The sequence below is a fragment of the Saccharopolyspora sp. NPDC050389 genome (assembly GCF_040655595.1).
GTDB lineage: Bacteria > Actinomycetota > Actinomycetes > Mycobacteriales > Pseudonocardiaceae > Saccharopolyspora.
Genome location: NZ_JBFAKG010000087.1, coordinates 1 through 41827 on the forward strand (window position 1 = coordinate 1; position 41827 = coordinate 41827).

At 66.9% G+C, this 41827-nt stretch carries 38 protein-coding genes and 5 pseudogenes; 22 read left to right on the top strand and 21 right to left on the bottom strand.

Features of this window, described 5'->3' with window-relative positions:
- From AB0I53_RS38540 to AB0I53_RS38550, 3 genes and pseudogenes are all read right to left on the bottom strand, one after another.
- Positions 1 to 516: pseudogene (locus tag AB0I53_RS38540) on the bottom strand (glycosyl transferase); the annotation flags it as partial.
- A 628-nt stretch (positions 517 to 1144) separates the two neighbouring features.
- Entirely contained in the window at positions 1145 to 1378 is a 234-nt protein-coding gene (locus tag AB0I53_RS38545) for a hypothetical protein (protein WP_358613988.1), read from the bottom strand.
- Positions 1379 to 1780: 402 nt separating this feature from the next.
- Complete coding sequence (locus AB0I53_RS38550) at positions 1781 to 2044, bottom strand: hypothetical protein (protein WP_358613989.1); 264 nt, start codon at positions 2042 to 2044, stop codon at positions 1781 to 1783.
- A 243-nt stretch (positions 2045 to 2287) separates the two neighbouring features.
- Here AB0I53_RS38550 and AB0I53_RS38555 point away from each other — a divergent pair, with 243 nt between their 5' ends.
- The gene (locus tag AB0I53_RS38555) at positions 2288 to 2644 is read left to right on the top strand and encodes a hypothetical protein (RefSeq protein ID WP_358613990.1); all 357 of its coding nucleotides are present in this window, start codon (positions 2288 to 2290) and stop codon (positions 2642 to 2644) included.
- Between the two features lie 353 nt (positions 2645 to 2997).
- Here the strand turns inward: AB0I53_RS38555 and AB0I53_RS38560 are convergent, their stop codons facing one another.
- Positions 2998 to 3435: a MerR family transcriptional regulator gene (locus AB0I53_RS38560; protein WP_358613991.1), complete on the bottom strand. Its 438-nt coding sequence runs from the start codon at positions 3433 to 3435 to the stop codon at positions 2998 to 3000.
- An 87-nt stretch (positions 3436 to 3522) separates the two neighbouring features.
- Between AB0I53_RS38560 and AB0I53_RS38565 the strand changes: the two genes are divergently transcribed.
- A complete protein-coding gene (locus AB0I53_RS38565; RefSeq protein WP_358614024.1) occupies positions 3523 to 4947 on the top strand; it encodes an MFS transporter in 1425 nt (474 codons plus the stop codon).
- A gap of 331 nt (positions 4948 to 5278) precedes the next feature.
- Here AB0I53_RS38565 and AB0I53_RS38570 read toward each other — a convergent pair whose 3' ends face one another.
- Positions 5279 to 5425, bottom strand: a complete 147-nt coding sequence (locus AB0I53_RS38570; protein ID WP_358613992.1) for a hypothetical protein — start codon at positions 5423 to 5425, stop codon at positions 5279 to 5281.
- Between the two features lie 798 nt (positions 5426 to 6223).
- Here AB0I53_RS38570 and AB0I53_RS38575 point away from each other — a divergent pair.
- Positions 6224 to 6802: an isochorismatase family protein gene (locus AB0I53_RS38575; protein ID WP_358613993.1), complete on the top strand. Its 579-nt coding sequence runs from the start codon at positions 6224 to 6226 to the stop codon at positions 6800 to 6802.
- Positions 6803 to 7214: 412 nt separating this feature from the next.
- Here the strand turns inward: AB0I53_RS38575 and AB0I53_RS38580 are convergent, their stop codons facing one another.
- Together AB0I53_RS38580 and AB0I53_RS38585 are read right to left on the bottom strand one after the other, a co-directional pair.
- Positions 7215 to 7670 carry a VOC family protein gene (locus AB0I53_RS38580; protein ID WP_358613994.1) on the bottom strand — a complete coding sequence of 152 codons (456 nt, stop codon included), beginning with the start codon at positions 7668 to 7670 and terminating at the stop codon, positions 7215 to 7217.
- Positions 7657 to 7905: a hypothetical protein gene (locus tag AB0I53_RS38585; protein ID WP_358613995.1), complete on the bottom strand. Its 249-nt coding sequence runs from the start codon at positions 7903 to 7905 to the stop codon at positions 7657 to 7659. Before AB0I53_RS38585 ends, AB0I53_RS38580 begins: the two co-directional genes overlap by 14 nt.
- Before the next feature lie 77 nt (positions 7906 to 7982).
- Between AB0I53_RS38585 and AB0I53_RS38590 the strand changes: the two genes are divergently transcribed.
- The gene (locus AB0I53_RS38590) at positions 7983 to 8660 is read left to right on the top strand and encodes a hypothetical protein (protein WP_358613996.1); all 678 of its coding nucleotides are present in this window, start codon (positions 7983 to 7985) and stop codon (positions 8658 to 8660) included.
- A 227-nt stretch (positions 8661 to 8887) separates the two neighbouring features.
- Here AB0I53_RS38590 and AB0I53_RS38595 read toward each other — a convergent pair whose 3' ends face one another.
- From AB0I53_RS38595 to AB0I53_RS38605, 3 genes are all read right to left on the bottom strand, one after another.
- Positions 8888 to 9283 (bottom strand): hypothetical protein, encoded by a 396-nt coding sequence (locus AB0I53_RS38595; protein WP_358613997.1) that lies wholly within the window; start codon positions 9281 to 9283, stop codon positions 8888 to 8890.
- A 192-nt stretch (positions 9284 to 9475) separates the two neighbouring features.
- A complete protein-coding gene (locus AB0I53_RS38600) occupies positions 9476 to 10993 on the bottom strand; it encodes a HAMP domain-containing sensor histidine kinase (RefSeq protein ID WP_358613998.1) in 1518 nt (505 codons plus the stop codon).
- A complete protein-coding gene (locus AB0I53_RS38605; protein WP_358613999.1) occupies positions 10990 to 11661 on the bottom strand; it encodes a response regulator transcription factor in 672 nt (223 codons plus the stop codon). Before AB0I53_RS38605 ends, AB0I53_RS38600 begins: the two co-directional genes overlap by 4 nt.
- 298 nt (positions 11662 to 11959) lie before the next feature.
- On the opposite strand from AB0I53_RS38605, the pseudogene AB0I53_RS38610 reads away from it, so the two are divergent.
- The 3 genes and pseudogenes from AB0I53_RS38610 to AB0I53_RS38620 form a co-directional block, all read left to right on the top strand.
- Positions 11960 to 12187 (top strand): annotated as a pseudogene (locus tag AB0I53_RS38610) (transposase family protein); the annotation flags it as partial.
- A 482-nt stretch (positions 12188 to 12669) separates the two neighbouring features.
- On the top strand, positions 12670 to 13608 hold the full coding sequence (locus tag AB0I53_RS38615) for a serine protease (protein WP_358614000.1): 939 nt from the start codon (positions 12670 to 12672) through the stop codon (positions 13606 to 13608).
- A 310-nt stretch (positions 13609 to 13918) separates the two neighbouring features.
- Positions 13919 to 14056 (top strand): hypothetical protein, encoded by a 138-nt coding sequence (locus tag AB0I53_RS38620; protein WP_358614001.1) that lies wholly within the window; start codon positions 13919 to 13921, stop codon positions 14054 to 14056.
- A gap of 22 nt (positions 14057 to 14078) precedes the next feature.
- Here AB0I53_RS38620 and AB0I53_RS38625 read toward each other — a convergent pair whose 3' ends face one another.
- Positions 14079 to 14636 carry a TetR/AcrR family transcriptional regulator gene (locus tag AB0I53_RS38625; protein ID WP_358614002.1) on the bottom strand — a complete coding sequence of 186 codons (558 nt, stop codon included), beginning with the start codon at positions 14634 to 14636 and terminating at the stop codon, positions 14079 to 14081.
- A gap of 18 nt (positions 14637 to 14654) precedes the next feature.
- On the opposite strand from AB0I53_RS38625, the gene AB0I53_RS38630 reads away from it, so the two are divergent.
- The 3 genes from AB0I53_RS38630 to AB0I53_RS38640 all read left to right on the top strand — a co-directional run bounded on the left by AB0I53_RS38630 (position 14655) and on the right by AB0I53_RS38640 (position 18549).
- Entirely contained in the window at positions 14655 to 15395 is a 741-nt protein-coding gene (locus AB0I53_RS38630; protein WP_358614003.1) for an SDR family oxidoreductase, read from the top strand.
- A gap of 548 nt (positions 15396 to 15943) precedes the next feature.
- Complete coding sequence (locus tag AB0I53_RS38635; protein ID WP_358614004.1) at positions 15944 to 17164, top strand: M20 family metallopeptidase; 1221 nt, start codon at positions 15944 to 15946, stop codon at positions 17162 to 17164.
- Positions 17161 to 18549, top strand: coding sequence for an MFS transporter (locus tag AB0I53_RS38640; protein ID WP_358614005.1), 1389 nt, complete (start codon positions 17161 to 17163; stop codon positions 18547 to 18549). The genes AB0I53_RS38635 and AB0I53_RS38640 overlap by 4 nt, the downstream gene beginning before the upstream one ends.
- Before the next feature lie 318 nt (positions 18550 to 18867).
- Here AB0I53_RS38640 and AB0I53_RS38645 read toward each other — a convergent pair.
- A pseudogene (locus AB0I53_RS38645) lies at positions 18868 to 19985 on the bottom strand (APC family permease).
- Positions 19986 to 20046: 61 nt separating this feature from the next.
- Between AB0I53_RS38645 and AB0I53_RS38650 the strand changes: the two are divergent.
- Positions 20047 to 20623 (top strand): annotated as a pseudogene (locus AB0I53_RS38650) (IS607 family transposase).
- Positions 20620 to 21984, top strand: coding sequence for an IS607 family element RNA-guided endonuclease TnpB (tnpB, locus tag AB0I53_RS38655; RefSeq protein WP_358614006.1), 1365 nt, complete (start codon positions 20620 to 20622; stop codon positions 21982 to 21984). The pseudogene AB0I53_RS38650 and the gene tnpB overlap by 4 nt, the downstream one beginning before the upstream one ends.
- Positions 21985 to 22084: 100 nt before the next feature.
- On the opposite strand, the pseudogene AB0I53_RS38660 reads toward tnpB, so the two are convergent.
- Positions 22085 to 23091, bottom strand: a pseudogene (locus AB0I53_RS38660) (aldehyde dehydrogenase family protein).
- A 116-nt stretch (positions 23092 to 23207) separates the two neighbouring features.
- Here AB0I53_RS38660 and AB0I53_RS38665 point away from each other — a divergent pair.
- Together AB0I53_RS38665 and AB0I53_RS38670 are read left to right on the top strand one after the other, a co-directional pair.
- On the top strand, positions 23208 to 23813 hold the full coding sequence (locus AB0I53_RS38665; RefSeq protein ID WP_358614007.1) for a TetR family transcriptional regulator: 606 nt from the start codon (positions 23208 to 23210) through the stop codon (positions 23811 to 23813).
- A gap of 68 nt (positions 23814 to 23881) precedes the next feature.
- Entirely contained in the window at positions 23882 to 24793 is a 912-nt protein-coding gene (locus AB0I53_RS38670; protein ID WP_358614008.1) for a LysR substrate-binding domain-containing protein, read from the top strand.
- Positions 24794 to 24874: 81 nt separating this feature from the next.
- Here AB0I53_RS38670 and AB0I53_RS38675 read toward each other — a convergent pair whose 3' ends face one another.
- Positions 24875 to 26122, bottom strand: coding sequence for an NAD(P)/FAD-dependent oxidoreductase (locus AB0I53_RS38675; protein ID WP_358614009.1), 1248 nt, complete (start codon positions 26120 to 26122; stop codon positions 24875 to 24877).
- Between the two features lie 279 nt (positions 26123 to 26401).
- Here AB0I53_RS38675 and AB0I53_RS38680 point away from each other — a divergent pair, with 279 nt between their 5' ends.
- The 6 genes from AB0I53_RS38680 to AB0I53_RS38705 all read left to right on the top strand — a co-directional run bounded on the left by AB0I53_RS38680 (position 26402) and on the right by AB0I53_RS38705 (position 31762).
- Positions 26402 to 26824: a RidA family protein gene (locus AB0I53_RS38680; protein ID WP_358614010.1), complete on the top strand. Its 423-nt coding sequence runs from the start codon at positions 26402 to 26404 to the stop codon at positions 26822 to 26824.
- Positions 26821 to 27498 carry a DUF1028 domain-containing protein gene (locus AB0I53_RS38685; RefSeq protein WP_358614011.1) on the top strand — a complete coding sequence of 226 codons (678 nt, stop codon included), beginning with the start codon at positions 26821 to 26823 and terminating at the stop codon, positions 27496 to 27498. The genes AB0I53_RS38680 and AB0I53_RS38685 overlap by 4 nt, the downstream gene beginning before the upstream one ends.
- Entirely contained in the window at positions 27498 to 28628 is a 1131-nt protein-coding gene (locus AB0I53_RS38690; protein ID WP_358614012.1) for a M20 family metallopeptidase, read from the top strand. The genes AB0I53_RS38685 and AB0I53_RS38690 overlap by 1 nt, the downstream gene beginning before the upstream one ends.
- A 204-nt stretch (positions 28629 to 28832) precedes the next feature.
- A complete protein-coding gene (locus tag AB0I53_RS38695) occupies positions 28833 to 30062 on the top strand; it encodes an RNA-guided endonuclease TnpB family protein (RefSeq protein ID WP_358614013.1) in 1230 nt (409 codons plus the stop codon).
- The gene (locus AB0I53_RS38700; RefSeq protein ID WP_358614014.1) at positions 30022 to 30240 is read left to right on the top strand and encodes a hypothetical protein; all 219 of its coding nucleotides are present in this window, start codon (positions 30022 to 30024) and stop codon (positions 30238 to 30240) included. The genes AB0I53_RS38695 and AB0I53_RS38700 overlap by 41 nt, the downstream gene beginning before the upstream one ends.
- A 172-nt stretch (positions 30241 to 30412) precedes the next feature.
- Positions 30413 to 31762 (top strand): MFS transporter, encoded by a 1350-nt coding sequence (locus AB0I53_RS38705; RefSeq protein WP_358614015.1) that lies wholly within the window; start codon positions 30413 to 30415, stop codon positions 31760 to 31762.
- 206 nt (positions 31763 to 31968) lie between these two features.
- Here the strand turns inward: AB0I53_RS38705 and AB0I53_RS38710 are convergent, their stop codons facing one another.
- On the bottom strand, positions 31969 to 32748 hold the full coding sequence (locus tag AB0I53_RS38710) for a hypothetical protein (RefSeq protein ID WP_358614016.1): 780 nt from the start codon (positions 32746 to 32748) through the stop codon (positions 31969 to 31971).
- Between the two features lie 284 nt (positions 32749 to 33032).
- Entirely contained in the window at positions 33033 to 34262 is a 1230-nt protein-coding gene (locus tag AB0I53_RS38715; RefSeq protein WP_358614017.1) for a cation:proton antiporter, read from the bottom strand.
- 623 nt (positions 34263 to 34885) lie between these two features.
- Here AB0I53_RS38715 and AB0I53_RS38720 point away from each other — a divergent pair.
- Together AB0I53_RS38720 and AB0I53_RS38725 are read left to right on the top strand one after the other, a co-directional pair.
- Complete coding sequence (locus AB0I53_RS38720; protein WP_358614025.1) at positions 34886 to 36172, top strand: GH1 family beta-glucosidase; 1287 nt, start codon at positions 34886 to 34888, stop codon at positions 36170 to 36172.
- Positions 36169 to 37392, top strand: coding sequence for an MFS transporter (locus tag AB0I53_RS38725; RefSeq protein ID WP_358614018.1), 1224 nt, complete (start codon positions 36169 to 36171; stop codon positions 37390 to 37392). Before AB0I53_RS38720 ends, AB0I53_RS38725 begins: the two co-directional genes overlap by 4 nt.
- A gap of 84 nt (positions 37393 to 37476) precedes the next feature.
- Here the strand turns inward: AB0I53_RS38725 and AB0I53_RS38730 are convergent, their stop codons facing one another.
- The 5 genes from AB0I53_RS38730 to AB0I53_RS38750 form a co-directional block, all read right to left on the bottom strand.
- On the bottom strand, positions 37477 to 38433 hold the full coding sequence (locus AB0I53_RS38730; protein WP_358614019.1) for a MerR family transcriptional regulator: 957 nt from the start codon (positions 38431 to 38433) through the stop codon (positions 37477 to 37479).
- A 135-nt stretch (positions 38434 to 38568) separates the two neighbouring features.
- The gene (locus AB0I53_RS38735; RefSeq protein ID WP_358614020.1) at positions 38569 to 39126 is read right to left on the bottom strand and encodes an AAA family ATPase; all 558 of its coding nucleotides are present in this window, start codon (positions 39124 to 39126) and stop codon (positions 38569 to 38571) included.
- Positions 39127 to 39383: 257 nt separating this feature from the next.
- Complete coding sequence (locus tag AB0I53_RS38740; protein ID WP_358614021.1) at positions 39384 to 39914, bottom strand: hypothetical protein; 531 nt, start codon at positions 39912 to 39914, stop codon at positions 39384 to 39386.
- Between the two features lie 282 nt (positions 39915 to 40196).
- Positions 40197 to 40346 carry a hypothetical protein gene (locus AB0I53_RS38745; RefSeq protein ID WP_358614022.1) on the bottom strand — a complete coding sequence of 50 codons (150 nt, stop codon included), beginning with the start codon at positions 40344 to 40346 and terminating at the stop codon, positions 40197 to 40199.
- Positions 40347 to 40449: 103 nt separating this feature from the next.
- Positions 40450 to 41673: a hypothetical protein gene (locus AB0I53_RS38750; RefSeq protein WP_358614023.1), complete on the bottom strand. Its 1224-nt coding sequence runs from the start codon at positions 41671 to 41673 to the stop codon at positions 40450 to 40452.
- Between the last annotated feature and the right edge of the window lie 154 nt (positions 41674 to 41827).

The following is a 41827-nucleotide window of genomic DNA, read 5'->3' on the forward strand; positions in this document are numbered from 1 at the left end:
TTCGGCACGGACACCGAACTCGGCGCCGATCTGTTGGATCCGCTGGCCGAATTCGGCGAAGGCCTCGGCGGAGAACTCGGCGTCGTCGGAGGCGATGACGTCGCGCAGCGAGAATTTCTCGTTGAACGCGAAGTTGGACACCAGTGCCACTCCGGGAAGACCGAGGTTCTCGACCAGCATGCGCCCGGGGATCGCCATCGTGTCGAAGCACACGGCATCGGGCGCATCGGCGCGGAATCGTTGCCGCAGGATCGGGAAGCTGGCTCTGATGTCGTCGACGAAGAACTGGATCATCGCGGTCGTTTGCTCCGGGCCGAACTGCCCCCGCTGCGTTTCCGGCATTCTGGTGGGCAGTTCGATGACGTCGGCGCCGGTGGTCTCCACTGCGGAGGCCAATTCGCGGCCGACGGCGTAGCTGACCCGGTGGCCGCGGCGCAGCAGTTCGGTCACCAGGGGCAGGGTGGGGTTGACGTGACCTACTGCGGGCATGCTGATGAAGGCGAAGTGCTTTTTCATGATCCCTCGTACTGGACTTGCGCGTTTCACGCGTGGATGCCGACCGCTCGGATCCGGATCTTCTGCGGTGGCGGTATGCGGCCTTGATCATCACCGGGGCGACGGTGCGTTTCTCCGTTCTGGGTGGAATATGCGCGCGATCCACCGGGCCATCTGGTTGTGAGTGTTCGTTCCGGCGGCAACCGGCGTTTTCGCTCACGACCGCAGACCCGCGTTGATCTTTCAGCTGCCGGTTTCCTCGGGGTCCGGCTCCGGGCTCCGGCTCCGGGCTCCGGCTGTCATTTCGACTCAGCATCATTGGTCGTGATGAGGCCGGGTAGATCGTGCCTGTGCGTCGTTCGAGTGCGTCCCTGCTGCGGTGTTTGGCCGCGGCGAGGTTCGTAGCCGTGCAGCGGGCCTTGCTCAAGCACGGTCGGCAACAGCCCGCCCAGGTGTCGTCGAGCCATGCCGTCTCTCATAAGTAGACACACTACACAACTATGTAGGTTGCGTACATATAGCCCAGCCAACATGCTCAACCTGCTCAGGTGGGACTCGCGGCCCGTGACCGGTCGCGATCGCCCGCGAGCGGGCGGTCTCGTTCCTGAAATCCATGGTTTCGGCAGCCCCTTCCGCGGCGGTGCAAGTCTCAGCAGGAACTGGAACTGTCACTGCTGGACGAACTGCTGCCGCCGCTATCACCGCAGCTGAATCCGCCGAAGTCGGAGCCGCTACCTGTATCGCCATAGCTCGTCGAGCCGCTGCCGATGTCGCTGCCGAACGTCGAGGAATGCCCGGAACGCCGGGCCTTTCTCCTGGGCGCCCGCACGATGTTGATGATCAGGATGAGCGCAACCCAGAAAACCCAGAACGTCCAGAACACACTCTGATCAAACACTGGTCTCGCCCTCCTGGGTCGTCTATCCGCAGTCGCTGGTTGGACGTGGAGAATCCGCAAATCGTTCCGGGGCAAGCCAACGAGTACGCTGTTCGACATCGCAGCGGCAAGAACCTGCCTCTCGCAGGGCTAGGTCCCGATCGAGTTCGACGAGGATCTTGGGCAGGTCGTGTCCGTCCATGGGTTTTCGGTAGACCTGTGCGCCGGCGTGTTTCGCTCGCATCGACGGACCGGAACGGGAATCCACCGGCGACGACGGTGTCCGGGACCGTAGAGCCGCATTGTTGTCCAATGTGGAGGCTGCTGTGTCCCGCTGCGGGCTCGTTCCTGGCTGGTACGGGTGGACCTCGCGAAGCTGACCGGGGCAGGTTGAGGTGGTGCCAATGATCAAAGCGCGCACACGGTCTTGCTGGGCGTCAGGTGGGTGGCAGCTTGGCCTTGACCTGCTGCGCGAAGCCGACCGCCCCTCACCCGCACCGTCCGTGGCGTGCTTTCCGTCCCACCGCCCTGATAAACGGTGTGAACGTCGCATCCGCCCGAGTCGCTCCTGATCAAGGCGGGCAGGCCGCCGATACGATTCTCGGCTTCCACGAACGCGGGATAGTCCATGGCCACCGCGACGCGCAACACCCCACCGCTGTGGTCAGTCATGCGAATCGAACCCGACGCGAGTTCGCCTCCGAACTCCTCGGTGGGCAGTCAGCCCTGGCCGCTGTGGCACATCGGGAGTAGCAGCGACCGCGCGGACGTGCGGCTCCGTCGGCTTCACGACGATGTCCGTGCGGTTGGGTGGAACCAGAGTGTGGTGTTCCTACGTCAGAACCGGCGATGAATCCGGCCAATGCGGGAGCTTGTTCGTGACGGATACGACCAAACCAACGGCACCAGGCAGCCTTGTCGCCGCACAATTCGCCGACGGGTTCGACAGCACCACCATCACCGGCTTCCGCTGATGATCACGACCACGACGAAGCACCTGCGGCAGTGGTCGGCTTCGCCTGTCATCGCCGGCGGGGAAAGGGGAACTGGCATGATGCCATCACGATCATCTTCGGTGTGTTCTTCGTGCCTCCCGCGGCGTTTGCGGCATTGAGTCCGTTCTCGTGGTGGCAGTGGAAGACCCGCGACGCGGATGTCGACTGGCCCAGTGACGGAGAGCTCAGGCGGATCCGCATCGGGGGTGTGCTCGGATTGCTGATGTACGCCGGATTCTGCGTCCTTGAATTGCGCGGATATGAATGGGCCTTTTGAGGCCGGCAGCAACATCATCGACACGATCGCAACTGCGGCCAGCAGCAGCGTTGCGCGCGCATGTCGTCCGCGCCGGCCTGGTCGGGAGATCGCACTGTGCGGCTACCGAGAACGCCCGCACTGCGGTTGCGTGCGGCGACGAGGTCGCCCCTTTGAGGCGGCGCAGCATGCTGTATCCGGTGAACGGGCTCTTGTCGAGTGTTGCCCGCAAGCGTTCGTGCGAGGAATCGGGGGCGACCAGCAGGCTGTGGAGTTCGTCGACGGAATTCCTGTCCTGCGGTGAACTCGACGTCGAGGCCTCGCTGGTCGTTGCGGGGCATGACCTTGCTGACGATGGCGGGATGGGTCGGTCGTCAGCGAGGCGCCCATAGTTGGTCGGCATCTCCGGTGTCGAGGCGGCCTCGGTAGACGTCGATCTTGTGGCTGATGAGCTCCAGGTTCTCTTGGAGATCGGAGATCTGGGCGAGCACTTGGTCGCGGTGCGACTCGAGCAGGTCCAGGCGGTCGTGCTCATTGCCTCTGCCAGCGGCCACGAGCTGGGCGTAGCGGCGGATGCCTCTGATGGGCATGCCGGTCGCGCGCAGCTTGGTGCAGACGGTGATCCACTCGAGGTCGAGCTTGTGGTATCGGCGGCGGCCTCCGTGGGTGCGGTCCACGGGCGTGACGACCAGGCCGGCTCGCTCGTAGTAACGCAAGGTGTGCGCGCTGACGCCGCTACGGCGCGCGGCTTCGGAGATGCTCAGTCCCGCCTCGGGGATCGGATCCGGCACGTCTCGTTTGACTTCGAGCACGCTCTAAAACCTAGCGTTCCCGACATGAATCTCCCAACCCTGTTCTCGTCGCCGAAGAGGGGTACCGATCAACGACGCCGACTGCTGGTGCTCGCGATCTGCTGCACCAGCGTGATCGTCGTGGTGATGGACATCTCGATCGTCAATGTCGCGCTGCCGGCCATTCGACGCGACCTGGATGCGTCGGCGGCTGGTCTTCAGTGGACGGTCGACGCCTACACCCTGGTGCTGGCGAGTTTTCTCGTTCTGGCGGGCTCGATGGCCGACCGTTTCGGCCGACGGCGCGTATTCCTCGTCGGACTCGCTGTCTTTGGACTCGGGTCATCGTTGTGCGGGCTGGCGTCGACGATCGAGTGGCTGATCGCGGCGCGAGCGCTCCAGGCCGTCGGTGGCACCATGCTCAATCCGGTGGCGATGGCGATCGTGGCCAACACGTTCACGGAGCCGGCTGAGCGGGCGCGGGCGATCGGTGTGTTCGGTTCGACGACCGGCCTCTCCCTGGCTCTGGGGCCGATCCTCGGTGGCGCGCTGGTCGATGTCTTCGGCTGGCGCTCGGTTTTCTTCGTCAACGTGCCGATCGTGGCCGCCGCAATCGTGTGCGCCGCGATCTTCATTCCCGAGTCCCGCGCTGCCCGTGCCCGCCGGCTCGACCCGATCGGCCAGGTTCTGGTGGCGCTCCTGATGGGATGCGTCGTCTACGCGGTCATAGAGTCCAGGTCGCTGGGCTGGAGTTCACCGGCCATCCTCGGCCTGTTCGCCGTCGCCACCGTGAGTGCTCTGGGCATCGTCTTCTACGAACCGCGTCGGACCGACCCGCTGCTGGAGTTGCGCCTGTTCCGCAGTGTGCCGTTCAGCGCGGCGATCCTCATGGCGCTCTTCGCCCTGTGCGGGTTCAGCGCCTTCCTGTTCGTGACCACCCTGTATCTCCAGGACGTGCGCGGCATGTCGGCGTTGTCAGCGGGACTGTGCCTGGTTCCGGTCGGGGCCCTGGTCGTGGTGCTCTCGCCCTTCACCGGACGGCTGGTCGGGGCACGTGGTCCGCGGATTCCGCTCGTGATAGCTGGAGTGGCCCTTGCCTTGGGCGGAGGGGCATCGATGTGGCTGTCACCCGAGACGCCGCTGCCATTCGTACTCGCGGTCTGCCTGCTGATCGGCATCTTCCTGGGTGTGGTCAACCCGCCCATCACCAACACGGCTGTCTCTGGCATGCCCCGGTCGATGGCCGGGGTGGCCGGATCGCTGGCCTCCGCCGGCCGGCAAACCGGCACCACCCTGGGCGTCGCGATCGCCGGCACGATCGTCGGACCAGCCCTGACGGCCGGGCCGGCCAGCTACACCGAAATAGCGCAGGGCGTGTGGTGGATGGTGCTCTGCCTCGGCCTGGGCGTCCTGCTATTGGCGCTGCTCAGCACTGGATCATGGGCCAAGTCGACCACAGCGGATGCGGCGGCGCTGTTCAGGGAGTTTGACCACGGCCCGGATAGTCCGCAGTCATCGGTCCGCGCCCGATGACTGCGACGCCACGCCGCGGCGGGAACATGGCATGGCACACCGCAACGCGCGGTGGTCGTCGAAACCCCTTGGACTGGCCGCAGCGGCACAATCGACCATCATGTCGTGGCGTTCGACAGAAGCGAGAGCGCTAGCTGCGCTAAGGCGGTCGACCTTGAGACACGAAAGCGACGGTTGTGCTGTCCAGTAGAAACGACAGCACAACCGCCCATATCTGTTTGCTTCCAGTCGGCAGTAGGGTGTGACTCCTTCTGGGTGGGAGCAACCGGTAGAGCAAGCTAGCTAGGAATTGGCTGGTCTAGATGCGGTCTCTGGGAGTACTAGGGCGTGGTTACCAGCCACCCCAGCCACCCCAGCGGCCCCAGCCGCCCCAGCCGCCGCCCCAGCCCCAGCCGCCCCAACCCCAGCCGCCCCAGCCCCAGCCGCCCCAACCTCCCCAGTTGGTGCGCTGACGACCGAAGACAGTGCTGATCTTCATGGCGGTTCCTCATCATCGCTGTTGGGCGTAATGGTTTCAGTGGATCTCTGTTTCAAAATCGTACTGTGCGTAGTGACAACACCAGGCGCCCTCCTGATGGCGAATGGCCGGAGTACGCGATTATTCCCCGAGCCATCGGCGGAAAGACATCACCGATGGTTCTCATGTACTTCCTTTTCGACAGTAGTGCCGGACTCTGGCGAGAAAAAGGGGACTTTGTCCCGCGCACGTTCCGTGTCCACTGAGTAGTCGGCGGACCCACTGATTCGCCGACGTGAGGGAAAGAGCGTTGCGCTACGAACAGTCGGTCACCAGAGGCAACATCGACGACGAGATTTGCTGAACCACAGCCCAGGCAACCTGAAACCGCGAGGGCTCAAACCACTCGTGCTGGGCAGGTGATTCCAGGAACCGCCTCCACCGTGGTGGAGTGCCAGGCCAGGGGCACGTCGGGAGGACGAAGGAAGGCGTCGCACCGATGTTTTCGGAACAGTGGTCGTCGACTGCGGGCACTGGGTCGTCGTTGCTGACTCCTCCGAGTGCAGGCGCACCGCGCGCTCGCGCAGCTCAGCCGGGATACCTCTGCGGCTCGTCGGGGTACTTCCTGGGTGCAGTGGCGACGCCATTCTTCCGCGTTAGCAAGATCAAATCTCGTTTGGCGGTCACCGGTGACTGGGGAAGCTCGGGGGCACGGCCGTCGCAGGCGAGTCGGAGAGGGGCGGCTGCCTAGGACGATCTAGGGAGGATGGGGTGTCTGCGAACAGGTTCACCGAGCGGCTGACTCGCGATAACGCGGCCGTGGTGCTGGTCGACCACCAGGTCGGTCTGTACAGCGGTGTGCGTGACATTCCGGTCGGCGAGCTGAAGCACAACGTGGTGGCCCTGGCCAAGGCGGCCCAGGTGCTGGGGCTGCCGCTGGTGGTGACCACGACCGCGGCGGACAGCATGTGGGGACCGGTCATTCCCGAGCTTGCCGAGGTGCTTCCCGACGGCTCGCGGGTCATCGATCGCTCGACCGTCAACGCGTGGGACGACCCTCGCGTGGCCGAGGCGATCCGGGCGACCGGCCGGCTCAAGCTGATCATCACGGGCATCTCGACCGAGGTGTGCCTCGCCCTCCCGGCCATCAGTGCCACGGCGGAGGGGTTCGACGTCTACGCCGCGATCGACGCCTCCGGCACCTTCTGGCAGACCAAGCGCGAAGCAGGTCTGCTGCGCATGCAACAGGCCGGGGTGATCCCGATCGACTACTCGACTGCCATCGTCGAAATCCTCGCTGACAACGCCGATCCCCTGGCCGCTGACGTCTACACCGCGCTCGACATGCCTTTCGCGGTACTCGTCGGCCAGATCGCCTCCGCATTGTCCAAGAGCTGATGTCCTTGGTCGATGTCGAGTCGGTACTCAGGACGATCCCCTCGGCCCAACGCGGTGTGCAGATGTTGTTCTGGTCAGCTCGTGTGACGACAGAATCCTTCGCCTGCTTCTGACTTCCTGTATTGGAAGAGCAGGTTTCTGCGTGGTTTCGGTGATGGCGTGACTGAGCGAAACACAAAGTTTCCTTCCGCCTGTTGCATGCCCTGCCAGCAGCTCGCCATGTTGTTCCTGCATGCGCCGCTGATTTCACGAACAGGGGCGCCTGCGCCTGGTGAGGTGTCGGGGAGTGCCTACCAGCTAGGCGTGCCGAACACGTCGGCGAACGTCTTTCCATCCTTGCAGGATGTCGTCGCGCTGTTCGACGGTGACCTGCGCGCACGAGGCGCGTGCATGCTTGGTCGTAGCAAGAGGATCAGCTTGAAGGGGCGGGCCGGTCGGCCAAGACTCCGTGCAGCATTCCGGTGGCCTGTCCGATCTCGATGAGGTACCCGTCCGGGTCGCGGAGATAGCACCGCAACTCGGCCTTGCGGTCCTTGGGCTCTGTCAGAAATTGCGCGCCTTTCGCGCGGGCGTCGGCATAGAACGCGGCGATATCGGCGACTCGGATGTTCAGGAACGCCGACACCGGGTCCCCAGGCTGGGGCGGGGTCAGGCTGATGTCCGGTTTATCTGGAGTGGGTCCGCCTCCGGGGTTCATGATGATCCAGCTGTTGGCGATCCGGACGGTGGTGGGGTTCTCGGCCAGCACGACCTGCCCGCCGAAGATGTCGACGTAGAACTCTCGCGAGACGCTGACGTCACGCACGGTCAGGAAGTGCGTCACAACCAGCCCCTGCTGTGGTGCGGGGAAATCGTCATGGTCCGTCACTGGTGTCTCCTAACGATCGTTTGGTCGCGAGCCGCTGATCGCCCCAGCGGTGCGGATCGATCTCCGTTCCCTCGGTGCGGAATTTGTTGATCTCGGCGGTGTTGAAGCCGAGCTGGGCGAGGACCTCGTCGTTGTAATCGCCCAGGCCGGGGGTGCCGCGGCGCCGGCCGGAGACCTCTTCTAGCCCAGGTGCAGTTTCTCGCACGCGCTGCTGTTCCGCCCCGGCATCATCCAACAGGGGGCGCCGACCTGCCTCGCGGCGATCGGGCGGACACAAGGCAACGGCCCGCGCGTTGTAGATAACCGGAGCTGATGGCTGCCGGGGTTGCTCAGGTCGTGAGCGTGGTCTGCTACCCACCGGATCACGCGGTGAGTCGGCCTGCAGCAGCTCTCCGGAACATCTGCTATTGCCTACGCGACTGCCCTTCGACAGGACCGCGAATTTCGCTTGCGGTCAGCTATGCGCTCAACGAGGGTGGCGTCCGGACCGCCAGGAGGGAAGTCAGTATGTACGTACCGCCTTCGGCGCGACCGCTCAACGCGGAGGAACGCGAACTGGTTGAGCTCGCCCGCCGAACGATCGACGCCAACGCGGATTCCGGTCCTGACGAGGACGGCATCCACACGATGGGCGCCGCTGTGATGGCGGCCGATTTCCGCATGTTCAGCGGCGTGAATCTCTTCCATTTCACCGGCGGCCCATGCGCCGAGTTGGTCGCACTCGGCGCGGCTCGGGCCCAGGGCGCGCGGCAGATGGAGTGCATCGTGGCGGTCGGCAGCGACGGGCGCGGTGTCACGGGCCCGTGTGGGCGTGACCGGCAGGTGTTCGCGGACTACTACCCGACGATGCGTGTCGTCGTGCCCACTCCGGACGGGTTGCGTTCTGTAGTGGCGGCCGATTTGCTGCCGCTGCACCAGAAGTGGACCTTGGAAGCCGGCACGGCCGCCTTCGACGCGTCGAGCCACAACGATCCCGAGCACCGAACCTGACATGACCACCGGGGTGGCTGCACCGCTTCGCATTCGGCCTTGTCCGTCGGTCAACTGCACGAGCCGATGGCGGCCGCTCGCTGTGGCAGTTGCCCGTTCGCGATGTTCGGTCGACCTAGCGGAATCACCTGGAACGCAGTGGAAGCGCGCCTCGACCACGCGAGGGATTACCCGGCCGGCGGGCGGGTCCCCACCCCGTCCGCCGGCCGTGGCAGGAGGAACTCGTGTCAGTGGAAGGTCATGTGGTCGGCGATAACGGTCTTCCCGTCCTGCTGCAACTCGCCCGAGGCGGTCACCTTGTCACCGACCTCGGGATAGCCGTTTCCGAGCTCGACAGTGGTGTCCGGGGTCAGGACGAACTCCAGCTCCGGCGCGCCCGGGTGCGCGACGACGGAGAACACGGTCACTTCGCCCCACACGACGTCGCCCCGCTTCTCGATCTTGCTGACCTCGCCCTCGACCCTGATGTTCTGCTGTTCATTGGACGGCCTCACCTGCTGGGTCTGGCTCTTCGTGACCTGGCCGTCCGCGGACGCGGCAACGGCGGTCCCACCGAAGACGAGGGCGGGCAGCAGGGCGAGGCCGGCGATGACGCCGACGCGGCGCGTGCTCTTGGCAGACATGGTTCTTGCCTTTCGCGTTGTGTGCGCCGGTCCTCGAGGACCGGATGAGCACAGCCTGTCCGCCCCGTTTGAGCGATCTCGGAGAAGATCTGGGAGAGTTCTGAGAATTCGTGGGCTCGCGAGGAGAGGCGAGCCCGTTCTCGCTGGAGAGCACCGCCCGGTTCCCAGGGAACTCCCAGAACTTTCCGGGATTCACCCAGCTGCGTCGGAGCTCGCATCATCGACGAGCGGCAGCAGCACCCGGAACGTCGCTCCGGCTCCCGGTGCCGTTTCCAGGGAAATCGTTCCGCCGTGCGCGGTGACCAGGGAGTGCACGATGGCCAGGCCGAGTCCGGCGCCGCCGCCGTCGGTGCGGCTGCGCGAGTCGTCCGCGCGGTAGAACCGGTCGAACACGCGCGCCTGCTGTTCGTTGGTCAGCCCCGGGCCAACGTCGGCGACCTCCAGAACGGCCTGGCCGTCCGCAGTGCCGACACCGATGCGGATCCGCGTGCCCTCCGGGGTGTGCCGGACGGCATTGCCGACGAGATTGTTGACCACCTGCCGCATTCGGGCCTCGTCGGCGTACGCGGGTGCGGCGGCCGGTGCTTCGCCGTTCGGCCCGGTGAGCTCGACCGGCCGGGACGGATCGAGCGCGCGCACGTCGTGCAGCGCGTCGGCGGCCACGGTGCGCAGATCCATCTGCGCCAGCTCCAACGAGTCCGTCGGATCGCGCTGCTCGTCGAGCCGCGCGAGCAGCAGCAGGTCCTCGACGAGCCGGGTCAATCGCAGCGACTCGCGCTCGATGCGGTCCATGGTCCGCTCGACGTCCGCCTGCTCGGTCAGCGCGCCCATCCGGAACAGCTTGGTGAATCCCCGGATCCCGACCAGCGGGGTGCGCAGCTCGTGGCTCGCGTCGGCGACGAACCGTCGCATCCTGGACTCGGACCGCTCCTTGGCCGCGAACGCGGCCTCGTTCTGCGCGAGCATGCTGTTCAGCGCATCGGACAAGCGGCCGATCTCGGTGCTCGGCGCGGCCAGTCCGGGCACGCGCTGGCTGAGGTCGCCGTCGGCGACGCCTGCCAGGGTCCGCTCGATGCGCCGCAGCGGTCGCAACCCGCCCCGGATGGCGAACGACCCCACCACGGTGAGCACGACCAGCAGGCCGACACCGGTGGCCAGCGAGATGGCGTTCAACCGCGTGATGGTCGCCTGCACCCCGTCCAACGAAGCCGCCACCACCATCGTCTCGCGGCGGATCTGCATGCTGGAACCTCCGTCGCTGACCGCGAAGTTGTTCGAGGGCAGGGCGAGTACCCGCCAGCTGCCCGAACCGTCCTCGCTGGGCACGTCGAACGGGCGACCGCCGCGCGCGTCGACCGCGGCGACGTCCAGGTGCGGCAGTGCGGGATCGGCCGGACTGGGCCGCCCCTGGGGGCGCTGCTCCACGATCAGCCCGCCGTCCGGATCCAGGAACGCGGCGTAGTTGTCCCAGAATCCGCCGCCCTCGCCGACCGGGATCGTCTTCGCGAACGACTCGGGGGATCGCACCTGCTGCGCCATGCCCGTCGCCATCGGGCGGAGTTGCGCATCGATCCGGCTGATCAGGTAGCCGTGCAGAAAACCGGTCACGACCGCACTGCCCACGACCAGCCCGACGGCGAGCAGCAGGCTCGCGATCAGCAGCACCCGTGCGCGCAACGACAGGCCGCGCAACCTCCGCCGATTCGTCATGCCCGCGGCTCGCGGAGCACGTAGCCGACGCCGTGCACCGTGTGCAGCAGCTTGGGGCCGGCTTTGTCGATCTTGCGGCGCAGGTAGCTGATGTAGGTGTCGACGATGCTGGGATCGCCGCCGAAGTCGTACTCCCAGACCTGGTCGAGGATCTGCCGCTTGGACACCACCCGGCCCGCGTTGAGCATCAGGTAGCGCAGCAGGCGGAACTCGGTCGGCGACAACCGGATCGGGGTGTCGGCCCGCACCACCTGGTGTCCGTCCACGTCGAGTTCCAGGTCCGCGACCCGCAACGTGTCGCGCGGCGCGGGACCACCGGAGCGCCGGAGCACGGCGTGGATCCGCGCGATCAGCTCCTCGGGGTCGAACGGCTTGGTGATGTAGTCGTCGCCGCCGAGGCTGAGCCCGTTGATCTTGTCCGCGGGATCGTCGCGGGCGCTGAGGAACAGCACCGGCACCGGAACGCCCGTGCCGGTCTGCTTCCGGAGTCGCCGGATCACCTCGAAGCCGTCCATGTCCGGCAGCATCACGTCCAGCAGCACCAGATCCGGGGTGTTGAGCCGCGCCTGCTCCAGCCCTTCGTCGCCACTGGCAGCGGAGGTCACCGTGAAACCAGCGAATCGCAGTGTGGCGGCCAGGAGTTCTCGCACCGTGGGTTCGTCGTCCACGACAAGCAGATTCGTTCCAGGTTCGGATGCCACGCTGAGCCTTTCCGGGTAACCAACCGTGACGTTGGTAGCGGTGACCGAGGACGCGCCGAAGGGTGGTGCGGTACAGCACAAAGACGCGGAACCCCGGTATGAAGAGGCACCTTCCGAGATTAACTTCATTGAAGGTCCCGCAACCAGATGAGTGTCACACACACCGCCACGCTGCCCGTGCGCGACCAGACGGTGCTGTTTCCGCCTGTTCTGAACGACGTCGCCGCAGCACCCGTGCCGGTAGCCGAGCGATGAGCCGTTCAAGCAAACAGTCCTGATCCTGCGCTGGTTCCTCGACAACACCCGCGTGGCGCAACCGGCCTGCTGACAATGCGATCAGCAAGTCCAGCGCGTATGACTACCGGACCTCTGGTGGTCGGGCGAGCACGCCCGCCACGGCGGGAACATCCAGGTCCTCGCCGCACCGGATGACTGGCCACTGTGGACTTGCGAAGTACGGCCCGGCCGCGAACACGACACCACCGCGCTACGGACCCGCACCGAGATCCTTCGACATCCACGTCGAGGCGACGGTGTTCCGGGCAGGGCTGGTGGGCCGGGATCGCTCGCCGAACGCGGTCAGGGCTTACGCGGCCCGCACGGCGTTGTACCTGACCTCCTGCGCTTCCCGGCGGGTCGACTGGGCTGCCCCGGGTTGTGGGCGTTGAAGGGAGCTTCCGGCTCGCAGTGGGACCGGAATGCGGTCCACCGGTCGGCTTCGAGTCCCATCCGTGTCCATTGGTCTCGTGAACCCTTCACGGCGCATGCGGCGCCGTATTCACATGAGGCGCCGCATTCAACGGGTGTCCCTTTGTACTCTCGATAGCCGAGAGGGCACCCGCAGTAAATCACCCATTCGGGGTAACGCCATTAGTCGTCGTGACGGGCAGTATCGCCCGGAAATTGCACACGAACCCCCAGCTCCTGGCGTTGTTCATCCCCCGGAACGCCAGCTGGGATGGAAGGAGAGAGAACATGCCCCGAGGTTCTCTGGTCCGAGGCGTTCTTGCGGTCGCCGTGACGATCCTGGCCAGCCTGGCGCTTGCGGCGACGACCGCCGCGGCTGCGCCCTTCGTCATCGGCGGTACCCAAGCGACTCAGACCCACGGCTTCATGGCGTCCATGCAGTCCACCGACGGTAAACACCACTGCGGCGCCTCGCTGATCGACAAGCAGTGGCTGGTCACCGCCGCGCATTGCGTGGACGGGCAGCAGCCCGGCAACGTCCAGTACCGGATCGGGACGACCGACCGCACCAGCGGTGGTGAGGTGGTCAAGCCGGACAAGTTCGTGGCCCACCCCAAGTCGAAGCAGAAGCAGGCCGGCAGCGACGTCTCCGCCGGCTACGACCTGGCCCTGGTCCACCTGTCGAACCCGGTGCAGGAGCAGCCGATCAAGATCGCTACCACTTCACCGGAGGCCGACACCACGCTGCAGCTGCTCGGTTGGGGCCAGACGTGCGGGACGCCCAAGTGCGGCGAGCCGCCGGTGAAGTTGAAGGAGCTGGACACCAAGACGCTCGCCCCGGCGAACTGCAGCAGCTCGCAGGACGGGTTCGATTCGGCACGGGAGCTGTGCATCGACAATCAGGAGGGCAAGGTGAACGCCTGCTATGGCGACTCCGGTGGCCCGGCCGTGGTGCAAGACGGCAGCGATCTTGTACTGGTCGGAGCGACCAGCCGCGGCATGGCCGAGAACTGCGCGGAGAAGCCGGGCATCTACAGCAACGTCGTGGCGCATGCTGACTGGATCAACCAGGCCATGAGTTCTGACGGTTCCGGCGGTTCTGACGGTTCTGACGGTTCTGACGGTTCTGACGGTTCGTCTGAGCTGCCCAGCGAGTCCTCCGACGGACACCCCGACATGCCTTCTGGCAAGCCGTCGTTCCCGCCGGGGACGCCGCGCCACCGGTGAATCCATTGCCTGCGGCGGACATCCTCGGCTCCGAGGTTGCATCTCCATCGTGGGCTCCCTCGCCATCCCGCAGCTGCCGTGCCACCGAGGCGCGGCAGCTGCGGGATGGCAGCCGTCTCCGCACTCGCCGCTGAACGACGTCCAGATGCGCCGTTCTGACGGGGTTGGTGTGGCATTGGCCTGGACGGCTGGCGGGTGGTCGGGCGGTCGGTGCGGGACCGGGCGATGTCTCGAGTGTGGTGAAGACGCGGCCGTCGGCGAGCTGGAATTGGCAGAAAGAGCAGGCATGTGAGCGGGTGAGGTGTTGGGCTTGTTCGCGCTTCTGCCGGAGGAACTGCAAGGTGAGGTCGATGCCTTCGAGCTCGCCGAGCCAGTTCTGCTGTTCGTCCACTGTGGGCAGAACGCGCTGGCGGCGTCATGGCCGTGCGCCGCGCGGACGGCGTCATGAGCGTGCCCGCGGCGTATTCGCCTCAGGGGCGGTGTGCCCGGAGGCCGTCGACGAGGATCGACAGCAATCGCGGCCCTCGCGAGTCGAGTTCGGCGTCGTCCAGCCGCGACAACCAGCTGATGAGCACGATGACGTCGCGGGCTTCGGCGTCGGCGCGGACGCTGCCGGCCGAGCGACCGGCAGCCAGCAGCAGTTCCACCGCCTTGCCGATCGGGCCGAGGCTGTGGGCAGCGAGGTCGCGCCACGTCGCCGCCTCGACGGCGGCGAACACGTCGCGCTTGACCCGGGCGTAGGCGGCCACCCGGTCGAACCACGCAGCCAGCGCATCCAGCGGCTGGTGAGTTGCCAGCAGACGCGGAGCTGCGGCAACCAGATCTTCCACCTCACCGCGGTACACCTCAGCGAGGAGGTCCTCACGTGTCGGGAAGTGCCGGTACAGCGTGCCCTGCCCGATGCCGCAGGCCTTCGCGACCGCGTTGAGCTTCAGCTCTCCCGGCTCGTGCACGAGATCGCGCGCCGCTTGAAGGATCCGTTCGCGGTTGCGCCGTGCGTCCGCACGCCGCGTTCCGCCGCCCTTCATTCTAGGCGGAGGATCTGCATGACCATCCATGGCAAGGTCGTCGCCATCACCGGCGCCAGCAGCGGAATTGGCGAAGCAACAGCTCGCCACCTCGCCTCACTCGGTGCGGCCGTCGTCCTCGGCGCCCGCCGCACCGACCGGCTGGACCGGCTGGTTGCCGAGTTCGAAGCCACCGGCGGCGAGGCGGCCGCCACGCGTGTGGACGTCACCCATCCCGACGATCTCCGGTCGCTCGTCACCGTCGCCGTCGAGCGCTTCGGCCGTCTGGACGTCTTGGTGGGCAACGCCGGGATCAGCAGGATCAGCTCCATTGCTGACTTGGACGTCGAGGGCTGGTCGGCGATGGTCGACGTGAACGTCAAGGGGATCCTGCACGGGATCGCCGCTGCCCTGCCGGTGTTCCGCCGTCAGGGCAGTGGTCACCTCGTCACCGTCATCTCGACCTCTGGCCTGAAGATCGTCCCCACCCAGGCGGTGTACGCCGGAACGAAGAACGCGGTGCGCACCCTCCTGGAGGGCCTGCGACAGGAGAGCACCGACGGGGTTCTGCGGACTACGTCGATCTCCCCGGGCTACGTCCGCACCGAGCTTGTCGACAACGCCGTCGACGACCCGGCCGTGCGCGAGCGGGCCAGGCAGAACATGGCCGATCTCGGCATCGACCCCACGGCGGTGGCCCGGGCGATCGCCTTCGCGATCGATCAACCCGACGACGTCGAAATCGGGGACCTGACCATTCGACCGACTCGCCAGGGCTGAGCGACCCGCTCATCGGCATGGCAGGACGTTGTGAATCGCCATCTCGGTGGTGATGTGGTTGTTGTTCGACCGGCGATTGAGGTGAATGTGGGCATGCCGAGCGTGACCGCGCTGGTTTGGCGCTGGAGCGTGACGTCGATCTGGGCGAGCTCGTCCTCGGCGCTCCTGTAGCTGACTTGGAGTCCCTCGACGCGCCAGCTGGAATTGCGGCCTGGTCCCCAGTGGACTCATGTGCGCCAACGCCTGCCTGCGAGCTGCCGAGTTGGGAACAGGGTTGACCACCGGGCCGCGGGGAGCTCGTGGGAACCGCTGATCACCGACAGGTTGTGGTTGATCGTGCGCGGTGAATACCCCGCCGTCAACCGGAAACGGGCTTGGGTCTGGACACTGGTGGCCGCATCCCATACCGTCCGGTCGGACTGTCGCGGCCCGGCGCGGCCCCCAGAAGTCCGGCTCTGGTGGATCGGACCGGCTGGCGCCAGATCGCAGTCCGCACAATTCAGATAAAACCGACGCGCCGACGTTCGGGAGCAGGCAAGGAGTGGGGTATGACCTTCCTTGAAGATGCCACGGCGATGCAGGGTGACCTGGTCGAGTTGCGCAAGCGGCTGCACCACTATCCGGAAATCGGGCTGGAGCTCCCACGTACTCAGGAGGCGGTGCTCTCCGCGCTTGAGCGGCTCCCCTTGGAGATCACGACGGGCACGAGGACGACGTCGGTCACCGCGGTGCTCCGCGGTGGGCAACGGGAGGCGGCGGGTCCGAAGACCGTGCTGATCCGCGGTGACATGGACGCGTTGCCGGTCGACGAGGACACCGGGCTGGACTTCGCCGCGACGAACGGCGCGATGCACGCATGTGGGCACGACCTGCACACCACCTCGCTCGTCGGAGCCGCGAAGCTGCTGTGCCAGCACCGCGACACGCTCAAGGGCGACGTGGTGTTCATGTTCCAGCCCGGCGAGGAAGGCTTCGACGGCGCAGGTGTCATGATCGATGAAGGCGTCCTCGACGCTGCCGGCAAGCGTGTCGACGCCGCGTTCGGCATGCACGTGTTCTCCAGCCAGCTGCCGTCAGGGCTGTTCACCAGCAAGGCCGGGACGGTCATGTCCGCGTCGCATGGGCTCTTCGTCACCGTCCGCGGAGCCGGTGGCCATGGGTCGGCTCCGCACCGGGCGAAGGATCCGATCGTCGCGGCAGCGGCGATGGTCACCGCATTGCAGACGATGGTGACCCGCACCTTCGACATCTTCGACCCCGTCGTGATCACTGTCGGGAAATTCGCCGGAGGGACGAAACGCAACGTCATCCCGGACACCGCGACGTTCGAAGCGACCGTTCGCTGCTACAGCGAGGTGAACGAGGACCTGCTCACCTCCTCGATCCAGCGCACGGTGGAGGGCGTCGCGGCATCGCACGGCGTCGACGTCGAGTACCGGTTCGAGCGCGAGTACCCGACGACCGTCAACACGGCTGCCGAGGTCGACTTCGGCGCCGACGTGGTGCGCAACGTCCTCGGCGAGGAGCGCTACCAGGAGATGCCCCACCCGGTGTCAGGGTCGGAGGACTTCTCCCGGGTCATCGCCGCCGTCCCCGGGGCGTTCCTCGGCATTGGCGCTACCCCGCCGGGGCTCGACCCGGATGCCGCCCCGATGAACCACTCGCCACGTGCGGACTTCGATCCGGCCGTGCTCTCCGACGCGGCCGCCATCTACGCCAGCCTCGCCTCCCGCAGGCTGGACGTATTCGCCGAGGAGGCGACGTCGTGAGCGACACACCTCAGTCCAGCGGCCACATCCGGACTTCCGCTGACCAGAGCAAGGCCCGCACGCTCTTCGGCATCGGCTCCGGCAATGCGATGGAGTGGTTCGACTGGGGCGTCTACACCACGTTCACCCCGTTCTTCGCCTCGCAGTTCTTCCACGGCGACGACCCCGTCTCCGACGTGCTCAAGACACTCGTCGTGTTCGCGGTCGGCTTCCTCGCACGTCCTTTCGGCGGCGCACTGTTCGGCTGGATCGCCGACAAGATGGGCCGCAAGCTCTCCATGTCGCTGTGCGTCGCACTCTCTGCGGGCGGCAGCCTGCTGATCGGCATCTCGCCGAACTACGCCACCATCGGCGTCGGCGCGTCTCTCATCCTGGTCCTCGCTCGCCTTGCCCAAGGCCTCGCGCACGGCGGCGAACTGCCTTCTGCGCAAACGTATATCGCCGAGACCGCTCCCAAGGAGAGGCGCGGACTGTGGTCCAGCCTCATCTACTTCTCCGGCACCATCGGGCAGCTCGCCGGCACCCTGCTCGCCGCCGTGCTCTCCACGATGCTGACCACCGAGTCGATGAACGCCTATGGCTGGAGGCTTCCGTTCATCATCGGTGGTGTGTTCGGGTTCTACGCGCTGTTCATGCGCTTGCGCATGCACGAGACCGAGGCCTTCGTCGAGGAAGCCATCCACGACGACCCCACCGGTAACGAGGACGAGGATCACCTTCACACCAAGAAGGGCGCCATCTGGCGGACCGTCAGGGAACATCCCAAGCTGCTCTTCCAGGTCATCGGCATGACCGTGGGTGCGACTGTCCTCTACTACGTGTGGGCGATCTCGGCCCCCGCGTACGCCATCAGCGTGATCAAGGTGCCGCCGGCTCAGGCGCTGTGGGCCGGCGTCGGGGCGCAGATCGTCTTCCTAGCCGTCGTCCCTCTGTTCGGCGCGCTCTCGGACCGGATCGGCCGCAAGCCGATCCTGCTGACCGCGGTCGTCGGTCTCTCGATCCTGAGCTTCCCGCTGAACGCGATGCTCAACGAGTCGGCGTGGTCGTTGTTCTTCGCGATGTCGATCGCGCTGATCTTCCTGGCGATGTCGACGTCCGTCGGGCCCGCCGTCTATGCGGAGATCTTCCCGACGCGGATCCGGGCGATCGGGCTGGCCGTGCCCTACTCGATCGCCGTGGCGCTGTTCGGCGGCACCGCCCCCTACCTGCAGACGTTCTTCGCAAGCCAAGGCATGGCCAGTGCGTTCACCTGGTACAGCATTGCGCTTGGCCTGATCAGTGGCTTCGTCGTGCTGACGTTGCCGGAGACGAAGGGCATCGACCTGAAGGACAAGTCGGTCGGGCGGCACGGGCGCCGCAAGGCACTGCGCGAGGCGTCGGGCTGAGCTCCACTGTGGACATATCGCAGTTGTCGGGTCGATGTGTACGCCGTCGAACCGCCGCACGGCAGCCCTTTTCCGAGTGCGCCCAACCTGATCGTCACCCCGCGCATCGCGGTATTCGCCGACCAAGCCAACGCCGGATGCTCCCGGAAGTGGCGGTCAGCAATGTGTCTGTGGGGATGGTATTGCTCGGCGGACGGGCTTGTTGTTGGCCACGGCTGACGAGGTCTTGGTCGAGTGGTCGGCGCTGTTCTGCGCCGGCTGACTGTTGATGCCGGCACCGGCGGCCCGGCGTTCAGGACGCGGGGCCGCCGGTACCGGTCATGGTTCACGGTTCATGGTGGGTGCTGGTCGTTTGAAGCCGCGGGTGAGGCGGAGTAGTTGCAGGAAGCCGACTGCTACCCAGCTCAGGCCGATGACGAAGGTCAGCGGCGACAGCGACGTCCACAGCCACACAGTCAGCGCTACACCGATTCCAGGGGTGAGCACATAGCGGAGGAAGTCCGTGCCTCGGCGCTTGCCCTGGCCGATCGCGTAGTGCTTGATGACGCTCAGGTTGACGAAGGTGAAGGCGATCAGGGCGCCGAAGCTCACCAGGGCGGCGGCCTGGTCCAGCGACATGACGCAGGCCAGCAGGGAAACCGCGCCCACCGCCAGGGTGGCCAGGTGCGGGGTCCGGTACTTCGGGTGGATGCGGGCGAAGACGCGCCTGGGCAGTGCGCCGTCACGCCCCATGGAGAACAGGATCCGGGACACCGCGCTTTGCGCCGCCATGGCCGAGGCGAAGCAGGCCGCGACGTAGGCGGCGGTGAAGAACACCGCCAGGAAGTCGCCACCGGCGCTGACCATCACCTCGACCGAGGCCGAGTCGGGATCGGTGAAGGTCTGCCAGTCGGGGTGGACCAGGTGGCCCACCCAGGACATGAGGACGAACAGCAGTCCGCAGAAGACCGTGCACAGGATGATCCTCTCGGAAACGTCTTCTGCGGCTCCCGGGCCTCCTCGGAGAGCGTGGAGATCGCGTCGAAGCCCAGGAACGACAGGCAGAGGATGGCTGATCCGGCGATGACCGCGGTGAGCGAGAAGTCCGCGCTGTAGAACGGCGCCACCAGGTCCGCCGGTTCCGAGCGCCCGGACATGGTCAGGTAGCTCATCGCCAGGAACGTCGCGATGAACACCCCCTGCGCGCCCACCAGCACCATGTTCATGCCGGTCACCAGTTTGATGCCGAGGGTGTTCAGTCCGGTGACGACGGCGATCGCCAGCAGCACCCAGATCCATCCGGGCACTGCCGGGATTGCGATCCCCAGGTAGAGCCCGATGACGATGTAGCTGATCGTGGGCAGGAAGATGTAGTCCAGCAGCAGCGCCCAGCCGGTTAGGAAACCCGTGGCAGGGCCGAAAGTTTGCTGGGTGTAGGTGTAGGCGGAACCGGCCACGGGGCTCGTAACTGTTGAGGGTTCTGTGTAAATGAGTGTAATCGTGTGTTAATTTGTGCGTGTGAAGTTGAAGGATTGGGCGCGTGAGCAGGGTGTTTCGTACCGATCCGCGCTGAGCATGGTTTCATGCGGGCACTCTGCCCGTTCCGGCTCGTCAACTTCCCACCGGAACCATCCTTGTTGATCCGCCCCGGATCGAATCGGGTCGTACGGTGGAGTACTGCCGGGTGTCCTCAGTGGAGGAGCGGGACGACTTGACCAGGCAGATCGGGCGCGTTGCCGAGGAATGCGGAACGCGCGGGATCAGCCTGGACGCGACGATTACGGAAGTGGGATCAGGCCTGAATGGGAACCGGCCGAAGCTGCGGAAACTTCTTGCCGACCCAACCGTGACCCGGATCGTGGTGGAGCACCGTGACCGGCTGGCTCGGTTCGGTACCGAACACCTCGAAGCCGCACTATCGGCAACCGGCCGCACCCTGGTTGTGCTGAACCCTGATGAGGTCAGAGACGACCTGGTGCGTGACATGGTGGAAGTGCTGACCTCGATGTGCGCCCGACTGTACGGACGCAGGTCGGCACGGAAACGCGCAGAACGCGGTATGGCGTGTGCGGCCGCTGGCGAGGTGCGCGCGTGACGGTCACGATCCAGGCGTACCGGTTCGCACTGGACCCCAACCCTGCTCAGGAAGCCGCGTTGCGGTCGCATTGTGGCGCCCAACGCTTCGCCTATAACTGGGGTCTGAACCGGATCAAGGTCAACCTGGGCCAGCGGGAAGCTGAAGCCTCCTATGGCATCGGGGCAGACCAGCGCGCTCCGGCCGTCGACTGGTCTGCCTACTCGCTGCGCAAAGACTGGAACGAGGCGAAGAGCACCGTTGCGCCGTGGTGGGCGGAGAACTCGAAAGAGGCGTACTCCTCGGGGCTGGCGAACCTGGCGACCGCGCTGCGAAACTGGGATTCCTCCAGGAAGGGCAAGCGGAAAGGCCGCACGGTGGGGTTCCCCAGGTTCAAAGGCAAACGCAGCACCCCCTCGTGCCGTTTCACGACCGGCAGCTTCGGTCTGGTCGAGTCCGATCGCCGGCATGTGAAGTTGCCCAGAATCGGGGTCGTACGCACCCACGAGTCCACACGTAAACTCGCCCGGCATGCCGAGCGCGGCACCGCGCGAATCCGGTCGGCCACGGTGTCGTTGCGTTCCGGTCGCTGGTTCGTGTCGTTCTCAGTGGAGATCACCCGCGACGACCCGAAACCAGCGAAGCCGGCCTCGATCGTGGGCGTGGACCTCGGGGTCAAGTCGCTGGCGGCGCTGTCCACAGGCGAGGTGATCGCTAACCCGAAGCACCTGGAAATCGCGCAGCGGGAGCTGCGCCGGTTGCAGCGCCAAGCCGCACGCCGCGCCGGGCCGGACAAGCGCTCCGAAGGCACACCGTCGAACCGGTGGCGCAAGACCCAGGAACGGATCGAACGTCTGCACACCAGGATCGCCAACGCGCGCCGGGATGAGCTGCACGAACTCACCACACGCCTGGTGCGTGAGCACGGCATGATCGTGCTGGAAGACCTCAACGTGTCCGGCATGATGCGAAACCGCCGGTTAGCGCGGCATATTGCGGGTGTCGGCATGGCCGAACTCCGCAGGCAGATCGAGTACAAGGCCGGATGGTCCGGCGTGGGTGTGCATATTGCGGACCGCTGGTACCCCAGCTCTAAAACGTGTTCGGGCTGTGGTGTGGTGAAAGCCAAGCTGCGCCTGTCCGAACGCACCTTCCACTGCGAGGCATGCGGCATGGTCCTGGACCGCGACCTCAACGCCGCACGCAATCTCGCTGCTCTTGTTGACTATGAGACCTCTCCGGCGAGTTGCGCCGTGAGGCTAAACGAGCCCGATGGAAACCCATGTAAGACGACCGCTTACGGCGCAACGGGTATCGCCACGGGAAGACCCGCACCACCTGGCGCGGGCCAACGTCAACGCGGCAACGCGCTGACTCGGTGAACGTTATTACACGCTTCCCGAACGGTCGGCGCGCACCATGTTCTCGCGTAGCCCAGCGCGAACTGGTCACCGGCGGAGGACGGCGCGACTGCGATGACGTTTACCGCGGGTCGCCGGGTGCGTAGTCGGCGGCCCGCTTCGCGATCCTGGCCACCAGGTCGTCCTTGATCTCGCGGGCGACGAGCAACCGCGAGTTGGCCGAGCACACCTCGCCCTGGTTGAAGAAGATCCCCGCGCACGCGGCTTCGGCCGCCGCGTCCAGGTCGGCGCAGTCGGCGAAGACGAGGTTGGGGCTTTTGCCGCCGCATTCCGGCCACACCTGCTTGAGGTTGGATTCCGCCGCGTAGCGCAGGAATTGCTGTCCCACGGCGGTTGATCCGGTGAACGCGATGCAGTCGACGTCGGAGTGCAGGCCCAGTGCGCGCCGGTGGTCTCGCCGTAGCCCGGAACGACGTTGAGCGCCCCTTCGGGCAGCCCGGCTTCGGCGGCCAGCTCCGCGAGCCGCAGCGCCGACAGCGGGGACTGCTCGGCGGGCTTGAGCACCACCGAGTTCCCGGCGGCCAGGGCGGGTGCGAGCTTCCAGGTGGCCATGTCCAGCGGGAAGTTCCACGGCACGACCGCGCCGACGACGCCGAGGGGAACGCGGCGCACCAGGGCCAGATCTCCCGCAGCGGTCGGTGCGATCTCGCCGTAGTCCTTGTCGAGCATCTCGGCGTACCAGCGGAACAGGCCCGCCGCCCCGGGTACGTCGATCTCGTAGGCGTCGGTGACGAGCTTGCCCATGTCCATCGAGTCGAGCAGGGCGAGCTCCGCGCGGTGCTCGTCGATCAGGTCGGCCAGGCGCAGGAGCACCTGCTTGCGCTCGGCGGGTCCGGCGGACGACCAGGCGCCGGACTCGAAGCACTTGCGGGCGGCGGACACGGCGGCGTCGACGTCGGCGGGGCCGCACTCGGCGACGTCGGCGATGGTGCGGCCGGTGGCGGGGTCGACGGTCGGGAAGGTGCGGCCGTCGAGCGCCGCGGTGAACCGGCCGCCGATGAACGCGGCGGTGCGTGGGGCGAGACCCGCGGCGGCCTCGCGCCATTGCTCGTGGGTGAACGCTGGCATGGCTCTCCTCTTCGCTCAGTAACTTTGAACGCAGATTCAAATCTTCAGCAAAGTCACATGTCAATAGCTAAGTTGGAGATTGAAAAAATTGAATCAGAGCATCAATAATGGTGAACGTGACACGGACGAGGACACAGCGGGCACGCCGGGAACAGCTCATCGACGCCGCGCTGCGGGCGATCAACGAACGCGGGCGCGTCAACGTCCGCATCCGCGACATCGCCACGGAGGCGGGTGTGTCACCGGGTTCGGTGCTCTACCACTACCCGGAACTGGCGGAGCTGATGTTCGACGTGCATCGCACGGTGGCCGACCGCTTCTACCGCCACCGGGCCGACACCGTCGACGCGGCCGGGAGTGCGGCGGGCAAGCTCGCCGCGGCCATCGAGACCGGCTTGCCCTCCGGGCGGGGTGACGAGGTCGCCCACGTGCTCTACGAGATGCACGGGCTTGCCGATCGCAGTTCAGCGCACGCCGCGCTCATGACCGGTCTCTACGACCGCGAGGTCGCGCTCTACGGTGCGGTGCTGGAGGTCGGCCGTGCGACGGGCGAGTTCACGCTTTCCCGCCCGGTGCGCGAGATCGCCGCGACGGTGGTCGCGCTGGAGGACGGTCTCGGTCTGCACCTGATGAGCAACAACACCTCCGTCGAGCGCAGTGCCGCCAAGCACTTGCTCACCGAGTACGCGCGGCAGGCCACCGGCTGCGCGACCGCCTCATGAGCGGTCGCGACTCCGCGAGGTCCCCGGCGGGGGCGCCGAAAGCCCCGCACGCGAGGGAGGATGTCTCCATGAACGAGCCTGCCTTCACCCTCGTGCAGCTGCGCTACTTCGAGTCGGCGGCCCGGCACCTCAGCATGACCGCCGCGTCGAAGGAACTCATGGTGTCGCAGTCGGCGGTGTCGACCGCGATCGCGCAGCTGGAGAAAGAAATGGGCGTGCAGTTCCTGCTGCGCCACCACGCTCGCGGGCTCAGCCTGACCACGGCGGGCGAGGCGTTCTACAAGAGGGTGCTGGACTTCCTCGCCCACGGCGCTGAGCTGGTCGAGACCGCCCGGCAGTCCGGCACCGAACTGGTCGGGACGCTGACGGTCGGCTGCTTCGCCACGCTCGCGCCGTTCCGGCTACCCGGCCTGCTGGCGGAGTTCGAGGCCCGGCACCCGCAGGTCCACGTGTCCCTGCGCGAAGGCGAGCACCAGGCGCTCAAATCGGCCCTGCGCTCGGGCGAGACGGAGCTCGCCCTGCTGTACGGCTACGACTTGGACGACGACATCGACCGCGAGGTCGTGGGAACCGCGCACCCGTACGCCCTCGTGTCCGAAGACCACCGGCTCGCGCGACGGAAGAACCGCAAGGTGTCGCTCCAGGACCTGGCCGACGAGCCCATGGTGCTGCTCGACCTGCCGCACAGCCGTGAGTACCTGCAGGCGATCCTCAGCAACGCAGGCGTGGAACCGCGGGTCCGCCACCGCACCACCGGCTACGAGACCGTCCGTGCTTTCGTCGCGCACGGCCACGGCTTCGCGCTCCTCAACCAATGCCCGCCAGCCGAAACCACCTACTCGGGGGCGCGAGCCGTACCGCTCACCCTGACCGACGACGTCCCGTCGCTGGACATCGTCGTCGCCTCGATGCGCGGCGTCCGCCTCACCCGGCGGGCACAGGAGTTCCGGAAGTTGTGCCGAACCCTCTACGCGCGCTGAGGCGCGCGGGACACGGTTTTCGGTCGCACGCTGAACGTTTCGCGGCCGGGGAGGCGATCGCCTCCCCGGCCGCAGAGCGAGTCAGTCCCCGTGGCTGAGGTAGCCGCGCTGGGTCGCGATGTGGTCGGCCACGAACTTGGCGTCGTGCCACACCCCCCAGATGAAGCTCGAGCCACGGCGCGCGAGCCAGGGCAGTCCCAGGAAGTACACGCCGGGCTCGGTTGACACGCCGCGACGGTGCTTCGGCTTGCCGTTCTCGTCGAGCGCATCGACCTGCAGCCAGCCGTAGTCGACGGCGAAGCCGGTCGCCCAGACGATCGAGTGGACTCCGGCGGCGGCGAGATCGAGTTCGAGGATCGGGTCGGTCACGCAGGCGGGATCCGGCCCCAGCGTGCGAGCGCCCGGCTCCTCCGGGAGGTCCAGACCGTTGCGCGCGACATACGCGTCGGCTTCGTCGAGCAGCGCGAGGTAGTTCGCGTCTCCCTTGGCGATGTTGGCCCCGAGGTCCGGCGCGAAGCGGAGGATTCCGTTGTCGAACTCGCTGGTCATGCCGACGAGGTCGATCCCGAGTCCGGCGAGCGCGCGGAAGTCCACCGTGTGCCCGCCGCGGGCTCCGCTGACCGCGATGGTGACGTGTTCGGCCCCCGACGGCGGAGTCTCGGCGTCCCACTTGCCGAGCACGCCGAGCCACCAGCAGAAGTCGCGTCCGCGGTAGTGGCGCGGAGGACGGTCGTGGGGACCGACGGACAGGTACACGGGCCGCCCCGACCGGCGGAGCTCTTCGGCGATCTGCACTCCCGACGAACCGGCGCCGACCACCAGCACGGCGCCGGCGGGCAGCTGCTCCGGATTCCGGTAGGAACTGGAGTGGATCTGCAGGGGGCCGACTTCTCGGGGCACGATCGGCGGGATCACGGGCCGCTGGAACGGCCCGGTCGCCGCGACGACGAAGCGGGAGTCGAAGGTTCCGTCCGAAGTCTCCACGCGAAAACCGGGCCGTCCCTGGTGCTTCCGGACGGACGTCACCTCAACCCCGGTGCGGATCGGTGCGGCGATCTTCTCCGCATACGCCTCGAAGTAGGCCGCGACCTGATCTTTCGAAGCGAAAGCGCCGGGCGCCAGGTCGACGAACTCCAGGCCGGGGAAGCGGTCGTGCCACGCGGGCCCGTTCGCGACCAGCGAGTCCCACCGCTCCGAACGCCAGCGCTCGGCAATGCGGTCGCGTTCCAGCACGAGGTGCTGCACTCCGCAGTCACTCAGGTGCTCGCTCATCGCCAGACCGGCCTGGCCCCCGCCCACGACGAGGGCCTCCACCTCTTGGATCGACATCCAGACCTCCACTCCGGACCGGCGGGCGGACCTCGCCGGTCCGCCTCCATGCCTCTGTGCGTCTCACCGGATCCTCGCCGCCGGGCACTTCCCGTGTCCAACAGATGTTTTCGGTGCACGAGATCTGTTTTTTCAATCCAAGGGAGCCGTACCAATGCATCGATATTTTCGATCCATTGGTACTGAAACATCTACTGGACAGAAGGCAGGTGGCGAGGTCAGGCTGAGGCGACGGCGCCGCCGATCCGTCCGACAACCGCCGCCGGGAAAGGCCACGAAGTGACTGTTCATCGCCGCATCCGCCCGTTCAACACGCGCGACACCTACCCCGAGCAGAAACTCGACAACGACCTCTGCCAGGCCGTCGTCGCCAACGGCACCGTCTACGTCCGTGGCCAGATCGGGCAGGACCTCGACACCAGCGAGTCCGTCGGGATCGGCGACGCCGCCGCGCAGGCCGAGCAGGCGATGGCGAACATCAAGACGCTGCTCGAAGAAGCCGGCAGCCGGATGGAGCACCTGGTCAAGCTCACCATCTACCTGATCGACCCGCGCTACCGCGAGGCCGTCTACCGCACCGTCGGGCGCTGGACCAAGGGTGTGCACCCGATCTCGACCGGCGTGGTGGTGTCCGCGCTCGCCCGGCCGGAGTGGCTGTGCGAGATCGACGCCATCGCAGTGATCCCGGAGGAGGAGAAGTGACCCTTTCGATCGTCGCCCGCGACACTTCCGGCGGCACCGTGCGGTTCGGTGTCGCGGCCAGCTCATCCAGCCCTGCCGTCGTCGCCCGCGTCGCGCACCTGCGCCCGGGCGTCGGCGCCGCGGCCTCGCAGAACATCACCGACCCGCGGCTCGGCGGCCACCTGCTCGACGGGCTCGCCGAGCACGGTGACGCCGAGCGGGCGCTCGCCGGGGTCACCGCCGCTGCGGACAACATCGAGTACCGGCAGCTCACCGTGCTCGGCCCGACCGGCCCGGGCTTCGCCTACAGCGGGGCCCGGACGCTGGGCAAGCACGGTGCCGCCGCCGCGGACGGTGTCGTGGCGGCGGGCAACATGCTGGCAGGCGACCACATCCCGCAGGCCATTGTGGACGCGTTCGCCTCCGCCACCGGCGAGCTGGAGCAGCGGCTCGTCACCGCGTTGCAGGCCGGTCTCGCCGCCGGCGGCGAGGAGGGCCCGGTCCACTCCGCCGGCGTCGTCGTGGTGTCCGATGTGGACTGGCCGGTCACCGACCTCCGAGTGGACTGGGCGGACGACCCCGTCGACCGGCTCGCCGAGTTGCTCGACGTGTGGCTCCCGCAGCGCGACGACTACGTCACCCGCGGGCTCGACCCCGCGTCGGCCCCGTCCTACGGCGTGCCGGGAGACGAGTGATGACAGCACTGAAAGACGCGGCCCGCGCCGCGGTCGACCGGCACGCCGACGAGCTGATCCGCCTGTCGGAACGGCTGCACGCCGACCCCGAGACGGCGTGGGAGGAGCACCGCGCCGCCGCGGCGGTGCCGGAGCTGCTCGACCGCGCCGGGTTCGCCGTCACGTCGAGCTACCTCGGCCTGGACACGGCGTTCCACGCGAGCTTCGGCACCGGTCCTACGCGGATCGCGCTGTGCGCCGAGTACGACGCGCTGCCCGGCCTCGGCCACGCGTGCGGCCACAACCTCATCGCGGCCAGTTCCATCGGTGCCGCACTGGGGCTGGCCGCGGTCGCCGACGACGCCGGGGTGACGGTCGAGGTCTACGGCACCCCGGCCGAGGAGGGCGGCGGCGGGAAGATCGAGCTGCTCGACCGCGGCGCTTTCGCGGGCGTGGACCTCGCGATGATGGTGCACCCGGCACCTGTCGACGTCGCCGAGGCCCGGCCGTTCGCCGTCAGCCACTCGAAGATCTCCTACACCGGCAAGTCCGCGCACGCCGCCGCCTACCCCGAGGCCGGGATCAACGCCGCCGACGCGTTCACCGTCGCCCAGGTCGCCATCGGCCTGCTCCGCCAGCAAATCCCCGCCTCGGCGCGGGTGCACGGCGTCGTGACGCACGCCGGCGACGCGCCGAACGCGATCCCCGAGCACGCCACCGGCCGCTGGTACGTGCGTGCCGAGACGCTCGCGGAACTAGCCGAGCTGGAGCCGCGCGTGCTGCGCGCGTTCGAAGCCGGCGCGCTGGCCACCGGCTGCGAGCTGGCCGTGGAACCGGAAAGCAAGCCGTACGCCGAGTTCCGCGCCGACGAGGCGGCACTGGCGGCCTACCGCGCCAACGCGCTCGAACTCGGCCGCGAGTTCGCTCCGGACGGCACGGCGTCCCGCATGAACCGCGCCTCCACCGACATGGGCAACGTCTCGCAGGTCGTGCCCGCCATCCACCCCTACATCGGCATCGGATCCCTGCCGGCGACCAACCACCAGCGCGAGTTCGCCGCGCACTGCGTCGGCGGCACCGCGCAACGAGCCCTGCTCGACGGCGCGATCGCACTTGCGTGGACCGGAGTGGACCGAGCGGTGGCGCCGTGACCGCCCGCTCCTCGGCCCGCATCCGCAGCACGCTCACGTTCTGAATCCGTACCTTTCCGGGAAGGACAACGATGTCCCACGCCCCGACGCGCACCGAGCACGACATGCTCGGCGAGATCAGCGTGCCCGAGCATGAAACAGCAGTGGCGACCGGTATGAATATCCCCGCAAGCAGACACGAAACCAGCGGAATATCATCATGGTGTGCAGCTTCGGTACAGCTTTCGCTTGTATCCGACGGCGGGTCAGCAGACTGCGTTGGCGAAGGCGTTCGGGTGTGCCCGTGTGGTGTTCAATGACGTCATCCGGGCGCGTCGGGATGCCTACGAAGCAGGTTTGAAAACTCCTACGCCTGGTGAGTTGTCTCGGAGGCTGATCACCGAGGCTAAGCAGAATCCCGTTCGTGCCTGGCTAGGCGAGGTTTCAGCGGTCGTGCTGCAACAGTCGTTGCGGGACGCCGACGCCGCGTTCAAGAACTTCTTCGCCTCGCTCAGCGGCACACGCAGGGGCCGCGCGATAGGGGCGCCTCGGTTCAAGACCCGGCGCGACCGGCGGCAAGCGGTCCGGTTCACCGCCAACGCGCGCTGGTCGATCACGCCGGGCGGCAAGCTGCGGTTACCGAAAATCGGTGACGTTCCGGTGAAGTGGTCCCGCGTCTTGCCGTCAGAACCGTCCAGCGTCACAGTCATCAAGGACGCCGCCGGGCGGTATTTCGCGTCATTCGTGATCGACATCAACCCCGAACCGATCGGCTCCGACGATGCCCCCGGGGTGGGGATTGACTTGGGGTTGGGGCACTTCGCGGTGCTTTCTGACGGTACGAAGATCACCGCGCCGAAGTTTCTCCGGAAGGCGGAGAAGAAACTCAAGCGGGCGCAGCAGAACCCGTCCCGCAAGACCAAAGGCAGCCGCAATAGGGACAAGGCCAGGGATAAGGTCGCCCGCGCTCACGCGCAGGTAGCCGATGCGCGCCGCGAGTTCCACCACCAGCTCTCCACTCGGCTGATCCGCGAGAACCAAGCGATCGCGGTGGAAGACCTGGCGGTATCGGGACTGGCGCGTACACGCCTGGCCAAATCCGTGCACGACGCCGGATGGTCGGCATTCGTAGCGATGCTGGAATACAAGGCCGCACTGTACGGGCGCAGGGTGGTTCGGATCGACAGGTTCGAACCCACTTCTCAGGTGTGCTCGAACTGCGGCATCAAAGACGGACCCAAGCCGCTGCACATCCGCTTCTGGCAGTGCCAGGCATGCGGGGCGGTGCTGGACCGGGACATCAACGCGGCGGCCAACGTCGCCAAGGCCGCCGGACTGGCGGTGACAGCCTGTGGAGCGCATGTAAGCCCCGAACAAGTTCGGGCTGAGCGCGGTGAAGCAGGAACCCACCGAGGTGACCTGGCGGCGCGAAGCCCGCGCTGCCAGGCACGGTAGGAATCCCTGCCCATCAGGGCAGGGAGGAAGTCAAGAAACCGCGAGCACCATCGCGCTGGAGGCGCACCGCACCGGCCGGCCCGCGCTGGAGCTGGTGCGGGAACGGCGTCTGCTGACCGACGAGCAACTCGGCGCGCTGACCACGCCACAGGCCCTCACCGGCGGACCCGTCGGCTGACCGCCCCAGGCTGCGGTGAAGTTGCCGTTTCGGCCTCGTCAGGTTCGCGTTTCGGGCCAGCTCAGCGCTTCTGCATAGATCCTCTAGATGCCTTGCTTCGATTATTACTTCTTGTTAGATGCCGTGGACCGCTCCTAGCGTCATCACGAAATCCGGTCCAAGGAGGCCGCCCATGACCACACGTGAATCCGCTCCGGCCAGGGAGCTCACCGAGACGATCGCCAATCCCGCGACGCTGCGCCGGAGCGTCGCCGCGGGTGCGGTCGGCGTCTTCGTGCACTGGTTCGACTGGGCCGCGTACGCCTATCTCGCGAGCACCATCGCCTCGGTCTTCTTTCCCGCCGGCGACGCCACCGCCGGCCTCCTCGCCGTGTTCGGGGTCTTCGCGGTGTCGTTCGGGATCCGTCCCGTCGGAGCGCTGGTGTTCGGGCCGCTCGGAGACCGGATCGGCCGCAAGCGCACGCTGTCGATCGTCATCTTCATGATGTCCGGCGCCACGCTCGCCATCGGCCTGCTGCCGGACTACTCCAAAATCGGGATCGCGGCCCCGCTGCTGCTGGTCTTCCTGCGGCTGTTTCAGGGCTTCGCCGCAGGAGGCGAGTTCGGCAGCGCCGCGAGCTTCCTCGCCGAGTTCGCGCCGCGCCGCCGCCGCGGGTTCGGCGTCAGCTGGCTCGAGGTCGGCTCGCTGCTGGGGTTCCTCGCCGGGTCGTTCGTGTTCCTCCTGCTGTCGGTCGGCCTCTCGGACGCGCAGCTCACCTCGTGGGGCTGGCGCATCCCGTTCCTCATCGCCGCGCCGCTGGGCATCGTCGGTTTCGTCGTTCGCAACAAGATCGAGGACACCCCCGAGTACCGCACCCTCGAAGCGACCGACAACGTGCCCCGCAGCCCCGTGCGGGAACTCTTCCGCAACAACAAGAAGCAGCTGCTCCAGGCCGCCGGCCTGATGACGATGATGCACGTGCCGTTCTACGCCGTGCTCACCTACCTGGTCACCTACGAGACCGACTACCTGGGCCACTCCGCCGGCAACGCCGCGCTCCTGTCCACGGTCATCTCCCTCGTCGGGCTGGTCCTCGTCCCGGTGTTCGGCCGCCTGTCCGACCGCGTCGGCAGGCGTCCGGTCCTGCTCGGCGCGGGCATCGCGCTGTTCGTCCTCGCGACCCCGGCCTATCTGCTGATGGGCACGGGCCTCATCGGAACGTGGATCGGCGGGCTCGCGCTCGGCGTCGTGCTCTCCGCGATCCTGGGCACCTACGCGGTGTGGTCCGCCGAGATCTTCCCGACCCGCACCCGCCAGGGCGGCCTGTCCATCGCGTACAACCTCACCGCCGCCCTGTTCGCCGGCACCGTGCCCTACCTGATGACGGTCCTGATCTCGGCCACCGGCAGCACACTGGTGCCCGGCCCGTACCTCATGGTCGCCGCGGTGATCGGGCTGATCGCGGCCTTCTCCTTGCGCGAAACCGCGGGGAACCCGTTGCTGCAGGAAGAGGACCTCGCCGGCGAGCACACCGAAGCCTGAACCGGAGTCCCGACGTGGGCGGAACCCGGGAACGCCGTATTCGCCTGCGACCACGAACGTCTACATTCGACACTCGACCGCCGCATGAAACCCGCATCGGTCTTCGTCAACAACACGTGCTCGCGGCATGAACCCCGGATTCCGGCCCCAGGGTGGAATCTCGACCCACCGAGATCGATTACGTGCCAACGTTCATGGACAAGGCACTACCACTGGTAGAGGTGCTGTCCCCAGTCGTCGTGCCAGCTGGTGCCGTAGTACGCCCAGGTGTCGGAGTCCAGCAGGACCACGTGCCCACCCCAGTAGGCCGATTCCTTGAGCTGGAAAACCGCCCACCAGCCGGTGTTGGGCTGCAGCGTGGTGCTCGTGCGCACCGCCTTCTCCTGGAGCCAGCTCCACATGTTCCTGGCCCGCAGAGGCCTTCTTCCTGGTGTGCACCGGGCATGGATGTGCGGGTTCGCCACCGACAACTCGGCGTACCCGGCACGGATGAACGCGTTCGAGAGGAAGTGCGCGCAGTTGTTGGCGTAGGCGGTGTTGTCCCCGCCCGCACACCCGTCTTCGTAGTACGCACCTACTGCGGAAAGCGGCGCATTCGCCTGCGGTGGGGGTCTGTGCAGTGTCGACGGATCCCCGCGCACGGGCGTTCCCGGCAACTCCACGGTGGGCGGGGCCGCGACGAACTCCATCGCCACCTCGAGTGGTGCGGTGACCTCCCCGACCGTGAACGGGCTGATGCGGTACGCGCGCACACCGGGACGCACCCAAGCCCGGACCCGTTTCGCGTCGATGTTCTCGCGTTCGACGACGTCCGATTTCGCCACGGAGTACACGACGTTCGGGGACTGCACGATCAGCAGGTTCCCCGGAACGTTCTTGTCCTCGGCGACGTACCCCTCGAACATCACCGTAGAACTCCGCCTCTCGGCCAGATCGAGGAGCGAACTGAAGTCTTCGAGGTGCTTCCTCGCAACTGCCTCCGCCATGATGACCTCCGGAATCCCGAACGGGTGTTCCTGGGGCCACGGCGAAGTTCCTCCGCCCCGCCGCACGTGAGGAAGCCCGTCTCCCGCATCAGAACCCCAGGCTGGATTCAGCATCCGTGCGGTCGGGAGTCGGCAGCTAGGGACCTACGTAACCATCGGGTAGCTCGGAAGGCCCGCGTTGAGGCCGATGGGACTCGACCGGCGAAAACCGGTTGGCTGCGAGTGAAGAACCTCGGTCGGAGCTCAGAAGTCGAGCTGGGTGTCAGTGGCGGCCTCGCGGGCTGCTACGTCGCTTCCGCGGCTCCTCCTCGGTGACGACGATGCCGGCCTTCGGCGGCTGTTGTGGACCGAGGCCCGCGAAGCAGGGCGAGAGCAGCGGCTGGGAACAGCAGTACCGAGAGCAGGCCCGCGCAGACCAGTGCCGCTGCGGTTACCGGGGTCATCAGGCCGATGGCGACGCCGATCTGTGATGCGGCGACCAGGAACGGAAGTGAGGTGGCCTGCAGCAGCCCGGCCGCGAGCGAGGAGCGTGTTCCGAGGGAGCGCTTGTAGAGCAGTGCGGGAATCCCGCGGACCAGCAGCAGCGCGAGCAGGAAGAGCGGGACTCGCAGCAGCGCGGACGGTGCTTCCAGCAGCCCGCTGAGATCGAGTTGCACACCGCTGGCGACGAAGAAGACCGGAATCAGGAAGCCGTACCCGATGGCGTCCAGTTTGGTTCGGAAATGCGGATGCGTGGTCGAGTCGCGGTCGATGACGCCTACGACCGCTCCGGCGAGGAACGCTCCCAGGATGCTTTCGAGACCGAAACCCTCGGCGAGCACGACGAAGGCGACGAGCAGCACGACTGCTGCGCGAACCCGGATCTCCGCAGTGGTGTCCTGCAACCGCAGGAAGAGATCCCCCAGGCGCATGGATCTCCCTGCCAGCGCCACTGCGATCCCGATGGCGGCCACGAAAGCGACGAACACGATCAGGGACACGACACGGCCTCCGGCACTGCCACCAGACACCGAGAACAACAGTGACAGCAGGACCACAGCAGCGAAATCGGCAACCGACGACGCCGCGATCGTGGTCTGTCCCATGGCCTCCTCCTCCCGGCCGGCGTCCTTGAGAACGGGGACGACCAGGCCGAGCGACGTCGCGGACAACGCCACCGCGATCAGCAGGGGATCGAGCACCCAGCCCGCGGCACCGAAGGAGAATCCGGCCAGCAGACCGACCGCCAGGCTGACCACGTACCCGAGGAGCGCCAGCCGCAGCAGCGAACCACGCAGGCGGTTCAGATCGACTTCCAGTCCCGCGAGGAACAGGAGGAACGCCAGTCCCAGCAACGCGACGACCTGCACCGCCGAGTCCACGCGCACCAGCCCCAACACGGATGGCCCCACGATGACCCCGGCCACGATTTCCAGCACCACCGACGGGATCCGCAGCCTGGGCACCAGCCCGAGCAGCAGGGGTGCCAGGACGGCGATGATCGTCAGTATCAGGAGGTTCTCGAAGCTCGGCATGGCTATCGGCTCCTCTCCCGTTGATCTTCCTTCAGCTGGTGCAGACGGATTTCGCCGATCGGGCAGATCCGATGGGCGAGTGCTGCCGAGACGTCAACACCTCCGGAAAAGGTGTGCGGGAGAAGGGGAACGGGATGCGAACCACGGTGCGAACACAACTCCGAGGAGCTCTCGGTCGCTCCGGAGCTAGCACGCGCGCACCCTGGGCCGTGCCGGCCTCCGCCGCCGAGCACCGATGCTGATCACGTCCACCGCACCCCCGACACCTACCTCCCAGAAGGCCGCGCCGTGCTCCCATCCTCCCCGCAGACGTAGCGGTGTTGCAGGAGATCCGCCCTCGATCCCATAGCGTGCGGGAACTGCGTGCGGGGAGTGACGTGTGCGCTGCAAGCGGCTGGGGAGTCGCGCAATCGCACGAGGGCAAGGCCGCCTCGGCCGCCGCGTCGACGATCGCGCGCCGCAGGTCGCCGTGGTGGTAGCTGATGACCTTCGTGCTTTCCGAGCTTGGCATCGAACCTTGCCACCTCGCGGCGCCTGAACAAGAGACTCCGGATCGTCCCTTCCGCGAGTGACCGATCGGCACTATATTACGAATAAAATTCATGTTTTGGGGAGTGATCGAGATGCTGGTCCCGCACTTGCCCTCCGACTTCGTCTGGGGCGTGTCCACCGCGGCGTTCCAGATCGAAGGCGCCACCGGGGAAGGCGGCCGGGGGCGTTCGATCTGGGACACCTTCACCGCTACTCCCGGCAAGATCGCGCGCGGCGAGCACGCCGACGTCAGCACCGACCACTACCACCGCTATCCCGAGGACGTCGCGCTGATGTCCGCCCTGGGCGTGGACGCCTACCGGTTCTCGCTGGCCTGGCCACGCATCCAGCCCGACGGTCGCGGTCCGGTGAACCCCGAGGGGATCGCGTTCTACGACCGCCTGCTCGACGCGCTCTGCGAAGCAGGCATCGATCCGGTCGCCACGGTCTACCACTGGGACACCCCGCAGGCGCTGGAGGACCGGGGTGGATGGCTCAGCCGCGAGACCGCCGAGCGGTTCGCCGAGTACGCCGCGATCGTCGGCGAGCGCTTCGCGGACCGGGTGAAGATGTGGATCCCGCTCAACGAGCCGATGGTCATGTCGATCTTCGGCTACGGCATCGGCGAGTACGCGCCGGGCAAGGCACTGCTGCTCGACGCGATTCCAACCGCGCACCACCAGCTCCTGGCGCACGGCCTGGCTGTGACGGCGTTGCGCGCGGCGGGCGCGCGAGCAGTGGGAACCGCGAACAACCACAGCCCGATCTGGGGTGAAGACCCGGAACCCGTGTCGTTTCTGGACGCGTTGATCAACCGCTTGTTCGCAGATCCTATTCTGCTCGGCAGCTACCCCGAGGTGCTGCATGACCGGCTGCCCGACGGCTTCGCCGACGACCTGCCGACAATCGCCGCGCCGCTGGACTTCTACGGCGTCAACTACTACGAGCCGATGGCCGTCCGCGCACCGCGGTCCCCGGGCCCGCTGCCCTTCGAGCTCGCCCAGGTCGAGGGCCACCCGATGACTACCAACGGATCGCCGGTCGTCCCGGACGGACTGCGTGAGCTGCTGATCCTGCTCCATGAGCGCTACCCGGAGATGCCGCCGGTACACATCACCGAAAACGGTTGCAGCTTCGACGAAATCCACGACTCCGACCGCATCGACTACCTCACCGGTCACCTCACCGCCGTGCGGGAGGCCATGGACGCCGGTGCGGACGTGCGCGGCTACTTCGTCTGGTCGCTCCTGGACAACTTCGAGTGGTCCAAGGGGTACGCGCCGCGGTTCGGCCTGGTGCACGTCGACTACGACACGCTCGTGCGCACCCCGAAGGACTCGTTCGCCTGGTACCGCGACGTGATCAAGCGGTCGAGATGACCGCACTCGCCGAGCCCCGGACCCCGGTCCGCGCCGGGTGGACGACGTTGCTCTTCCTGGCCAACCTCGGGCTGTGGCTGGCGTTCTACGCGCCGATCCAGGTCCTGCTGCCCCGGCAGGCGGAACTGCTCGCCGGCGCGGACAAGGAGGTCGTCTTCGGCGCGGTCACCGGAATCGGCGCGGCGGTGTCGGTGGTGGCCAACCCGCTGGCGGGCATGCTCTCCGACCGCACCACCTCGCGGTTCGGCCGCCGGCACCCGTGGACGCTCGGCGGCGCGCTCGTGGGAGCGGCGGGACTGGCTGTCCTCGCCGCGGCGGGCGACGTGGTGACCATGACGGTCGGGTGGTGCCTGGTGCAGGCCGGGCTCAACGCGATGCTTGCGAGCCTGGCGACGGCGCTGCCGGACCGAGTTCCGGTGGCGCAGCGGGCACGGATCGGCGGACTCGTTGGTATCAGCCAGATGCTGGGCACCGTCGCAGGCACGCTGGTGGTGACGGTGCTGATCACTGGGCTCGCCGGTGGCTATCTCGCGTGCGCAGCACTAGTCGTTCTCGCGGCAGCGGCGTTCGTGCTGCGCACCCCGGACGCCACGCTGCCGACGAAGCCCGCAGGCGGGCTGGCCGCCGCAGCGCGGCGGCTTCGGGTGTCGCCGCGCAGGTATCCCGACTTCGCGTGGGGCTGGGGCTGCCACTTCCTGATCAACCTGGGCAATGCCTTCGGCACGCTCTACCTGCTGTTCTTCCTAGGCGACGCCGTGCGCCACCCCGATCCGGAGACGGGTCTGCTGATCCTGATGGGCCTCTACGGTGCCGCGCTCACCGTCGGCGGGGTCGTCGCGGGAGCGCTGTCGGACCGCACGGGGCGGCGCAAGCCCTACATCCTGACCTCGTGCGCGCTGATGGCGCTGGCCGCGCTGCTGCTGGCCGCGTGGCCGACGTGGATCTTGGCGCTGTGCGCCGCTCCGCTGCTCGGGCTGGGTTTCGGGATCTACTGGGCGGTGGCGCTGGCCCTGCTGACGCAGGTGCTGCCGGCCGCCGCCGACCGCGCCAAGGATCTCGGCGTGGTGAACATCGCGAACTCGCTGCCCCAGGTCGTCGCCCCGGCGCTCGCCACGCCGGTCCTGGCCCACCTCGGCGGCTATGCCGGGCTGTTCACCGCATCGGCGGTGGCCACCCTGTTCGCGGGCGTGCTCGTAACCCGCGTGCGCGGCGTCGCCTGACAGGTATTTCCCCTGCCCGCGGAGGCGATTGCCGAAGTTGCCCGCCGGCTCGCACTCAGCGGCAGCGGCGCTGAATGCTGACGTTTACAGAGGGTTGTCCTGCAGCCAGGTCAGGACCTGGTCGGCGTGCTCGCTCGGCGGGAAGATCGGATAGAAGACGTGCTCGATCGCGCCGTCGCGGATGATCAGGGTCAGCCGCTTGTACAGCGTCAGCCCGCTGGCCTCGAACGTGGGCAGGTTGAGCGCGTCGGCAAGGCTCCACGTGGGGTCGGAGAGCATTTGGAACGGCAGGTGGAGCCGCTCGACGACCTCGCGCTGATAGTCGGTGTCCTGGCTTGACAGGCCGAACACGCCGGCCACGCCGGCGGTGAGCAGGTCCTGGTAGTGGTCGCGGAAGCCGCACGCCTCGGGCGTGCAGCCGCGCGCTCCGGGGATCGAGTCCCAGCCGTCGGGCAGGTCGGTGCCCGGGCGGCCGGTGAGCGGGTAGATGTACATCACCGTCCGGCCCGCGCCGAGCGCGTCGAGGCGGATCGTCGCGCCGCCGGTACCCGGGAATTCCAGGTGCGGCGCCTTCGTGCCGGGCAGATGAGCGGCCGCGCCGTCGTCCTCGGGGACCGGCAGGTCGGCGGGCAGGCTCTCGTAGTCGGTCATGAAGTCTTCTCCCTCATTGGCCGGTGAGACGCGACTGTTGCGGTGGGCAGCTTCCCGGAGGTGCCCGATCAGCGCTGCCCGGCGGGCGGTGAGTCCCTCAATCCGCCGCGTGAGCTCGTTGATGGCGTCCCGGTACCCGGCCAGCGAGGCCGGGCAGTCGTCGGCGTGTCGACGGCCGGCCGCGAGGCAGTCCAGGAACGGCCGGGTGCGTTCCACGGGGATGCCGAGGCTGCTGAGTGCCCGGATCTCCTGCGTGAGTCGTACGTCCTGCTCGCCGTAGTCGCGGTAGCCGTTGGGCAGCCGCTCGGGCCTGATCAATCCCAGCGATTCGTAGTAGCGCACCGCTTTGGTCGTCACGCCCGCCCGGTGTGCCAGCTCGCTTATTTGCATGCCCCTCACCTCGAGCAACGCTAAACCTTGCCCCTGAGGGCAAGGTCAAGCCGACCGGCTCGGCGACGTCCTTCGCGAGTGCTCACATACCGCTTGAACTGCATGGATGAGCTTTCGGCGGTCGCAGGCTTCCGCTCAGGGCTTGACCTCGAGAGCCTTGATCAGGTCCTCGTACGTCCGCTGAACCGCACCTGCCTCACTCGCTACTACGGTCGCCGCCGGTCTCAGTTGGACCACCTCGATGAGCTGGTCGTGCATTTCCGAGAGGCGTGAGAATCCCCCTTCTCGCGCCACGATCTCCTTCACCTGCTGGTGCCAGGGAAGATCGTCATCCTCACCACGACGCATGAAGCGCTCCACGGATCGCTCCTTGGTGTCCATCAACACGATCTCGCGGAACTCGGCGCCGTTGTCGTACGCGACGGCCTCGAAGCGTTCAATCTCGCTCAACCGGTACAAAAGCTGCGGCATCACAACATCGTGCCCGGCACGCAGGTGCGTTCCAGCCATGCTCAGGGCAATCGGCCGCACGATCGCCCCCGTCTCCGCGAACCGATCACGCCAACCACCGATCAATCTCCTCAGCTGATCGATATCCAGGTTGAGCACACCCGCGTGATCGTCCACATAACGCTGCGCAAGCGTCGACTTGCCAATGCCAGGAGGACCGTTGAGATGGATGAGGCGAGGCACGCCGCGCAGTCTAGGCCCGATACTGGCGCACCGAAGTGATACCCGGTCAGCACCGCGGGAAGAACGACGGCGGCAAGAACGCAGCGTCCGCACTCGTTGCGCCCGCAACCGCGGCGACGTGACAACACTCCCGCAGCCGCGCACCGACGACTCGACTGGACGCAGATCGGGATGGCTCTCACTGGATGCAGGGCGCCGCCGGAACTCGCGTTTCGCTTCTCAGAATCCCCGGACTGGGGTGCGTGCCTTGCCCAGCATTAGTCGCAGTACTGCGCCGTCGCCCAGTGCGTGCCGCGCGCCAGGTGCGCGACGTATCGGGCGTCGCGAGCGGTGAAAGTGAACTCGATGTACGGGTAGGCGTCGATGTCTTCCGGGAAATCGTCGTCGGTGGCGGCGTCCCAGAAGCCGGCGGCGTCCCAGAAGGGAGGCATGTTCTGCGGTTCGCTCAGTTCGGCGGACTCGATGATCTCGTCGAACCGGTCGAATAGGTATTCGTCCGGTTCCGCCCCGTCGTCGAGCTCCTTCTCGAAGGCGTCCCTCAGCTCGTGCTCGTCGGCGATCGTGGCCGCCTGCTCGAAGGGCATGGGCAGTCGGTCGTCCCCGAGCCCGTCGCCGACGAAGAAGCTCCCGTGCTTCATTCGCCGCCACGCGTCGATCATGATTTCCAGCGGGAGGAGGTCGTCGTCTTCTCCCGGGAGGATCCCCGCATCGGGGTTGATCATGTGGAAGCGACCGCGCACGGTGGCGTCGGTCTTGTCGTCGATGGAGATCCGGTAGAGGACGGTCACGTTGCTGGGCTCCGTTCCAGGCGTTTGAAAATCGACGCCTAGGACGCGGTGGACCTCGACCGGGTTGCGTCCGATTCCGCATCGTTACCTCCCCGGGGGCCCTGGCTGAAGTCGAATTCCCATGCCATGGCAGAAGTAGGGCTTCACCATGCGACGAGCATGTCTTCATCGTGGCACTGCGGCTGCTACCCGGACACCGGCGCCGAACCGGGTTTTTCCCGCGAGCACGAGGAAATCGGCTTGTTCCCGAGTCGGCATCGCCGACCTGAACGTGCCCGAGGGCTACACGCCCAGCGCGCCGAACGCCGAGGCTGCCAAGATCGCGCCGAACCCCAGGTGCGGGCCGATCGCCACCCGCGCGGCGGCGGCTCGGTTCTCGCGTCCCTGCCCGAAGAACACCGTCAGAACCAGCATGTCGTCGATGTTGGTCACGCGCGAGTGCTGCGTTTTCAACCGGCGGGGCGACCACGTCGTCCACATTGCCGGTGGGTGGAAAGTCGTGCGGTAGCGCACCTTTCCGCCCTCAGCGTAGGAGTCACCGATGCTGCAGGGACTTGAACTCGTCGAGCCAGGCGTAGTTGGGAGCGGGTGTGCCGTCGGGGAGGGGTTGCACCGTGCGCGAGGCGAACAGGCTGTTCAGCAGCCACGGCTTCTTGTCCGGGCCGAAGCTGTCCGACATGGCGGCGTCCTGGCCGACCCCGTAGGTGGCCACGGCGAGCTTGCCGGTGGCCCGGAACTTCTGCGTCTGGTCGTGCAGGAAGTTCTTGTTGTTCTCGAACCACGGGCTGGTGCGCAGGAAGTCGTACCACCGTTCCTGCGGGAACGGCTTGTCGAGCGCGTTCTTGATGACCTGCCACACTCGGGTGTCCGGCGGGATGTCGTACTTGTTGGCGTACTCGCGGGACACCCGGTCGGTGAGATGCTTCTGCCAGAGCTGAACGAGGGAGAACTCGGTGGCGAGGAACTTCTTGTTCGGACCCAGCCGGGGCAGGATGTAGGCGAGGTATGCATCGGCGCCGTTGAGGTCCGCGACGTGCGGGTGGATGTCAGTGCCCTCGATTTCCGGGGTGTTGCGGACATAGGCCATCCAGCGCTCGGTTCCCTCACCCGTCCACTCGGGATCATCGAGGTGGTTGAGCGAGCCCATGTACAGCCTTGTCTTGCACTTGTCCGGAAAATGCGCAGCACGATACTTGATGACGTGGTCGGCGACGGCCTCGTAGAAGGCGTTGATGGCCCCGTTGTTCCAGTCATCGTGCGGGCATTCGATGAACGGCTCGTTGCCGATCACCAGGATATCGACCTCGTTCAGCACCGCAGGCAGCACCTTGTCCAGCCGGTTGAGTTCGGCGTTCATCGCATCGGTGCCGGGGCGCGGCAACGGCTTTTCGCGTTCCGGGAAGTAGGGGAACTTCAGCGACAACACGGTTCCGTAGCCGTGCGCGCCGGCCTGCAGCAGGGTGCTGATCGCGGGGGCATCGGCCGGTTCGCCCTTGTCCGCGTCGGGCATGGCGAAAAAGCCGCGCAGCCACGTCGCTTCGGCGGTCTTGAGTTCGCCGAAGGTCATGATGTGCGGGTCACCGTTGAAGTTCACGCCGAGAACGCCGTTCGGTGGCGGCGCGGTCACCTGCGGAATGAGTGGCTGCGCGGCAACGTCGCCCTGTCCCTCCCGGGGAGTGCTGCAGGCAGCCGCGCCGAACACGGCGAGCCCGGCCGCCGTGGACAGTTGGAGCAAGCGACGTCGAGGCAACGGGTTCACGTGCTCGGATTTTCACCGACCGCCATACGATTGTCAATCGATGCAACAAAGTGCAGCGCCTAAGAGCGTGTCTCGTTTGGATCTTGGTGGGGTTTGCGGGCATGATCTTGGTTCGTGGTTGATGAGTTGTCGCGACGGTTGGTGCCCGATGAGC

Coding starts and splice junctions, on each gene's coding strand:
- AB0I53_RS38715 (WP_358614017.1), bottom strand. CDS start 34,262: ATGCCGAGCTTCGAGAACCTCCTGATACTGACGATCATCGCCGTCCTG.
- AB0I53_RS38635 (WP_358614004.1), top strand. CDS start 15,944: ATGACCTTCCTTGAAGATGCCACGGCGATGCAGGGTGACCTGGTCGAG.
- AB0I53_RS38690 (WP_358614012.1), top strand. CDS start 27,498: ATGACAGCACTGAAAGACGCGGCCCGCGCCGCGGTCGACCGGCACGCC.
- AB0I53_RS38710 (WP_358614016.1), bottom strand. CDS start 32,748: ATGGCGGAGGCAGTTGCGAGGAAGCACCTCGAAGACTTCAGTTCGCTC.
- AB0I53_RS38630 (WP_358614003.1), top strand. CDS start 14,655: ATGACCATCCATGGCAAGGTCGTCGCCATCACCGGCGCCAGCAGCGGA.
- AB0I53_RS38670 (WP_358614008.1), top strand. CDS start 23,882: ATGAACGAGCCTGCCTTCACCCTCGTGCAGCTGCGCTACTTCGAGTCG.
- AB0I53_RS38570 (WP_358613992.1), bottom strand. CDS start 5,425: ATGAAGATCAGCACTGTCTTCGGTCGTCAGCGCACCAACTGGGGAGGT.
- AB0I53_RS38730 (WP_358614019.1), bottom strand. CDS start 38,433: ATGCAAATAAGCGAGCTGGCACACCGGGCGGGCGTGACGACCAAAGCG.
- AB0I53_RS38625 (WP_358614002.1), bottom strand. CDS start 14,636: ATGAAGGGCGGCGGAACGCGGCGTGCGGACGCACGGCGCAACCGCGAA.
- AB0I53_RS38720 (WP_358614025.1), top strand. CDS start 34,886: ATGCTGGTCCCGCACTTGCCCTCCGACTTCGTCTGGGGCGTGTCCACC.
- AB0I53_RS38600 (WP_358613998.1), bottom strand. CDS start 10,993: ATGACGAATCGGCGGAGGTTGCGCGGCCTGTCGTTGCGCGCACGGGTG.
- AB0I53_RS38615 (WP_358614000.1), top strand. CDS start 12,670: ATGCCCCGAGGTTCTCTGGTCCGAGGCGTTCTTGCGGTCGCCGTGACG.
- AB0I53_RS38675 (WP_358614009.1), bottom strand. CDS start 26,122: ATGTCGATCCAAGAGGTGGAGGCCCTCGTCGTGGGCGGGGGCCAGGCC.
- AB0I53_RS38725 (WP_358614018.1), top strand. CDS start 36,169: ATGACCGCACTCGCCGAGCCCCGGACCCCGGTCCGCGCCGGGTGGACG.
- AB0I53_RS38590 (WP_358613996.1), top strand. CDS start 7,983: ATGGCTGCCGGGGTTGCTCAGGTCGTGAGCGTGGTCTGCTACCCACCG.
- AB0I53_RS38705 (WP_358614015.1), top strand. CDS start 30,413: ATGACCACACGTGAATCCGCTCCGGCCAGGGAGCTCACCGAGACGATC.
- AB0I53_RS38550 (WP_358613989.1), bottom strand. CDS start 2,044: ATGACTGACCACAGCGGTGGGGTGTTGCGCGTCGCGGTGGCCATGGAC.
- AB0I53_RS38595 (WP_358613997.1), bottom strand. CDS start 9,283: ATGTCTGCCAAGAGCACGCGCCGCGTCGGCGTCATCGCCGGCCTCGCC.